Source organism: Paenibacillus sp. FSL E2-0201 (genome assembly GCF_037963325.1).
Taxonomy (GTDB): domain Bacteria; phylum Bacillota; class Bacilli; order Paenibacillales; family Paenibacillaceae; genus Paenibacillus_AQ.
Window position 1 is genome coordinate 173,014 of the sequence record NZ_CP150154.1, and the last position, 57,671, is coordinate 230,684.

At 43.5% G+C, this 57,671-nt stretch carries 48 protein-coding genes, 1 tRNA gene, 1 other RNA gene and 2 pseudogenes (2 of these 52 only partly in view); 43 read left to right on the forward strand and 9 right to left on the reverse strand.

Features of this window, described 5'->3' with window-relative positions; translation table 11 throughout:
- The 12 genes from NSU15_RS00845 to NSU15_RS00900 form a co-directional block, all read left to right on the forward strand.
- Positions 1 to 855 carry the 3' portion of a tagaturonate reductase gene (locus NSU15_RS00845; RefSeq protein ID WP_076116260.1) on the forward strand. 615 nt of this gene lie to the left of the window's left edge, so only the last 855 of its 1,470 coding nucleotides appear in the window; its start codon lies off the left edge, out of view; it ends in the stop codon at positions 853 to 855.
- A gap of 34 nt (positions 856 to 889) precedes the next feature.
- Positions 890 to 2,380, forward strand: coding sequence for an altronate dehydratase family protein (locus NSU15_RS00850; protein ID WP_076116873.1), 1,491 nt, complete (start codon positions 890 to 892; stop codon positions 2,378 to 2,380).
- Between the two features lie 204 nt (positions 2,381 to 2,584).
- Complete coding sequence (locus NSU15_RS00855) at positions 2,585 to 2,812, forward strand: DUF1858 domain-containing protein (RefSeq protein ID WP_076116261.1); 228 nt, start codon at positions 2,585 to 2,587, stop codon at positions 2,810 to 2,812.
- A gap of 40 nt (positions 2,813 to 2,852) precedes the next feature.
- Positions 2,853 to 4,112: a DUF438 domain-containing protein gene (locus NSU15_RS00860; protein WP_076116263.1), complete on the forward strand. Its 1,260-nt coding sequence runs from the start codon at positions 2,853 to 2,855 to the stop codon at positions 4,110 to 4,112.
- Positions 4,113 to 4,320: 208 nt separating this feature from the next.
- The gene (locus tag NSU15_RS00865; protein WP_042123305.1) at positions 4,321 to 5,271 is read left to right on the forward strand and encodes an ROK family glucokinase; all 951 of its coding nucleotides are present in this window, start codon (positions 4,321 to 4,323) and stop codon (positions 5,269 to 5,271) included.
- 45 nt (positions 5,272 to 5,316) lie between these two features.
- A complete protein-coding gene (gene rapZ / locus NSU15_RS00870; RefSeq protein WP_042123306.1) occupies positions 5,317 to 6,216 on the forward strand; it encodes an RNase adapter RapZ in 900 nt (299 codons plus the stop codon).
- Positions 6,217 to 6,273: 57 nt separating this feature from the next.
- Positions 6,274 to 7,221: a YvcK family protein gene (locus tag NSU15_RS00875; RefSeq protein ID WP_170880206.1), complete on the forward strand. Its 948-nt coding sequence runs from the start codon at positions 6,274 to 6,276 to the stop codon at positions 7,219 to 7,221.
- Positions 7,222 to 7,365: 144 nt separating this feature from the next.
- Positions 7,366 to 8,295, forward strand: coding sequence for a DNA-binding protein WhiA (whiA, locus tag NSU15_RS00880; protein WP_042123310.1), 930 nt, complete (start codon positions 7,366 to 7,368; stop codon positions 8,293 to 8,295).
- A 97-nt stretch (positions 8,296 to 8,392) separates the two neighbouring features.
- Positions 8,393 to 8,662, forward strand: coding sequence for an HPr family phosphocarrier protein (locus NSU15_RS00885; protein WP_036687106.1), 270 nt, complete (start codon positions 8,393 to 8,395; stop codon positions 8,660 to 8,662).
- Between the two features lie 149 nt (positions 8,663 to 8,811).
- On the forward strand, positions 8,812 to 9,567 hold the full coding sequence (locus tag NSU15_RS00890) for an SIMPL domain-containing protein (RefSeq protein ID WP_042123312.1): 756 nt from the start codon (positions 8,812 to 8,814) through the stop codon (positions 9,565 to 9,567).
- A gap of 123 nt (positions 9,568 to 9,690) precedes the next feature.
- The gene (locus tag NSU15_RS00895) at positions 9,691 to 10,794 is read left to right on the forward strand and encodes a DUF4163 domain-containing protein (protein ID WP_339288774.1); all 1,104 of its coding nucleotides are present in this window, start codon (positions 9,691 to 9,693) and stop codon (positions 10,792 to 10,794) included.
- Positions 10,795 to 10,903: 109 nt separating this feature from the next.
- Complete coding sequence (locus NSU15_RS00900; protein ID WP_339288776.1) at positions 10,904 to 11,542, forward strand: GDSL-type esterase/lipase family protein; 639 nt, start codon at positions 10,904 to 10,906, stop codon at positions 11,540 to 11,542.
- Between the two features lie 95 nt (positions 11,543 to 11,637).
- Here the strand turns inward: NSU15_RS00900 and clpP are convergent, their stop codons facing one another.
- A complete protein-coding gene (gene clpP, locus NSU15_RS00905) occupies positions 11,638 to 12,234 on the reverse strand; it encodes an ATP-dependent Clp endopeptidase proteolytic subunit ClpP (RefSeq protein WP_339288777.1) in 597 nt (198 codons plus the stop codon).
- Between the two features lie 193 nt (positions 12,235 to 12,427).
- A tRNA-Arg gene (locus NSU15_RS00910) sits at positions 12,428 to 12,502 on the reverse strand.
- Between the two features lie 432 nt (positions 12,503 to 12,934).
- Here NSU15_RS00910 and NSU15_RS00915 point away from each other — a divergent pair.
- From NSU15_RS00915 to NSU15_RS00990, 16 genes and pseudogenes are all read left to right on the forward strand, one after another.
- Positions 12,935 to 13,987 (forward strand): sugar-binding domain-containing protein, encoded by a 1,053-nt coding sequence (locus NSU15_RS00915; RefSeq protein ID WP_076116268.1) that lies wholly within the window; start codon positions 12,935 to 12,937, stop codon positions 13,985 to 13,987.
- 102 nt (positions 13,988 to 14,089) lie between these two features.
- Positions 14,090 to 15,100: a type I glyceraldehyde-3-phosphate dehydrogenase gene (gap, locus tag NSU15_RS00920; protein ID WP_036687120.1), complete on the forward strand. Its 1,011-nt coding sequence runs from the start codon at positions 14,090 to 14,092 to the stop codon at positions 15,098 to 15,100.
- Between the two features lie 115 nt (positions 15,101 to 15,215).
- A complete protein-coding gene (locus NSU15_RS00925) occupies positions 15,216 to 16,397 on the forward strand; it encodes a phosphoglycerate kinase (protein ID WP_339288778.1) in 1,182 nt (393 codons plus the stop codon).
- A 26-nt stretch (positions 16,398 to 16,423) separates the two neighbouring features.
- Complete coding sequence (gene tpiA, locus NSU15_RS00930) at positions 16,424 to 17,176, forward strand: triose-phosphate isomerase (RefSeq protein ID WP_042123325.1); 753 nt, start codon at positions 16,424 to 16,426, stop codon at positions 17,174 to 17,176.
- Between the two features lies 1 nt (position 17,177).
- Positions 17,178 to 18,722, forward strand: a complete 1,545-nt coding sequence (gpmI, locus tag NSU15_RS00935) for a 2,3-bisphosphoglycerate-independent phosphoglycerate mutase (protein ID WP_042123328.1) — start codon at positions 17,178 to 17,180, stop codon at positions 18,720 to 18,722.
- Positions 18,723 to 18,790: 68 nt separating this feature from the next.
- Positions 18,791 to 20,077 carry a phosphopyruvate hydratase gene (eno, locus tag NSU15_RS00940; RefSeq protein WP_042123330.1) on the forward strand — a complete coding sequence of 429 codons (1,287 nt, stop codon included), beginning with the start codon at positions 18,791 to 18,793 and terminating at the stop codon, positions 20,075 to 20,077.
- A gap of 228 nt (positions 20,078 to 20,305) precedes the next feature.
- Entirely contained in the window at positions 20,306 to 20,539 is a 234-nt protein-coding gene (secG, locus tag NSU15_RS00945) for a preprotein translocase subunit SecG (RefSeq protein ID WP_042123332.1), read from the forward strand.
- A 344-nt stretch (positions 20,540 to 20,883) separates the two neighbouring features.
- The gene (rnr, locus tag NSU15_RS00950; protein WP_339291199.1) at positions 20,884 to 23,766 is read left to right on the forward strand and encodes a ribonuclease R; all 2,883 of its coding nucleotides are present in this window, start codon (positions 20,884 to 20,886) and stop codon (positions 23,764 to 23,766) included.
- Between the two features lie 739 nt (positions 23,767 to 24,505).
- Positions 24,506 to 24,985 carry an SsrA-binding protein SmpB gene (gene smpB / locus NSU15_RS00955; protein ID WP_042123338.1) on the forward strand — a complete coding sequence of 160 codons (480 nt, stop codon included), beginning with the start codon at positions 24,506 to 24,508 and terminating at the stop codon, positions 24,983 to 24,985.
- A gap of 198 nt (positions 24,986 to 25,183) precedes the next feature.
- Positions 25,184 to 25,548, forward strand: a transfer-messenger RNA (tmRNA) gene (gene ssrA / locus NSU15_RS00960).
- 250 nt (positions 25,549 to 25,798) lie between these two features.
- Positions 25,799 to 26,164, forward strand: coding sequence for a hypothetical protein (locus NSU15_RS00965; protein WP_042123340.1), 366 nt, complete (start codon positions 25,799 to 25,801; stop codon positions 26,162 to 26,164).
- Between the two features lie 541 nt (positions 26,165 to 26,705).
- Positions 26,706 to 28,013 carry an aminoacetone oxidase family FAD-binding enzyme gene (locus NSU15_RS00970; protein WP_339288780.1) on the forward strand — a complete coding sequence of 436 codons (1,308 nt, stop codon included), beginning with the start codon at positions 26,706 to 26,708 and terminating at the stop codon, positions 28,011 to 28,013.
- 31 nt (positions 28,014 to 28,044) lie between these two features.
- Positions 28,045 to 29,361 (forward strand): NAD(P)/FAD-dependent oxidoreductase, encoded by a 1,317-nt coding sequence (locus NSU15_RS00975; RefSeq protein WP_339288781.1) that lies wholly within the window; start codon positions 28,045 to 28,047, stop codon positions 29,359 to 29,361.
- Between the two features lie 220 nt (positions 29,362 to 29,581).
- A pseudogene (locus tag NSU15_RS00980) lies at positions 29,582 to 30,844 on the forward strand (pectate lyase); the annotation flags it as partial.
- Positions 30,845 to 31,185: 341 nt separating this feature from the next.
- Positions 31,186 to 32,439, forward strand: a complete 1,254-nt coding sequence (locus NSU15_RS00985; protein WP_042123344.1) for a mechanosensitive ion channel domain-containing protein — start codon at positions 31,186 to 31,188, stop codon at positions 32,437 to 32,439.
- A gap of 260 nt (positions 32,440 to 32,699) precedes the next feature.
- On the forward strand, positions 32,700 to 34,889 hold the full coding sequence (locus NSU15_RS00990) for a carbohydrate-binding domain-containing protein (RefSeq protein WP_339288784.1): 2,190 nt from the start codon (positions 32,700 to 32,702) through the stop codon (positions 34,887 to 34,889).
- A 78-nt stretch (positions 34,890 to 34,967) separates the two neighbouring features.
- On the opposite strand, the gene NSU15_RS00995 is transcribed toward NSU15_RS00990, so the two are convergent.
- Complete coding sequence (locus NSU15_RS00995; RefSeq protein WP_170880194.1) at positions 34,968 to 35,144, reverse strand: hypothetical protein; 177 nt, start codon at positions 35,142 to 35,144, stop codon at positions 34,968 to 34,970.
- A 112-nt stretch (positions 35,145 to 35,256) separates the two neighbouring features.
- A pseudogene (locus NSU15_RS01000) lies at positions 35,257 to 35,574 on the reverse strand (jacalin-like lectin); the annotation flags it as partial.
- Between the two features lie 135 nt (positions 35,575 to 35,709).
- Between NSU15_RS01000 and NSU15_RS01005 the strand changes: the two are divergent.
- The 4 genes from NSU15_RS01005 (at position 35,710) to NSU15_RS01020 (ending at position 40,128) form a co-directional block, all read left to right on the forward strand.
- The gene (locus NSU15_RS01005) at positions 35,710 to 36,636 is read left to right on the forward strand and encodes an alpha/beta hydrolase (RefSeq protein ID WP_042123350.1); all 927 of its coding nucleotides are present in this window, start codon (positions 35,710 to 35,712) and stop codon (positions 36,634 to 36,636) included.
- A gap of 234 nt (positions 36,637 to 36,870) precedes the next feature.
- Positions 36,871 to 37,554, forward strand: a complete 684-nt coding sequence (locus tag NSU15_RS01010; RefSeq protein WP_042123352.1) for a Crp/Fnr family transcriptional regulator — start codon at positions 36,871 to 36,873, stop codon at positions 37,552 to 37,554.
- 114 nt (positions 37,555 to 37,668) lie between these two features.
- Positions 37,669 to 38,295 carry a hypothetical protein gene (locus NSU15_RS01015; RefSeq protein WP_339288786.1) on the forward strand — a complete coding sequence of 209 codons (627 nt, stop codon included), beginning with the start codon at positions 37,669 to 37,671 and terminating at the stop codon, positions 38,293 to 38,295.
- A gap of 12 nt (positions 38,296 to 38,307) precedes the next feature.
- On the forward strand, positions 38,308 to 40,128 hold the full coding sequence (locus tag NSU15_RS01020; protein ID WP_339288788.1) for a PrsW family glutamic-type intramembrane protease: 1,821 nt from the start codon (positions 38,308 to 38,310) through the stop codon (positions 40,126 to 40,128).
- Between the two features lie 66 nt (positions 40,129 to 40,194).
- Here NSU15_RS01020 and NSU15_RS01025 read toward each other — a convergent pair whose 3' ends face one another.
- Complete coding sequence (locus NSU15_RS01025) at positions 40,195 to 40,533, reverse strand: hypothetical protein (protein ID WP_042123357.1); 339 nt, start codon at positions 40,531 to 40,533, stop codon at positions 40,195 to 40,197.
- A 366-nt stretch (positions 40,534 to 40,899) separates the two neighbouring features.
- Here NSU15_RS01025 and NSU15_RS01030 point away from each other — a divergent pair, with 366 nt between their 5' ends.
- The 4 genes from NSU15_RS01030 to NSU15_RS01045 all read left to right on the forward strand — a co-directional run bounded on the left by NSU15_RS01030 (position 40,900) and on the right by NSU15_RS01045 (position 44,601).
- Entirely contained in the window at positions 40,900 to 41,787 is an 888-nt protein-coding gene (locus tag NSU15_RS01030) for a DMT family transporter (RefSeq protein WP_339288790.1), read from the forward strand.
- 253 nt (positions 41,788 to 42,040) lie between these two features.
- Complete coding sequence (locus tag NSU15_RS01035) at positions 42,041 to 42,241, forward strand: cold-shock protein (protein WP_042123360.1); 201 nt, start codon at positions 42,041 to 42,043, stop codon at positions 42,239 to 42,241.
- Between the two features lie 174 nt (positions 42,242 to 42,415).
- A complete protein-coding gene (locus NSU15_RS01040) occupies positions 42,416 to 43,063 on the forward strand; it encodes a 2OG-Fe(II) oxygenase (RefSeq protein ID WP_042123362.1) in 648 nt (215 codons plus the stop codon).
- Positions 43,064 to 43,284: 221 nt separating this feature from the next.
- Complete coding sequence (locus tag NSU15_RS01045; RefSeq protein WP_042123364.1) at positions 43,285 to 44,601, forward strand: NAD(P)/FAD-dependent oxidoreductase; 1,317 nt, start codon at positions 43,285 to 43,287, stop codon at positions 44,599 to 44,601.
- 53 nt (positions 44,602 to 44,654) lie between these two features.
- Here NSU15_RS01045 and NSU15_RS01050 read toward each other — a convergent pair whose 3' ends face one another.
- The 4 genes from NSU15_RS01050 to guaD form a co-directional block, all read right to left on the reverse strand.
- Entirely contained in the window at positions 44,655 to 45,263 is a 609-nt protein-coding gene (locus NSU15_RS01050) for a zf-HC2 domain-containing protein (protein ID WP_339288793.1), read from the reverse strand.
- The gene (locus tag NSU15_RS01055; RefSeq protein WP_042123368.1) at positions 45,260 to 45,742 is read right to left on the reverse strand and encodes a sigma-70 family RNA polymerase sigma factor; all 483 of its coding nucleotides are present in this window, start codon (positions 45,740 to 45,742) and stop codon (positions 45,260 to 45,262) included. Before NSU15_RS01055 ends, NSU15_RS01050 begins: the two co-directional genes overlap by 4 nt.
- Before the next feature lie 187 nt (positions 45,743 to 45,929).
- Complete coding sequence (locus tag NSU15_RS01060) at positions 45,930 to 47,282, reverse strand: solute carrier family 23 protein (RefSeq protein ID WP_339288796.1); 1,353 nt, start codon at positions 47,280 to 47,282, stop codon at positions 45,930 to 45,932.
- A gap of 38 nt (positions 47,283 to 47,320) precedes the next feature.
- A complete protein-coding gene (gene guaD / locus NSU15_RS01065) occupies positions 47,321 to 48,685 on the reverse strand; it encodes a guanine deaminase (RefSeq protein WP_076116380.1) in 1,365 nt (454 codons plus the stop codon).
- A gap of 246 nt (positions 48,686 to 48,931) precedes the next feature.
- On the opposite strand from guaD, the gene NSU15_RS01070 reads away from it, so the two are divergent.
- From NSU15_RS01070 to NSU15_RS01100, 7 genes are all read left to right on the forward strand, one after another.
- Positions 48,932 to 49,120, forward strand: coding sequence for a hypothetical protein (locus tag NSU15_RS01070; protein WP_042123373.1), 189 nt, complete (start codon positions 48,932 to 48,934; stop codon positions 49,118 to 49,120).
- A gap of 130 nt (positions 49,121 to 49,250) precedes the next feature.
- Positions 49,251 to 49,973: a GntR family transcriptional regulator gene (locus tag NSU15_RS01075; RefSeq protein ID WP_042123374.1), complete on the forward strand. Its 723-nt coding sequence runs from the start codon at positions 49,251 to 49,253 to the stop codon at positions 49,971 to 49,973.
- 292 nt (positions 49,974 to 50,265) lie between these two features.
- On the forward strand, positions 50,266 to 52,647 hold the full coding sequence (locus NSU15_RS01080) for a phosphoketolase family protein (RefSeq protein WP_197069731.1): 2,382 nt from the start codon (positions 50,266 to 50,268) through the stop codon (positions 52,645 to 52,647).
- 160 nt (positions 52,648 to 52,807) lie between these two features.
- Complete coding sequence (locus NSU15_RS01085; protein WP_156114703.1) at positions 52,808 to 55,003, forward strand: ABC transporter ATP-binding protein; 2,196 nt, start codon at positions 52,808 to 52,810, stop codon at positions 55,001 to 55,003.
- Positions 54,996 to 55,547, forward strand: a complete 552-nt coding sequence (locus tag NSU15_RS01090; protein ID WP_339288798.1) for a DUF1854 domain-containing protein — start codon at positions 54,996 to 54,998, stop codon at positions 55,545 to 55,547. Before NSU15_RS01085 ends, NSU15_RS01090 begins: the two co-directional genes overlap by 8 nt.
- Positions 55,548 to 55,731: 184 nt before the next feature.
- The gene (locus tag NSU15_RS01095; protein WP_339288800.1) at positions 55,732 to 57,054 is read left to right on the forward strand and encodes an MFS transporter; all 1,323 of its coding nucleotides are present in this window, start codon (positions 55,732 to 55,734) and stop codon (positions 57,052 to 57,054) included.
- Positions 57,026 to 57,671 carry the 5' portion of a polysaccharide deacetylase family protein gene (locus NSU15_RS01100; protein WP_339288801.1) on the forward strand. Its footprint extends 269 nt past the window's final position, so 646 of the gene's 915 nt are visible here — the first part of the coding sequence; it begins with the start codon at positions 57,026 to 57,028; its stop codon lies beyond the right edge, outside the window. The genes NSU15_RS01095 and NSU15_RS01100 overlap by 29 nt, the downstream gene beginning before the upstream one ends.

Sequence of the window (57,671 nt, forward strand, 5' to 3'; positions counted from 1 at the left end):
ACCTTCTGCTGCAGTCTGGTGGATCGCATTGTTCCCGGATATCCAAGAGACACTATCGCCGAGATAACAGAAGAACTCGGTTATGAGGATAAGCTGGTCGTTGTCGGCGAGCAATTCCATCTTTGGGTGATTGAAGGGCCAGAGTGGATTAAAGAGGAGTTCCCTGCTGAATTAGCAGGTCTTAATGTACTGGTAGTCGATGATATAGCGCCTTACCGGACTCGTAAAGTTAGAATTTTAAATGGAGCACACACAGCTATGACACCAGTAGCCTATTTGTACGGCATTGATACGGTTGCCGAGGCCATTGAGCACGAAGAGGTTGGGGCCTACGTGAAGTCCTTAATCTATGATGAGATCATTCCGACACTGGATCTGCCGACAGAGGAATTGAATTCTTTTGCAGACGCGGTATTGGAACGGTTCTTGAACCCTTATGTGCAGCATTACTTGATGAGCATCTCCCTTAACGCTATCTCGAAATTTAAGACAAGAGATCTGCCTTCTTTATTGCAATATGTAGAGTCCAAGGAACAATTGCCTGAGAAGCTTGTTTTCTCATTGAGCGCATTAATTGCCTTCTATAAAGGACGTAGAGGGGATGAAGAAATTAAGCTTGCGGATGATGCGGATATTTTGGAATGGTTCGCTTCCTTGTGGGGAGGATGGGATGGTACAGACTCTGGGTTACGCGCACTGACTGCTCAGGTACTGGCGGCAACAAATCGCTGGGGTTGTGATTTAAATGAAATTGCGGGGCTGACTGACAAGGCGGCAGAAGGGCTAATTGCAATTGAGCGAGTAGGGATGAAGCAAGCGCTGCAAATGTTCGTGAAGAGACCTGCGCACAATTAATACACAGGAGGTGGATAACGATATGATCAAGACCATGAAAGAGGTACTACAAATCAATGATGCTGATAACGTAGCGGTTGCATTGAAGGACTATAAGGCAGGCGACACTATCGTAATTGGTTCAAAAGAGATCAAGATTACAGAAGATATCGCCAGAGGTCATAAAATTGCATTAACCAGCATTAGCGAAGGCGAGAATGTGTTGAAATATGGTTATCCAATCGGTCATACCAAAGCACCTATTGCGCCTGGTGAATGGGTGCATACCCATAATACGAAGACCAACCTAACAGGGGTAGAGGAATATACGTTTGAGCAGAAGCTGATACCGAATCCTTTTGCCGATGAGAATTTGACCTTTAAGGGGTACCGTCGCTTTGATGGAACTGTAGGTATTCGCAATGAGCTGTGGATCGTGCCTACAGTTGGTTGTGTGAATGGAGTGGCGGAGCAGATCATCAATATTTTCAAGGCAGAGGTTGGCGATATCGCTCCGTTCGATAACGTGCTCGTACTGAAGCATAACTATGGTTGCTCTCAGCTGGGTGATGATCATGACAATACTCGTACGATTCTGGCTAATGCGGTTAAGCATCCAAATGCGGGCGCCGTACTTGTGCTCGGACTAGGTTGTGAGAACAACAATCTGCATATTTTTAAAGACATGCTGGGTAGTTACGATGAGGATCGTGTGCGTTTTCTTGTCTCGCAAGAGGTTGGGAATGAGATTGAAGAAGGCGTAAAGCTGTTGAAGGAACTCTACAATAACGTACAAGGCGATCATCGGGAAGAAGTCTCGCTCTCTGAGCTGAAAATCGGTCTGAAATGCGGAGGCTCCGACGGTTTGTCCGGTATTACTGCGAATCCTCTGCTAGGACGTTTGTCTGATTATATGGCTGCTCAGGGCGGTACAACTGTACTGACTGAAGTGCCCGAGATGTTTGGCGCCGAAAAGATTCTGATGGAGCGTGCGGCAGACGAAGCTATTTTTCACAAAATTGTCGATCTTATCAACGACTTTAAGCAGTATTTTATGGACTATAAACAACCGGTATATGAAAATCCTTCCCCAGGCAATAAAGCAGGAGGTATTACTACGCTTGAGGATAAATCTCTGGGTTGCACTCAAAAATCAGGTAATTCTACGGTAATGGATGTACTCAAGTACGGAGAGCTTATCACTAACAAAGGACTAAATCTTCTTAACGCACCGGGCAATGACCTAGTGGCTTCGTCGGCTCTGGCTGCTGCTGGCTGCCAATTGGTGATCTTTACGACTGGTCGGGGGACACCATTTGGTACATTTGTGCCAACGATGAAGGTATCGACGAATACACCTTTGTATGAAGGCAAACGTCACTGGATTGATTTTAATGCAGGTGTGTTGGTCGAAGACGGTTCTCCAGATGAGGTCCTGCGTGATTTTATTAACTACATTATCAGCGTGGCTAGTGGGGAATGGGTAAATAATGAGAAGAATAACTTTCGTGAGATTTCCATATTTAAAACAGGAGTAACGCTATAATAAATGAACATTTACCAATCAAGCTGTCCCTTATGCTTTTTAAGCGTAGGGGGCAGTTTTTTTAGTTTCGGACTATACATAATCCATCTTTAAAAAGAACGATAATTGCATTCTTCTAATTTAGTGACTGCAATCACAATCGGCCCATACGGCCTGTGCTAATCTGTTGTTGAGAATAGTTCTCACACAAAGGAGAATAGTCCAATGGAAAAAGTGCTGCGAATGGATGAGTCTATCTTCGAGATGGTAACACGGCATCCGGAGGTCGTTGAGATTATGGTAGAGCTGGGCTTTAAGGACATTGCTAAGCCAGGCATGCTGCAGACCGCTGGCCGTTTCATGACCTTATCCAAAGGAATCAAATTGAAGAAAATGGATCTCGAAACCGTGAGGTTAGCATTTGAACGACATGGCTTCGAGATTATGAAATAAAGACATCTATCATCAAAATATCATTAAGGAGAGATCAATAATGAGTGAACTGATAAATAACCGCGAGGTTGATGTACCGGAGCAAACTCGTCGCCAAGCCATGCTCAAGGAGATTATTAAAGAACTACATGCAGGCAAAAGCGTAGAAGAGGTGAAGGCGCGCTTCGAGGAAGCTGTAGGCGATGTTACCGTAGCGGAAATCTCAGCTATGGAGCATTCATTAATGACCGAAGAGGGGATTCCGGTATCCGAGGTACAACGGCTTTGTTCGGTCCATACAGCGATTTTTAAAGGTTCTATTGAGCAAATTCACCGTTCATCTAAGCCTGAGGAGCAGCCAGGGCATCCAGTACACACCTTCAAGCTGGAAAACCGCGAGATAGAAAGACTTGTAAACTTCCGTTTAGATTTACACGCAACCAAATTTCAGAAGAACGACAGTGAAGAACTTATCTTCAAGTTATTGGAAGATTTAAGCTTATTGCTAGATCTTGATAAACACTACAGTCGTAAAGAGAATCTGCTATTTCCTTACCTTGAAAAGTATGGGATTTATGGACCGACCAAGGTCATGTGGGGAGTCGATGATAATATCCGCCGTATGATAAAAGAGGCCAAAGCAGCACTTAGCGCGTATAACGGAAACGCTGCAGAAATTGGGGCTCAAGTTACGGAGATTATCCAGGAAGTAAATGAAATGATCTTTAAAGAAGAGAATATTCTACTGCCTATGGCGCTGGACAAACTGACTGAAGACGAATGGGTCAAAATCGCTCGGGAGAGCGATGAGATTGGTTTCTGTCTAACCGCACCGGAGCAGGAATGGGTCCCAGAGCGCGCCGCAGAGCCGGAAGGTGCAGTGCTGGGAGAAGCAGAGGGAGTAACTCCGCAAGAAGGGTTCATACGTTTTGAGACAGGGCTGTTGTCACTGCATCAGCTGGAGACCGTACTCAATCATCTGCCGGTAGATCTGACATTCATTGATGAAAATGATGTTGTGCGGTATTTTTCACACGGCAAGGAACGTATCTTTGCCCGAACTAAGGCAGTTATCGGCCGTACGGTACAGAACTGTCATCCGCCTCAAAGTGTTCATGTGGTGGAGAAGCTTCTGGAAGACTTTAAGGCAGGAATTAAGGACGCTGAGGACTTCTGGATCAACATCAAGGATAAATTTATCTATATCCGTTATTTCGCTGTCCGCGACGAGACAGGCCGGTATATGGGGACGCTAGAGTTTACACAGAATATCGCACCCATCCGTGCACTGGAGGGGCAGAAGCGTATTCTATCAGAATAATGGGTGCTAATGGAAAATTTCCAGATAATAATATGGGAAGAAGACTCTCTTGCTTTGGCGCAAGAGGGTCTTTTTAGAATATAATAGAGTATACTATTGAAATAAGGAATTCCCGGGTGTGTTGTCTTTCCTTGACCACAGAGGGGGCTTCTATTATAGTTGGTACTTAGGATTAACTATTTTAGTATAAAAAAAGGTGGCTTGTTACATGTCTGAGAATATCTACGTTGGCGTGGATTTGGGTGGAACTGCAATTAAGGTTGGAATCTGCAATGCTGAGGGAACTCTACTACATACTTATGAGGGACCAACAGGAACTGCAGAAGGTGTCGATACTGTTATCGATAATATCGAGAAGTATGTACGCCAAATTGTGGAGGATTCCCCGTACTCTTGGGATCAGCTTGCAGGTGTAGGCGCGGGCGTAGCAGGGTTCACAAATATTCGTGAAGGAATCATCATTCTTGCGCCCAACATAGGATTTAAAGATGTGCCGATTCGCTCCATTTTGGAAGATCGCTGGAACAAGCCTGTCAAAATAGACAATGATGCGAACGTGGCTGCGCTGGGTGAAGCTTGGAGTGGTGCAGGACGCGGGATTGAGAACTGTGTCTGCTATACCCTTGGAACAGGTGTGGGTGGCGGAATCATTATTAATGGAAAGATTTATCAAGGTTTCGCGGGTCTAGCGGGCGAGCTTGGCCATATCACTGTAGTGCCGGATCTGGAAGCTATTCAATGTGGTTGTGGCAATATGGGATGTCTGGAAACCGTTTCCTCTGCTACAGGTATTATTCGTATGGCTAATGATGCAGTCGCTCGTGGTGATCGTACTTCCCTTTCTCAGGTAGAGAAGATTGCAGCGAAGGAAGTATTTGATGCGGCTAAAGCTGGTGATGAAGTAGCGATTCGTATAGTAAACCGTGCAGCTTACTATCTGGGTAAATCTATGGCTTCTGTTGCGGCCGTGCTTAACCCTGAGGTCTTTATCATTGGTGGTGGTGTGTCTAAAGCTGGAGATATTCTATTTGATGAAGTTCGTCGCGTGTTCGCTAAGCTCGCACCAGCTCCGCTTCAGACGGGTGTTTCGATTATCCCTGCGGAGCTTGGCAATGATGCAGGTATTGTTGGTGCTGCAGGCCTTCTGCTTCGTTCTTAAAAGATAGGGAGTATTCATATACTAATTTAGGGAGGGGACGCTTTAATGACCGAATTGGACAATACTCCAACGGCTGGAGCCACCCTGATCATTATTACCGGAATGTCAGGTGCGGGTAAGACAATTGCTGTGCAGAGTCTGGAAGACCTAGGGTTCTTCTGTGTCGATAATTTACCGCCGGTGCTGATCCCTAAGTTTGCAGAACTGATTGAGCAGTCGAAGGGTAAGATCGCTAAGGTAGCACTTGTGATTGACCTGCGTGGCCGGGAATTCTTCACTGCTTTGTCCGAGTCTCTAGCCTATATCAAAGATGAGTCAACCATTGGCTGTGAAATCTTGTTCTTGGATGCTACGGATTCGGTACTTGTGCAGCGTTACAAGGAAAGCCGGCGTCATCATCCTCTAGCACCCAAGGGACTTCCGCTTGACGGTATCAAGCTGGAACGTAAAATGCTTGAGGAATTAAAGAATTCAGCCACATTATGTCTGGATACTAGCAGTATGAAACCAGTGCAGCTTAAAGAGAAGATTGTATCTCGGTTCTCGCATTTAGGAAAAAGCACACTTTCCGTCAATATTACATCGTTCGGATTTAAGTATGGTATTCCTATTGATGCAGACCTCGTCTTCGATGTTCGCTTTTTGCCTAACCCGCATTATGTGGATCACCTGCGGCCAAAAACAGGTCAGGACAGCGATGTCTATGACTATGTAATGAAGTGGCCTGAAACACAGGTGTTCCTGACCAAACTGCTCGATATGCTTCATTTCTTAATTCCGCAATATCGTAGGGAAGGTAAATCCCAGATTATTATCGGCATTGGCTGTACAGGCGGAAAACACCGTTCAGTAGCCATTTCGGAATATTTGGGTAAAATGCTGGGCGTCAGCGAAACGGAATCCGTAGCGGTTAGTCATCGGGATTCTGAGCGTGATCGGCACTAATGAGAGAAGGGGTCCATAGTGGCTGAAGAACAAAGACAGCGTCCACGTATCGTCGTTATGGGCGGTGGTACGGGGTTATCTGTCATGCTTCGCGGCTTAAAAGAAAAGCCGCTAGATATTACAGCTATAGTTACGGTAGCGGATGATGGAGGAAGCTCGGGCATTTTGCGCAGTGAACTGCAAATGCCACCTCCTGGGGACATTCGCAACGTATTAACAGCTATGGCTGATGTGGAACCGCTCATGGCGGATATTATGAGATATCGTTTCAACACGGGTGAAGGCTTGGCAGGTCATAGTCTTGGTAATCTAATCCTTGCTGCGCTTACAGATATATCTGGTGATTTTGTCACAGCTGTTCGCGAGCTTAGCCGATTATTCGCTGTTCGTGGACGGGTATTGCCCGCTGCGGGAGATGCCGTTGTGTTACGTGCAGAAATGTCGGACGGTACGATTATCACAGGTGAGTCTAAGATACCGGAAGCCGGCGGGATCATCAAACGGGTATCTTTGGAGCCTGCTGATGTGGAACCGTTGCCTGAAGCACTTGAAGCGATTCGAAACGCTGATGCGATTCTTTTGGGACCAGGAAGTCTCTATACGAGCATTCTTCCGAACCTACTTGTTCCAAAGCTAGCAGAAGCCGTTGTATCTTCGGATGCAATCAAAATCTTTGTCTGCAATGTAATGACTCAGCCTGGCGAAACGGATAATTATACCGTAAATGATCATCTACAAGCCGTTTATGATCATATTGGAATTCATTTATTCGATTATGTTATTGTCAATGACGGTGAAATTCCAGAGCAGGTCCAGACGAAGTACGCAGAGAAGGGCGCACGTCCGGTACAACTCGACAAGGATGTACTAGATGGCAGTGGGTATAAAGTCATCGCGGATAAGCTAGTGTTATTCCGAACTTACTTAAGGCATGATACCGATAAACTTAGTCATCATATCTACCAGCTTGTGCAAGATTGGATAAACAGGAACCCTAGGGTATAACTTAAAAATATAAGAAAATATAAGTTTTACACCTATACTTTCTTATATTTCTCGCATAAACGCTTACCGTCCTCAAAAGGACGCCGAAGGCGTTTATGCTTGTATATATGAATGACGTACTTATTTCAGAAAGAGGTGAGACCCTTGTCTTTTGCGGCCCTTACCAAAAAAGAGCTGACGATGGTGGAGAGTGAGCCCTGTTGTGAGAAGGCGGAAATGTCAGCACTTATCCGTATGAATGGATCTGTGCAGCTTTCAAGCAAAAAGGTTATTCTCGACATTTCGACGGAGAACGCCGCGATTGCAAGGCGGGTATATTCTTTGCTTAAGAAATATTACCAGGTCCATATTGAGCTACTCGTGCGTAAAAAAATGCGTTTGAAGAAAAATAACGTTTATATCGTTAGAATTCCTAGTCGCGTACAGGAGATCCTAAATGACCTCAGAATTGTGTCCGAAGGATTTATTTTTACCGACGGTATTGATAAAGAGATTGTTGGGAATAACTGCTGTAAGCGTGCTTATTTACGCGGTGCCTTTTTGGCGGGCGGATCGGTTAATAATCCGGAGGGTTCCTCTTACCATTTGGAGATTTCCTCGATGTATGAGGAGCATTGTAAGGCGCTTGTCGATCTAGCTGGTGAATTTCACCTAAACGCACGCTGCATTGAACGTAAAAAAGGGTTCATTCTATACATTAAAGAAGGCGAGAAGATTATCGAATTCTTAAGTTTGATCGGGGCGCATCAAGCGTTGTTCAAATTTGAGGATGTAAGAATTATGCGGGATATGCGTAATTCCGTGAATCGGATCGTGAACTGCGAGACCGCGAATCTCAATAAAACGATAAGTGCCGCGGTGCGGCAGATTGAAAATATCAAACTGCTGCAGCGAGAAGTAGGACTGGAGAGCTTGCCGGATAAATTGCGAGAAGTTGCAGAAATTCGAATGGCACATCCAGATATCAACCTTAAAGAGGTTGGTGAAATGCTGAAAGGTACAGTTAGTAAGTCCGGAGTAAATCATCGGCTTCGTAAGATTGATGAACTGGCGGACAAGGTTCGCGGCGGCTAGTCACTTTTTTTCTAGTGTGGTTTACGTTATAATGATATAATAATATAAAATTAATGTGAAATTTTTGGGGAGAACTCAATTAGGGGGTAAGCGTTTCATGACAAAGCACCCGGTAGTTGTTCGGTTGAAGACAGGGCTACACGCTCGACCGGCAGCATTGTTTGTGCAAGAAGCTAACAAGTTTTCGTCGGAGATTTTCGTGGAAAAAGACGATAAAAAAGTAAACGCCAAAAGTATTATGGGTATTATGAGCCTAGCGATCAGTTCCGGCACGGAGATCTATATCAGCGCGGATGGTGCAGACGCGGATCAAGCTGTAAACGCTTTGACGAGTCTCGTCAGCAAAGAAGAGCTTGAAAACCAATAATATTTTGAGATGACTTTTTATCGCATGACTAAAAAGCCCCTAGGGGCTTTTTTTAATACCAAAAAATAGATTTACGTGTGCAACATTTACCAAAAAGACTCGTCTAGAGGATAATAACAAATCACAAAAGATGAAAGGGGCTGGCAAATATGAAAGGTTTGGTTAAAAAGATTGGTTCAGTGTTGATCGTAGGGAGTTTGTTAATTGGAGGGATTAGCATGAGTGGTGCCTTCCAAGGTCCTGCAAAGGCTTACGCAGATGAAGTGCAGAAAAATGTCGTTAGTGTAGTAGGTAAAGGTGAATTGTCCATCAAGCCGGATATTGTATACTTGTCCATCGGTGTAGATACTACGGCTGCAACTGCACAAGAAGCGCAAAAAACAAATGCTGCTAAAATCCAAAAGATCACTACACTACTGAAAGGGACTTGGAAAATCGCAGACAAGGATATTCAAAGTACCCAATTTTATGTGCAACCCAACTATAGTTATAGCGAAAAAGATGGACAGCAAGTGAAGGGATACAACGCGAATCATACGCTGTTAGTGTCTTATAGAGATCTGACCAAGGTTGGTGAATTGCTGGATGCTGCATCTGCGGCAGGGGCAAATAATATCGGAAATGCACGTTTTTCAGTGGAAGATACTTCTGCCTTTGAAGCTCAGGTGATTGAAAAGGCGATGGCGAACGCAGATGTTAAAGCAGGAGCTATTGCTAAGGCAGCTAGACGTAGCTTGGGTCAAGTAATCACAGTCAGCCAAAATGATGGTAATGTTACTCCGGTTTATTTTGAGCAGAATCTAAAAATGGAAATGGCTGCAGCAGATGCTGGTGCAAGCACATCCGTTCAACCGGGAGTAGTTAAAGTTACAACACAGCTGAGCGTAATGTATGAATTGAAATAGTAGCAGAACAAGATGTGTGTAGAGAGGAGAGGTGCTCTTCCGCTAGTAATAATGCGGGGCGCCTCTTTTTTTGTGTAAAATCGCTAAGATTATGTTTAATAAACTGGAAAGGGGAGGAAAAATATGATGATGAATATCTCAAAAGAAATAGTACGCAAATGGGGCATAGGCTTGATGTCGGCGGGGTTATTGCTTGGTGGTGGATTACTGCCCGTTGAGACTGGTTATGCAGCATCGGATCAGACAAAGAGTGAGGCTATTGCTTCACGTATAGTTTTGAAGGCAAACGGGATGATTTCTCAGCAGACAGGTATTTTGCAGGAAGGGAAGGCATGGGTACCGATCACCTTTATGCGTGATGTGCTGCGATTACCACTTACTTATGATAAAAAAGAAAATGCATATACGATTGGAAAGGGAACGACAAAAACTAAGTTCATGTTATCTAGCTATGGAAATTCTATTTGGGTGAACAATTATTACATTCGAGAATATGAAGGAAAGCTAATTAACAATCGGTTTTATGTTCCATCAGGCCTGTTGAATGATTATTTGGGCTATAAAGTGGATTGGAGTCGGGACTCTGGTAGGCTGAACGTGATGAACAGACCACTGAACGTGCTGACAGTAACCACTGAAACCTATGCTAAGGATCGGCAAGAGGCTTTTATCCAGCTTGATTATCCGAGGATCAGTGGATTAAGTAATTCCAATGCGCAGCAGGCAATTAATAATACCTTGAAGGAAAGTGTTACGAAATTTGCGGCTGCTGCAGATCAGGATATCTCCGATCGGACCGGGGCAGAGCCTAAGTATACCTATGATATAGATTATGTGGTGACCTACAATCAGGATGGTGTGATCAGTTTAGTGATGTCACAGTATAGCGATACGGGCGGCGCTCATGGAATGACTAATCGTGAGGCATTTACTTTTTCACTTAAGGATGGCAAACGTCTATTGCTGGGTGATTTGTTTGGTGCTAATCCCAACTACAAACAACAGTTAAATGCCAAGCTGAACAGGCTGGTAAAAGCGGAGGAAAGTTATTTGGGAGGATTCAACGGATTGAATACGGAGAAGTATTTTTATCTGAAGGACGATAAGGTTGTTTTATTCTTCCAATTGTACGAATATACAGCTTACGCTGCAGGGTTCCCGGAATATACCTTTACTTTCAAAGAACTGTTGCCGGAAGGCGGTAGCCCATTTGCTGCAGTAAAATAAATAGAGAAGTCGTAACCGCTAGTGTTACCACTGGACATCTCCCCCTTACCAGAATCATCGCTAATTCATATGCTAAAGGGAGTAACTAGTTTATGAACGGGGGAGAGCTATGAGCTATCAATATACTGCAATTGGCGATTCCTTGACGACTGGATTTGGCGCTCTGCCAGGTAACGGTTTTGTACCGGTATACCGTAGAATGGCAGAAGGGAGACTGCGTTCTAATGTAGTCTCTACGAATTTAGGCGTGAATGGATTGACTACTTCTGAACTGGAACAGCGGTTACGTGGGAGTTCTATGACTCGCGAGGCTATACGAGCAGCCGACATCATCACTTTATCCATTGGTGGCAATGATTTAATCCATGCTGCGAAGGCTGCAGCTAGACAACCTGAAAATTTATCAAAAGAGCTACGAAGATCACTACAGGAATGCAAACAAAATTTTGCTGCAATTATGAGTATTCTCTTTCAATTGAAGGCGGGAACGCGTAGACCTTTTATCATTCGAATTGTGGGATTGTATAATCCCTATCCTCAGGTAGTAGGCGCTACAGAGTGGGTTCGGCAGTTTAACGGTTATGCCTCGCAGTACAGTAGCCGAGTATGTGGATTTGCATCTATCTATAATGAGTTTGCAGGAAATGAGAGAGGGCTATTATCGATTGACCACTTACATCCGAATGGCCGAGGCTACCGTGTGATTGCTGAGAAACTCGATGCACTTGGATATGGCGGTTTGATTTAATTGAGATTCGTATGAAGTGGTGGTCTGAAAAGTAAAGAGGCTGTGCGCTAACCATCAAGTGGATAGGGCACAGCCTCTTTGTGTTGTTTTATAGCTTACACACCGCTAGGCAGTGTTTTCTCGATGACTTTATCAACGATACCGTAAGCTGCCGCATCTGCAGCAGTCATGAAGTAATCACGATCTGTATCCTTCTCAATACGTTCTAGCGGTTGACCCGTACGTTCTGCAAGAATACGATTCAACTTATCACGCAATTTGAGGATACGGCGGGCACGGATTTCGATATCCGTTGCTTGACCTTGAGCACCACCCAGAGGTTGGTGAATCATGATCTCACTGTTAGGCAGTGCGAAGCGTTTGCCTTTAGCGCCAGCGTTAAGCAGGAATGCTCCCATGGAAGCTGCCATACCTACACAGATGGTGGAAACATCCGGTTTAATGTACTGCATTGTATCAAAAATAGCCATACCTGCAGTAATGGAACCGCCGGGGCTATTCACATAAAGGTGAATGTCCTTATCCGGATCTTCGGCAGCCAAGAACAGCATTTGTGCAATGATAGAATTGGCTACCACGTCATTAACCTCCGTTCCAAGGAAAATGATGCGGTCCTTCAGCAGGCGGGAATAGATGTCATAAGCGCGCTCACCGCGGTTGCTCTGTTCTACTACCATAGGAATATAACTCACGTGGAAAACCTCCTTGATATTGGTTCTTCAAATGTATTCATTTTTACTCTTGCCGTATTACCCACATGATAAACAAATTCAAACAAAAAGTCAAAGAAAGTCAAACTTATATTCAAAAAAAAGAGCCGACATGCGGCTCTTTGGTTAAGTAGTAGTATAGATGCTACTAAATTATGTACAAAAGTGAAATTAATGGCGCGCCCGCCAAGAATCGAACTTGGATCTCAGGCTTCGGAGGCCTACGTCATATCCATTGGACCACGGGCGCAACAAAAATGATTATAATACAATTTCTGTGCAATTGCAATGGACAGGAAGAAACGACGTTATCGTCCTTTATTGACGACAACCGTTTCTCGTAGAAATATAAGGATAATATATAACGTGAAACTTATAATTTCTTATATTTTTAATAATGCTATGCACGGGCTCTACCCCTTGTCTTCAAGGTGGACAAGCGTATATTGTCTTTCACTCAGCGATAGAATCTGGATTGTTAATGACAGGTTTTAGGAGCCGTACCTCTTTCCCGATCTTATAAATGTATAAGAAGACAAGCGCTTGAGAATTCTACTCTCGGAAGACTTGCACTTCGAGCAATATTTGGTTAGAATATGAGTGGGACTTAAAAAGTTTACCCGGGACATTTTGAGACCATGAACAAGGGAATAGAGGAAGACGAAGTTGCAGGAGTGAAAGTATGCGTAATTTATTAGATATCCAAAAGCAGCTTCTGCCTGATCTCATGGAAACCCTTAAGAGACGGTACACGATTCTTCATCAGATCATGCTGTCCGATATCATTGGGCGCAGAACGCTTGCCGCTTCGCTTGATATGACTGAGCGGGTACTGCGTGCCGAGACGGATCTTCTGAAATCGCAAGGGCTCATTGAGATCGAGAGCGTTGGCATGCGCATTAGCGCTGCTGGGCGTAGACTGCTTGATTTGCTAGAGCCGGTCGTTAAGAGCCTGTTTGGTCTGGATGAGCTGGAAGAGAAAATTCGGGCAACGTATGGTCTGGATAAAGTTATTGTGGTGCCGGGTGATTGTGAGTCATCGCCGTTCACTAAACGTGAACTCGGCCGAGCAGGTGCAAAAGCGCTGCTCAGTGTACTTCGTACAGATGATATAGTTGCTGTCACAGGTGGATCAACGCTTGCCGATATGGCTGATCAACTGACACCGCCGTTATCCCTTTCCTATAAGAACGCTTGGTTTGTTCCGGCGCGTGGTGGATTAGGAGAGAGTATGGAGATTCAAGCCAACACAATTGCCTCAACAATGGCAAAACGAGTTGGAGCGAATTACCGGTTGCTGCATGTACCTGATCTACTTAGTGGGGATGCCTACCAGTCACTAGCACTTGACTCTAATATTGGAGAGATTGTACAAATCATCCGCAGTTCGCGTATTATTGTACATGGGATTGGGGATGCCATTGAAATGACTCGCCGCCGCAAGCTGGATGAGGCTACGGTCTCAGAGATCCAGGGTGAGGGAGCCGTGGCTGAATCCTTTGGGTATTACTTTAACGAAGATGGTAAGGTTGTCCATACTATGCTTACGATGGGGCTGCGTCTTGAAGATATTGTTCGAACGGAGACAGTCATCGGTATTGCTGGAGGCAAACCAAAGGCCAAAGCTATTCATGCCATGCTGCGTTTCGGGCAGGAGAATATTCTCGTCACGGACGAGGCTGCTGCTGTAGAAATCGGCAAGGAAATCGACAATCAGTTGCAGATATCCTCGTAACACACTAGAACATATACCTTGCATTATACTTAACATTGTTGTCATGACAGGCTTCACGGTCTGTTTTGAATAAATAAAACGAATTCTAGGAGGAACTATTCAATGAGTGTAAAAGTTGGAATTAACGGATTTGGACGTATTGGACGCCTTGCTTTCCGCCGTATTCAAAATGTAGAAGGTATCGAAGTGGTAGCAATCAACGACTTGACTGACGCTAAGATGCTTGCTCATTTGCTTAAATATGATACAACTCAAGGTAAATTCCAAGGTGATGTTGAAGTGCATGATGGCTTCTTCAAAGTCAATGGAAAAGAAGTTAAGGTTCTTGCTAACCGCAACCCTGAAGAATTGCCATGGGGCGACCTAGGCGTTGATATCGTACTTGAGTGCACAGGTTTCTTCACAACTAAAGAAGCAGCTGAAAAACACTTGAAAGGTGGAGCTAAGAAAGTAGTTATCTCCGCTCCAGCTACTGGCGACATGAAAACTGTCGTTTACAACGTTAATGATGACATTCTTGATGGTACTGAGACTGTTATTTCCGGCGCATCTTGCACAACGAACTGCCTAGCTCCAATGGCAAAAGTATTGAACGACAAGTTCGGTATCGTTGAAGGCTTGATGACTACAATTCACGCTTACACTGGCGACCAAAACACTTTGGATGCTCCACATGCTAAAGGTGACTTTAGACGTGCTCGTGCAGCAGCTGAGAACATCATCCCTAACACTACTGGTGCTGCTAAAGCAATCGGTCTTGTTATTCCAGAACTTAAAGGTAAATTGGATGGTGCAGCTCAACGTGTTCCAGTTGCAACTGGTTCCCTGACTGAGCTTGTAACTGTTCTTGATAAGAGCGTTACTGTTGAAGAAATCAACGCAGCAATGAAAGCAGCTTCCGATCCAGACACTTATGGTTACACTGAAGATGAAATCGTATCTTCCGACATCAAAGGTATGACTTTCGGATCCCTGTTTGATGCTACACAAACTAAAGTATTGACTGTTGGCGACAAACAACTGGTTAAGACTGTTGCTTGGTATGACAATGAAATGTCCTACACTGCACAATTGGTTCGTACTTTGGAGAAATTCGCTAAAATCGCTAAGTAATTGACTTGATATAAGCAACATCTATAGAGCGGAAACAGAAGTTCTTTGTTTCCGCTCTTTCTAAATGTATTCTTGTTTCCTGCTAGAAACAATTTTGGGTGTGGAGGAATTAATCATGAACAAAAAGAGCGTCCGTGATGTAGAAGTAAAGGGTAAACGCGTATTTGTACGCGTGGATTTCAACGTACCTGTAGAAGACGGTAAAATTACTGATGATACTCGTATTCGCGAAACACTTCCAACCATTAAATATTTGATCGAAAATGGTGCGAAGATTATTCTCGCAAGTCACATGGGCCGCCCTAAAGGCCAATTCGTAGATTCCATGCGTTTGACTACTGCTGCTGAACGTCTGTCCGAGCTTCTCGGCAAACCAGTAGCTAAAGCTGACGAAGCTGTTGGTGAAGCTGTAAAAGCAAAAATTGCTGAGCTAGGCGAAGGCGACGTACTTGTACTTGAGAACGTTCGTTTCTACCCAGGCGAAGAGAAGAACGATCCTGAACTGGCTAAACAATTCGCTGAACTGGCTGATTTGTTTGTCAATGATGCGTTTGGTGCGGCTCACCGTGCTCATGCTTCGACAGAAGGTATCGCTCATTTCCTACCAGCTGTATCCGGTCTTTTGATGGAGAAAGAATTGTCTGTTCTGGGTAAAGCTCTTTCTAACCCTGAGCGTCCTTTCACTGCAATCATCGGTGGTTCGAAAGTGAAGGACAAAATCGACGTGATCGACAACCTGCTCAATCTGGCAGACAATGTCTTGATCGGCGGCGGTCTGTCTTATACCTTCACCAAAGCTTTGGGATTTGAAATTGGTATTTCCCTAGTGGACAACGATAAATTGGAAACTGCTCTTGGATTCATCGAGAAAGCCAAGGCGCTTGGCAAGAACTTCTTGCTTCCAGTTGACGTCGTGGTAGCCGACAAATTCGGTGCAGATGCCAACACGCAAATCGTTCCTTTCAATGAAATCCCAGAAGGCTGGGAAGGTCTTGATATCGGACCGAAAACTCGTGAGCTTTATGCAGATGTGATCAAAAACTCCAAGCTAGTTGTCTGGAATGGACCTATGGGTGTATTTGAAATTGATAAATTCGCTGAAGGTACACTTGCAGTAGCAAAAGCTTGTGCAACTACTGAAGGTTACACTGTTATTGGTGGCGGAGATTCCGCAGCAGCAGCAGAGAAATTCCACCTGGCTGATCAAATGGATCATATTTCAACTGGTGGCGGTGCATCCCTTGAGTTCATGGAAGGCAAGGCGCTTCCTGGCGTAGAAGCACTGAACGATAAGTAAGACCTAAGAAGGAGGCAACTTAAGTCATGAGAACACCAATTATTGCAGGAAACTGGAAAATGTTCAAAACAGTTCCTGAAGCAGAAAGCTTTATTGCTGATATCAAAGGCAAAGCAGAAGTAGAAGGCGTTGAGACTGTAATCTGCGCTCCATTTACTAACCTGCCTGCACTTGTAGCAGCTGCAAAAGGTACAGACATCAAGATTGGCGCACAGAACCTGCACTTTGAAGATAACGGTGCTTACACAGGAGAAATCAGTGGTGTAATGCTTAGCGATCTTGGCGTAGACTATGTAATCATTGGTCACTCAGAGCGTCGTGCTTATTTTGGCGAAACAGATGAAATCGTGAATAAGAAAATGCATGCTGCATTCCGTCACGGTATCACTCCAATCGTATGTGTTGGCGAAAAGCTCGAAGAGCGTGAAGCTGATCAAACGAAAGCTGTATGTAAAGTACAAACTGAAGCTGCATTCCAAGGCCTTAGTGCTGAGCAAGCAGCAAAAGTTGTCATTGCATACGAACCTATCTGGGCTATTGGCACAGGTAAATCTTCCACTTCCCAAGATGCTAACGAAGTTATTGCGTACATCCGCAGTCTTGTAAAAGATCTGTATGATGTTGCAACAGCTGAAGCTGTTCGTATTCAATACGGCGGCAGCGTGAAGCCTGAGAATGTAACTGAGTACATGGGCCAAAGCGACATCGATGGTGCGCTTGTTGGCGGTGCCAGCTTGCAGCCTGCTTCCTTCGTTCAATTGGTTGAGGGGGCGAAGTAAGATGTCAGCTCCAAGACCTGTAGCTTTGATCATCATGGATGGTTTCGGTTTGCGTGGAACATCTGAAGGTAATGCCGTTGCTCAAGCTAACAAACCTAACTATGACCGTTACTTGAAACAATATCCTAATACTACCCTTACTGCTTGTGGTGAAGCTGTTGGTCTTCCAGAAGGCCAAATGGGCAACTCTGAAGTAGGGCATTTAAATATTGGTGCAGGACGGATTGTATACCAGGATTTGACTCGTATTGATAAATCGATCCGTGAGGGCGAATTCTTCGATAATGAAACACTGGTAGCCGCAGTTAGAAATGCTAAGAACACAGGTAAAAAGCTTCATCTTTACGCGCTTGTATCCGACGGAGGGGTACATAGCCACATTAACCACCTGTTTGCTATGCTTGACCTGGCTAAGAAAGAAGATATGCACGAAGTGTATATCCATGCTTTCATGGATGGCCGTGATGTACCTCCAGATAGTGGTAAGAAGTTTGTCCAAGATCTGGTGGCTAAGATTGAAGAAGTTGGAGTAGGTACAATTGCAACGGTATCCGGACGTTATTACGCCATGGACCGTGACAAACGTTGGGATCGTGTAGAAAAAGCCTATCGTGCTATGGTTTATGGCGAAGGCCCTAAATACACGGATGCTCTGCAAGCTATCACTGCTTCTTATTCAAATTCCGTGTTCGACGAATTCGTTGAACCTAGCGTGATTGTAGACAGTGAAGGCAAGCCGGTAACGGCAGTAGAGAGCGGCGATTCCGTCGTGTTCCTCAACTTCCGCCCTGACCGTGCTATTCAGTTGTCACAAGTGTTCACGAATCAAGATTTCCGCGGTTTCGACCGGGGTCCTTTGTTCCCACAAGACTTGCACTTCGTATGCCTGACTACTTTCAGCGAAACGGTACAAGGTTATGTAGCCTATTCACCGAAGAACCTGGATAACACATTGGGTGAAGTACTTGTGCAACACAACAAGAAGCAACTGCGCATCGCGGAAACTGAGAAGTATCCGCACGTAACGTTCTTCTTCAGTGGTGGACGTGATGAGGAACTTCCAGGAGAAACTCGTATCTTGATCAACTCTCCTAAAGTAGCAACCTATGATCTTCAACCTGAGATGAGTGCTTACGAAGTGGCTGCAGCCTGCGTAGCAGAAATCGAAGCGGAAAGACAGGATGCTATTATCCTTAACTTTGCAAACCCTGATATGGTTGGACACTCCGGTATGCTGGAGCCAACAATCAAGGCTGTAGAGGTAACGGATGAGTGTGTAGGTAAAGTAGTGGACGCAGTAGTTGCCAAGGGTGGCGTTGCGATCATTATCGCCGATCACGGTAATGCAGACATGGTATTTGATGAGAACGGTCGTCCGTTCACAGCTCATACCACTAACCCGGTTCCGTTCATCCTTACGGATGAAAATGTTGTATTGCGCGATCGCGGTATCCTTGCTGATGTAGCACCAACCATTCTGGATCTGATGGGAATTCCGCAACCTGCGGAAATGACTGGTCAATCCATGATCGCTAGTCGCAAATAAGGAAACAATACCTGAGATTAAGCTTCAACAATTAAAACCAAAACATTGTTTAAAGGAGATTAACTAAAATGACTATTATTTCTGATGTTTATGCTCGCGAAGTCCTTGACTCCCGTGGTAACCCTACTGTAGAGGTTGACGTTTATCTTGAATCCGGTGCTAAAGGCCGCGCTATCGTTCCTTCCGGCGCTTCCACTGGTGCTCATGAAGCTGTTGAGCTTCGTGATGGCGACAAATCCCGTTACATGGGTAAAGGTGTTCTGAAAGCTGTTGAGAACGTAAATGAAATCATCGCTCCAGAAGTTATCGGTATGGACGCTCTTGACCAAGTGGGCATCGACAAATTGATGATCACTTTGGACGGAACTCATAACAAAGGTAAATTGGGCGCTAACGCGATCCTAGCTGTATCCATGGCCGTAGCTCGCGCAGCTGCAGCAGCTTTGGATATTCCTTTGTACGTATACCTGGGCGGATTCAACGCTAAGACTCTTCCAGTACCAATGATGAACATCATCAATGGTGGTGAGCATGCGGACAACAACATCGACGTTCAAGAGTTCATGGTTCTTCCTGTAGGAGCTCCAAGCTTTAAAGAAGCTCTTCGTACAGGTGCTGAAATCTTCCACAACTTGAAATCCGTACTTCAATCCAAAGGCCTGAACACAGCTGTAGGTGACGAAGGTGGTTTCGCACCGAACCTTGGTTCGAATGAAGAAGCAATCACTACAATTATCGAAGCTATCGAAAAAGCTGGTTACAAACCAGGTGTTGACGTATTCTTGGGTATGGACGTTGCTTCCACTGAGTTCTACAAAGACGGTAAATACACCCTTGCTGGCGAAGGTAAATCTTACACTTCCGCTGAGTATGTTGACCTTCTTGCTTCATGGGTTGAAAAATATCCTATCATCACAATCGAAGACGGTATGTCCGAAGACGACTGGGATGGTTGGAAATTGCTTACTGAAAAATTGGGAGACAAAGTTCAATTGGTTGGTGACGACTTGTTCGTTACAAACACTGAGCGTCTTGCAACAGGTATCGAAAAAGGTATCGGTAACTCCATCTTGGTTAAGGTTAACCAAATTGGTACATTGACTGAAACTTTCGATGCTATCGAAATGGCTAAACGTGCTGGTTACACAGCAGTTATCTCTCACCGTTCCGGTGAATCCGAAGATAGCACAATCGCTGACATCGCTGTTGCGACTAATGCTGGTCAAATCAAAACTGGTGCTCCTTCCCGTACAGACCGTGTTGCTAAATACAACCAATTGCTTCGCATCGAAGACGAGTTGGGTGAATTGGCTCAATACAACGGCCTGAAATCCTTCTACAACCTTAAAAGATAATCTGCTTTTATAGCAGAGTACGAAGACCCGCCTTTATGGCGGGTCTTTTTTGTACTCAAAGAGACGCAGACGCTATGTAATTCCTTATCTTACAAGAAAAGCTACGACTTAACAGTCTAGGCGGTTGTATTACCGACAACGCTATGATAAAATAAGAATACTGTTTATGTATCGTGATAACCTCAATTACCATAGATAGTGATGCTTAGGCGTAGGAGGTGGAAGTGAATGGATATCTTTTTGAAAGTTGTGCTCCTGATTTTTTCCGTCGGTCTTATTGCGGTCGTTCTTCTGCAAAAGGGGAAAAGCGCGGGTCTTTCCGGTGCCATCTCCGGCGGTGCTGAGCATCTCTTTGGTAAAACAAAAGCTCGTGGTATGGAACTCGTACTACAACGTGTAACTGTTGGACTTGCTGCAGGATTCTTCATTATGGCGATTCTAGCTGCTGTTTTCATTGACTAAAGTACCTACAGTAAGCCCTCGCTCTGTTCTGAATGGAATGGAGCGAAGGCTTTTTTGTTATAATTAAAAGGGGATAAGCACCTGTAGGTGCTTTTCTTTGCATAAAGAATGAATAAGATTCGGTACAGTAGAGCCCTAATAAATAGACTATCTTCTTCGTTGTGACTGAAATTTTGTACTGCGTTTACCTTTGGATGACAGTAACAGGGATGCGCAGGATTGATTTCGTGTATACTAGGGTATGAAGTAGGTAAAGGTAAATTTTACTTGGCATTACTACAGAGCAGGACAAGACATACATATTTGCCAGCGGCTTGGAGCCGCGGAGGGCTGGGGTGACGAACATGATAACACAAGAAATATTACTCGATTTCATGCGGGAAACTGCATATAAACCAATGACTTATGAAGAGCTGGTGAGCCATTTTGCTCTAGAAGATAGCACAGGGTTTAAAAAGTTCGAGGAACTACTAATTGAATTAGAGCAGGACGGAAGAATTGTATTAACTCGTAATGCACGTTATGGCGTGCCGGAACGAATGGATTTACTGCGAGGCCGGTTACAGGCTCATGCGAAAGGCTTCGCTTTTTTGATCCCGGATGATCGTGATCATCCTGACGTGTACATCCATGCGAATGATCTAAAGGGAGCTATGAATGGCGATATCGTTTTGATCCGTATTACCTCTAAAAGTCCGTCCGGCGGACGTATGGAAGGTGAAGTTGAACGTATTGTAAAACGTGGCGTATTGCAAACGGTCGGCGTATTTCAAAATCTAGAGACCTATGGTTTTGTGCTGCCTGATGATAAACGGATTAACCGTGATATTTTTATTCCTAAGCAATCCTTCATGGGGGCGGTAGACGGGCAAAAGGTCGTTGTGCACATCGTGAATTATCCAGAAGGGCGATCAGCAGCAGAAGGTGAAATTATTGAGATTCTTGGACATAAGGATGATCCGGGAGTCGATATTCTATCTATCATCCGTAAGCATCAGCTACCAGAGGCATTTCCGGCTGAAGTGATGTACGAAGCGGACAATGCTCCGGATTCAATCACAGAAGAGGAAATTGCTGAGCAGGGACGACGCGACTTGCGCGGACTAAACATTGTCACGATTGATGGCGAAGATGCTAAGGACTTGGATGATGCCGTTAATGTTCAGCGATTGGAGAACGGAAATTACAAGCTAGGCGTGCATATTGCGGATGTAGGTTATTACGTACGTGAGAGCTCTGAACTTGATAAAGAAGCGTACGATCGGGGCTGTAGCGTATATTTGGTGGATCGGGTTATTCCGATGCTTCCTCACCGTTTGTCTAACGGGATTTGTAGCTTGAACCCACAGGTTGACCGCTTAACGATGTCCTGCGAGATGGAATTTAACGAACAAATGAAGGTTGTGAAGCACGATGTCTTTACCAGTGTGATTCGCACCAAAGAAAGAATGACTTATTCTAATGTTCGTAAAATTTTGGAGGATGAAGATCCAGAATTGCTGGAGCGTTATAGTCCATTAATCGATGATTTCCGTCTCATGAAAGAACTGGCGATGAAGCTGCGCGATGCGCGGATGCGGCGGGGCGCGGTAGATTTTGATTTCGAAGAGAGCAAAATCATTGTGGATGAGAACGGCAAGGCTGTAGATATTGTGAAGCGTGAGCGTTCTGTAGCGGAGCAGATTATCGAGGAATTTATGCTCGCAGCGAATGAAACGGTCGCTGAGCATTTCCACTGGCTGAAGGTTCCGTTCCTTTACCGGATTCACGAAGATCCAGACCCAGAGAAGCTGCAGAATTTTATGGCTTTTGCGGCTAATTTCGGATATCACGTGAAGGGACGCGGCAATTCGGTTCATCCACGTGCTTTGCAGGATCTGTTGGAGCAAATCCAAGGAACTAAAGAACAGACCGTTATTAGCACAATGATGCTGCGTTCCATGAAGCAGGCGAAATATGATGCAGAGAGCACAGGCCATTTCGGACTCGCTGCAGAATACTATTCTCACTTTACTTCTCCAATTCGCCGGTACCCCGATCTGGTTATTCACCGCGTAATGCGTGAAGTGATTGAGAATGGAGGGGCGCTGAGCCAGAAACGACATGATTATTTGGCCGGCCGGATGCCTGACATTGCTCAGCAGTCCTCGGAACGTGAGCGTGTGGCGGTAGAGGCTGAACGTGATACAGAGCAGCTGAAGAAAGCTGAATACATGCAAGATAAAGTGGGCGAGGAATTCGAGGCTATGGTCAGCAGTGTGACCAGCTTCGGAATGTTCATCGAGCTGGACAACACCGTCGAAGGACTCATTCGTCTGAGTGCAATGAGCGACGATTATTATCACTTCGACGAGGCGCATATGGCGCTCATTGGCGAGCGCACATCACGGGTGTTCCGTATTGGCGACGAGGTGAAGATTCGAGTCGCCAAGGTAAATATGGATGACCACACGATCGATTTCGAGTTGGTCGACATGAAACCGCGCGCGCCAGGCGAGCATCGCAGCGGTGGTTTTGGAGGCAGCCGCGGTGGCAAAGGCGGCCGTTCAGGTGGCAGCGGCTTCGGCAAGCCAGCCGCTGGGGGTAAAGCCGGCGGCGGCAAGGGCCGCGGCGGTAAAGGCAAGCCCGGCGCAGCTGTAGGCGCGGGCAAGGGCAAGCCGGGCGCAGGTGTGCGCGCCGGCGAAGGGCCGCGCGAAGCGGCCGGTGCTGTTGCACCGGGCGGACGCGGAAAGCGGAAGCGCGGGCGTGATGCCGGCGAGGATGCGAGCCGGGGTGTTGCGGCGCCGGGCGGAAGCACCGGCGCAGAGCGCGGGGGCGAAGCCGGCGGCAACGCAGGCGCACCGCGTGAGCGCAGCGGCGGGCGAGGCCGCGGTGGGGACAACGGCGGTGCCGGTGGTGGACGCGGCATCAGCTTCGGCTTTGGCTCCGGCAAAGGCGGATATGGCGCTCCTGCGTCCGAGTCTTCCGGCGGCGAAGTTCGCGGCCTGGACGGCAGCACGAAGTTCCGCAGCCGCGAGGACCGCGGCGGTAACTTTGGCGGTGGAGAAGGTCGTAACGGCGCTCCAACAGGTAAAGGTCGCCGGAAAAAGAAGAACAAAAGCGGTGTGTTCATCGGTCAGTCCGTGACACCGGGCAACGTTCAGACGTCTGAACAAGCCACTTCTAAACGTAGTGACACTACGGGCAGCGCTCCAGACGGAGCTCCTCGTAAGAGAAAGAAGAAATAAATAACGTTATGGGCTACGTTTCGTAGCTCTATGACGCAAGATTAAGCACCGCCCCTTTGCTGGGGGCGGTGCTTTTTTAATTGTTTTCTGCAGCTCGGCTCAAGTGTGAAATTATTGTTTCTGAACGAGAATATTGGTTGCCACAAGTTTGTTGAGTTAATAGTCAGAAGACGCTATGTGACAGCGCCGTTTTGTAACTATGACACTTGGATTGGAGCAAAGTAACTAGTGTTATCACAATGCTTATTTTTAACTGCATAATGTGCAGTTAAAATTCTGGGGTTTCAGTAAAGAATGAGGTTAATTGCACTTTGTACATCTAAATTGGATCAGTACCTTCAAAACGGCATGACTTCGAGTTTTTAACTGCAGAAAGTACAACTAAACAACCATCGAGTGACTATATATATTACATAGATGTATAAAGTGCATTTATGTAGCTTAATTAGCTTTAGTGTATGAGGGAGAGAGTGAATAAAAAAGGGTATGAGTTAATTGGGATGTGTGAATATAGAAACATAAACGTCTTTTTATCAACAAATGTAATTAAAGTTAATTAATGGGTAAGCTTACTGACAACTAGTTGTCAAAATGACTAAGAAAGGATTACCTGATCCTTCCTTGCGCACAATCGATTCCATTTGTTACAATATAGATCAGACGTTCGATGACTATGTCGTTTAAGATTGGAGAGACATGGTTACTTTAACTTATGAATATGATTCAAGGAGTGATTCTCATGGGTAAAAAAGCAGACGGGAAAGTACTTGCCCAGAACAAAAAAGCTTCCCATGATTATTTTATCGAGGATACTTATGAAGCTGGCTTGGTGCTGACAGGTACAGAGATCAAGTCGCTGCGTAATGGCCGCGCTAATATTGGTGATGCTTTTGCTACGATCCGTAACGGTGAGATTCACATTCACAACATGCATATCAGCCCTTTTGAACAAGGTAATCGTGCTAACCCTACTGACCCGACGCGTACTCGTAAATTGCTGATGCATAAAGAGCAAATTCATAAACTGCTGGGCTTGTCCAAGCGAGATGGATTTACGATTGTGCCACTCAAGGTATATGTGCGAAACGGTTATGCGAAGCTGTTGATTGGTCTTGGTAAAGGTAAGAAAGAGTACGATAAACGTGACTCTGCTGCTAAGCGTGATGCTCAGCGTGATATCCAGCGTGTATTGCGTGAGAAGCAAAAGATAGCCAGATAATCTAGGAAGAATAGACGATTCAAATGAGTACCAGTTTCCACCTTCAATTCCTTTAACCCACGTGTTAAAGTATTGATAAATGTGATATACTGAGTAAGTAAGATTATTGCTTCGTTACAGACTTCTTGAAGAAGAAGCTGTGGATTGGATCTCTCTTGCTTGGAAGATCCGCTTGATCCGAAGCGCCCTTTATAATGAGGGGCCGTTCTTGGATTCGACGGGGGTAGTTCGAGCATGAGTAGCGAGTAGTGGGGACGCGTCCGCTTCATCAACGCTAAAGCCTATTAAACGGCAAACAACAAAACAACTACGCTTTCGCAGCCTAAGAAACTGCGCGCGTGCTTCTACCCTGCATCGCCCATGTGATAGGGATAGGGGCTAACAAGTAGTGGGATACGCCGTCTGGTCTCCGCCTGGGGTCAACGGAAGAAGATAATCAGGCTGACCCAACGTATAGCCGGTTACGGGGCGATACTCGGGTGACATCAAAACTGTGACTACACTCGTAGAAGCTTATGTGCCGTTATCTTCGGACAGGGGTTCGACTCCCCTCGGCTCCATAAGAAAAACCCGCTAAATAGCGGGTTTTTTGCTGTTTAGTGGTTGAATTGTATACTGAATGTAGACAAGGAATTATGGGGAACTAAATGTGTTCATTATTGTAGACATGCTGTTTACATCTAAAATTAGATCATTCACATTGAAGTTAATAATTAGTGGCACATTTTCCGAAAGTACATCTATAAGAGCTTGAACTGAAATAAGATTATGGCATTAAGCATCAAAAGCAAAACATTCGGAGGAATTACTATCATGAGTTTTACTATTGATTATGTTAAAAATAAAAACAGAATTATTGTAACATCGGACGGTATGGAAGTTGAGGATGCCCTTGCGTACGCGGAACAATTTCCGAGAGTACTGAAGAAAACTAAACGAGGGTTTACAGGTATGACTGTAATTACTGGTGGCTTGGTATTTAAGCAAGAAGTGATGGCAATTCTTGCTCCAACTGGTGAAGATGCTGTGAAAGCTGGGATCTCTACAAAACACAAATGGGTGTATGTTGCGCCTACCGCGTTCTACAAAACGCAAATGCATCGTATGTTTAAAGATATTGCAAACTTGTACGAATCGATAGAAGAAGCTGAAGCTTATCTTGATTCCGCAGGCAATTAGCAACTTCTAAAAAATATATATGTAAACCTTCTGGCTGGTTAGAATGCTTCTAGGGTGACATCAAAACTGTGACTACACTCGTAAAAGCTTATGTGGCGTTATCTTTGGACAGGGGTTCAACTCTCTCGGCTCTCCTCGGCTCCCCTCGGCTCCATATGGAGTATTATTGAAGACACCTTGAAGGGTGTCTTTTTCATATTTTCAGAGTATGATCTGGACTACGCGTGTTGGTTCATAGAAACGGAGTATCATGCTAGATCCAGTATCTTTCGTATGTGGAATTAAAGATTGCAGTGTAGGAGAGGTGCTTGTCTCGTAATCAAAGATAATCAGCTCTGGAATTGCTATTCATTCAGTCTTAGAATTGTGAAAGTTGTGAAGACCAAAAAAAATTAAGGTTCTATATAGGGATAAAAAAGGCAAACATAGGATGGGATGAGTTAATAAGTAGATATAAATGAAAACCGGTACACTTATGCTATAATTTAATAAAGTGTTTCTGTGCTTTTAGAAAATCGGATAAAGGATGCAATGACCAACCATGTATGAGAATCAGACTTCTATGCACCACAAGCTGTTTATTATCGGCGCAGGTGCTGCCGGACTAATGGCCGCTGTTACTGCGTGTGATATGGGTATCGATACTGCCATTCTGGAGGGTAACGACCGGATTGGAAAGAAGATATTAATGACAGGTGATGGCCGCTGTAACATTACAAATGAATCCACTGCAACGGGTACAGATGAAGCAATCGCTTTATCGCGCAAGTATCACAGTAATCAGGCCGGATTTCCACTTGCGGTATTGCAGCAATTTGGCATCCGTCAGACCATAGATTTTTTCTCCTTTCTCGGGCTTCCGCTTACAAGATTGAAGGAGGGCTTGATGTATCCGATGTCGCTGCAGGCAGCAGCGGTACTGGATATTTTCCAGCTTGCGCTGGAGGATCGGAATGTTCCGGTGTACCTCAATAATAAAGTGTTGGATGTTACTGTTTCGAGGAATCATCCGCGCTTCACGATAAAATGCCAAACGGAGACAGAGGAGCAGGTTGTTTATACTAGCGACTATCTACTTCTATCTGCGGGTGGCCTTGCCGGTCCAAATGCGGGAAAAGAACCCCCTGGGTATACACTTGCTGAACGTCTGGGACACACCCTGATTGAGCCTTTGCCGGCGATTGTACAATTGAAGCTGCAATATCCGAATATGAGGGCTCTGTCCACTATCAAATCTCAGGGACAAGCTCATATCATTGTGAACGGTAAAGTCATCTGCAGTGAACAGGGTGAAATTGCCTTCACGGATTATGGTATTACCGGCCCGCCAATTCTTCAGCTAAGCAGGAAGGCTGCGTATCATCTTGCAAGAGGAGAACAGGTAACATTGTCGGTTGATCTGATGCCGGGCCGCACGGAGGAAGAGTTGGTTGAGTTTTTAGAAAGGCTCTGGGAGACCTTTGGACACCGGACTGTGGCGGATTGTCTTGTTGGCATCTTTAATAAGAAGCTTGTTTCTGTCCTACTAAAAGAGACTGGCTTAGATCAACAGCCAGAGCTGCTTTGCCAGGATCTATCGATGAAAACCAAGGGGAAATTTTATCGAATCTTGAAGCGTTGGGAATTTAAAGTGACGGATACCAATGGCTTTACGAATGCGCAAGTGACAGCAGGTGGCATTGATACGTCGGAGCTCATTGAAGGAACGCTGGAATCCAAGCTGGTGCCTGGGCTGTATTTGGCTGGCGAAGTGATGGATGTGGACGGAGATTTCGGCGGCTATAACCTGCAATGGGCCTGGAGTTCCGGATATGTGGCCGCCATGGCGATAGCTAAGTCAATTCAATAAATTTATTAGGAAAAGGGATGCATCAATTAACATGTATAAGGATCAGACTTCTAAGCACCACGAGCTGTTCATTATCGGTGGGGGTGCTGCAGGTCTAATGGCTGCAGTTACAGCGAGGGATCAAGGTATTGATACAGCAATTATTGAAAGCAATGACCGGCTTGGGAAGAAAATAATAACGACGGGTAACGGGCGTTGCAACATTACGAACCAATCCACCGCCACCGGTACGGATGAAGCGGCCGCTTTATCACGCAAATATCACAGTAATCAGGAAGGATTCCCAATACATGTATTGCGGCAATTCGGTGTCCGCCAAACGATCGAGTTTTTCTCCTCGCTCGGGCTTCCCTTTGTAAGCTTGGAGAATGGCCGGATGTATCCAATGTCGCTGCAGGCGGCTTCGGTGCCGGGTGTATTTAAGCTGGCGCTGGAGGATCGGAATGTTCCCGTATATTATAAACATAAAGTGTTGGATGTTACCGTTTCGGCGGGACATCCGCGGTTCGCGATAACCTGCCAGACGGAGACAGAGGAACAGGTTGTGTATACTAGCGACTATCTTTTTCTATGTGCAGGCGGCCTTACCGCTCCGAAAACAGGAACGGACGGCTCCGGTTATACGCTTGTCCAACGTCTGGGGCACACCCTGATCAACCCGGTGCCAGGCATTGTACAATTGAAGCTGGATTATCCGTATTTGAAGGAACTATCGGGCATTAAATTTGAGGGAGAGGCCCATGTTATCGTAAACAATGAAGTCATCCGCACTGAGTCTGGTGAGATTCTTTTTACGGACTATGGTATCTCGGGCCCGCCCATACTTCAGCTCAGCAGAAAGGCTGCGTATAATCTCGGAATAGGAGAATCGGTGACATTGTCGGTTGATTTAATGCCGGAGCGCACGGAGGAAGAGTTAATTGATTTTCTGGAGATCCACTGGGGGATCTTCGGACACCGGACGGTTGCCGATTCCCTTATAGGTATCGTCAGCAAGAAACTGATTCCAGTACTGCTGAAGGAGGCTGGAATTGATCAACAGCTGCACCTGCTTTGTCAGGATCTTTCGTGGAAAACCAAGAAGATATTTTATAAAATTTTGAAGCGTTGGGAATTTAAAGTGACCGATACCAATAGCTTTACTAATGCACAAACAACAGCCGGTGGCATCGATACGACGGAGCTAATCGAAGGAACGTTAGAATCTAAGTTAGTCCCTGGGCTGTATTTGGCAGGTGAAGTGATGGATGTCGATGGAGATTGCGGCGGCTATAACCTGCAATGGGCCTGGAGCTCTGGCTATGCCGCAGCGATGGCACTTGCTGATCGACGTAATGGCAACACGTAAGGAGACAGATGGTTTACGGACTCTTGGCACGTTGCAGTGAAATACTTGCATGCATTGAACATGCGGTGACTAATTGTGGATTGGTTATGCCTCTGCTCATATGGATTAAAAGTAGAAGACACCTTAATAGGTGTCTTTTTTTATTGACCGGGAAATCATACTCTTATTAACTATATAACTTCACTTTCAACAATTACCGATAGAATAACGAGCTTGATATATAAAAGCATACAACAATAGTATTGTTGATGCTGCGAGTCTTATTTATGCGAACTCTGATGCTGGAACAGCTGCGGCAAAAGCAACCTCATTTGATGCCTACTTAGCATCGTCGAGAAATGAAACCGTCCCAAGTTCATACAAAACACTAAAAGGCGGCACAACGTATAACAATTTCGATACGATCGTTGATACGGGAGCGAAGGTATCTGACATTGATGACGTGAACGCAGTTGAACAGATTGTTACGGCAGAGGCTGGACGATTGAATGGCGGAGACTTCACATGGCAGTTTAATAATTCAGTGGATGACACCTCGTCTGCACTTAATACAGCTCTGATGTCCAAAATAAGAAGTTACACCACTGGGCTTGTATCTGTAGGCGGTAACTCCAACTCAACAGAGCCGACACCAACACCAACACCAACACCAACACCAACACCAACACCAACACCAACACCAACACCAACACCAACACCAACACCAACACCAACACCAACACCAACACCAACACCAACACCAACAGTAACAGTAACGCCGAAGCCGACAGTAACACCTACACCGACAGTAACTCCGGTGCCGCCAACGGGAGCGTATGCCCATAACTTTACGACTGATGGGATTACAAGCGACTTTTTCATTATTCAAGGAAACCTTTCAGCAAATAAAGGAACTGTGATCTACAATGGATTGACACTAACTCAAAGCTTAAAAATCGAGAGTTCAACTAACATTGAGTTCACCTCTAATGAAGGAACTTTGACATTAGTATTTAATTCAGCAGATGGTAACAAAATCAAGATTGATGGAACAAGTTATTCCATGACAGATGGCATTGTTAGCGTAGCGCTAGCAGCAGGCGCACATACCATTACGAAAGATAGTCCTGCCAATCTTTATTACATGCAACTAGATCAGGTTCCAACAACTAGAGCATATGTTCATAACTTTACGACCGATGGAACAATTAGCGACTTCTTCAATATTCAAGGGAATCTCTCAATTAATAAGGGGACTGTGCTATATAATGGTCTAACACTCACTCAAAGTCTAAAAATTGAGAGTCCAACCAGCATTGGGTTTACGACAACTAAGGATTCAACCCTAACATTAGTGTTTAATACAGCTGACGGAACTCAAATCAAGGTCGATGGAACAAGCTACCCGATGACCAATGGTATTGTCAGCTTACTCCTTGCACCCGGTGCCCATACCATTACCAAGGATAGTCCTACGAACCTGTATTACATGCATGTAGAATAAGATGCTTTAATTCCTTACTAATATATATTTCGATATTATTCAGACGGATTCGATTTCCATCGGCTCCATATGAAGTAAAGACACCCTTAGGGGTGTCTTTTGCTTTAGTCCAAACTCTTCCAGTCTCTCTTATATACTCGGCTCTCTTTTTGCCCAGCTATAGTTTTTTTCAGCCAACCCAGTTAAATGAACCGAGCCTCTGACGCATGAAGCCCTATATGAGAAAAGATAGCTCAGCCCTCTTCCCCCAAATCACCCTATTGATGGTAACTTGAATTTTGCGTAGTACTAGAATCTAATTTATAATAATAGACTGATCTAAACTGCTTTAGGAGGAAACAATGGAATTTATCAAAAATCATCTAGACGGATATGGCATAAGTGAACAAATGATTGGGTATCTCTCAAATTTGATCATGGTTGTTTTTATAGCTGTGGTCTCCATAATGGTTAATTTTATAGCCAAAAAAATCGTATTAAAGACAATTATTCATATCATCAATAACAATAGTTATACGTGGGACAATGTCATTTTGGAGAAGAAAGTATTCCATAAGCTGTCGCATCTCATGCCAGCAATCATTATCTATTATTCGGCATCTATCTTCCCATCCTACCAATCTATAATTGAAAAATTTGCTTTAACGTATATGATTATCGTAACTATCATGGTGTTTGATGCATTGCTCAATGCCCTTGATGCGATATATCGTTCGTTCGAGGTTTCCAAGATTAGACCCATTAAGGGATACATTCAGGTAGGAAAAATCGTTCTATTCATCATCGGTGGTATCGTGGTGATCTCGAACCTCATCGGTCAGAATCCTTTAATTATTCTCAGTGGTCTTGGTGCCTTATCGGCTGTTCTAATGCTAATCTTTAAAGATTCCATATTAGGCCTTGTTGCAGGTGTTCAATTATCATCGAATGATATGGTGCGTGTCGGTGACTGGATTGAAATGCCTAAATACAATGCGGATGGTGATGTGATCGACATTACATTAAACACAGTAAAGGTTATGAATTTCGATAAGACAATCACGATGATTCCGAGCTACGCTCTTATCTCGGACTCATTCAGGAATTGGAGAGGTATGCAAGCATCTGGTGGCAGAAGAATTAAGCGAAGCATTTATATCGATACGAGCAGCATAAGCTTTTGTTCCCAAGAGCTGATTGATGAATTTATGAAGATTCAATACCTTACCGATTATGTCACGACAAGACTGAATGAAATTAACACGTACAACCTGGAACATCAGATTAATACAGATAGTATGGTCAACGGTAGACAACTTACGAATGTGGGTGTATTTAGAGAATATATCCATCAATATTTGAGAAATCATCCGAAAATTCATAAGGATATGACACTGATCGTCAGACAGTTAGCACCGGGAGATAACGGTCTGCCATTGGAAATTTATGCTTTCAGTAATGATATTAACTGGGGAGTATATGAATCGGTTCAAGCGGATATCTTCGACCACATTTTTGCGGTTATGCCGACATTTGGACTTCGTGCTTTCCAAAATCCAACCGGCCATGATATCGTCCATCTAAAAGAGAGCGCGCAATTTTCTCGGGAATATTGAGATGGAGCGGAGATAAACTGAGTGATTGTAAAGAGAGCGAATCCCCTTGGTTTCCAACATTATGAACACCATCCTTATGAGGATGGTGTATTTTGTATTTGCTAGCAATGCAATCACTGTATTTTCAGCTAACTTTCAGTTCAATATAAGCTTTGTTTAAGAATAGAAATGTAAACTAATCGTGTATAAAATCTATCGAAAGGCAGTGATATAGTATGCTGAAGCGTACAATGTCTCTTATGCTTGTCTTAATCTTGACAATGACTAGTGTAGTGGGGGTTGCTTCTGCTAGTACAACTACGAAGGAAACGGTTATTAATCTTTCGGATTCAGCAGTAACCGTTGATGGACAGAAGGCGTCAACGAGTTCATCGGCCGCTGTATATACGGGAGCTAGCATTGTGTATTATGAGGACGGACATGACAGTAGCTATGGAGAAGGTACAGATTCAGATACACACAGTGCGGAGGAAGCAGCTAAGCATACAGTTGTGACCATTACAAAACCGGGCGTTTATCGTGTAACAGGCAAGTTATCGAAAGGACAGCTTGCAATTGATCTTGGGGAGGATGCGGCTTCTGACCCTACAGCGGTAGTAACACTTATTCTAGATGGAGCAGATATTACGAGTACAGTTGCTCCGGCAGTTATTTTCTACAATGTATATGAGCCGTACTCCAATACAGAGGACACTAAAGGAATTGTCGATCTTAGTCATGCAGGTGCACAGGTTATTTTAGCAGATGGCTCTGTAAACACTGTAAATGGCTCTTATGTCGCACGAATTTATAAAGAGGGCACAACGAAAAAACTGCATAAGTATGATGGAGCCTTCTATTCTAAAATGTCCATGAACATTTCTGGAGAAGCTAAAGGAACAGGAGAGCTACATATTACTGCTGCTAACGAAGGGCTCGATTCTGAGCTGCATTTGGCTCTCAATGGTGGAAAGGTTTATATTCAATCCCAGGATGATGGAATCAATACGAATGAGGATGGAATATCGGTTACAAGTATCAATGGTGGATATCTTTATGTGAATGCAGGTCTAGGAGCAGAAGGTGATGGGATTGACTCCAATGGCTACTTAACGATTAACGGAGGAACTATTGTTACTATGGCTAACGACCGTAGTCCTGACGGCGGTATCGATGCAGATAAGGATATTACCATTAATGGTGGTACGGTGCTTGCACTAGGAACGCGTAATGATGCGACCTCTTCTACATCCAAGCAACCGTTTATGGAGTTTTCTTTTGCTACGACACAAGCGAAGGGAAGTATAATTTCATTAAAAGATTCGGCAGGAAATGAATTACTAAGCCATACTGCGGAAAAGAACTTTCAAAGCGTAACCTTCTCATCGGCTGACCTTAAGCTCAATACTGAATATCATCTGTACATTAATGGAGTTCAGCAACAATATACAGGAAATTCATTTGGTATGATGGGTGGCGGAGGCTTTGGTGGTAATCGTCCTAGTGGTGACAACGGCCAAGCTGCTCCTCCAACAGGAGAGCGTCCTACTACTGGAGAAAAACCAGAAGGTACACCTCCATCAATTCCTGATGGGATGCAAGGAAAACCAGAAGGTGGCTTTAATCCAGACGGACAAAACACAACAGTAAGCGGTGAAGGTTCTACAGTATTTAAAATAACCGACTCTATTCATAGCTTTTCAGGTATTTCCGAGGCAACTGATAATAGCGGTAAAACAAAAGTTACCTTTACCGTCAATGACGGAGCCGGCATTCAAAGTGTAGCTTCTGGTAAAAGTGTTGTATTGAAGGGAGTTACAGCAAGTGCAAATGTTCCTGAAAGTGATATTCAGCTAACAGTAACGGACGTACCTTCTGAGAACTATTCTGAAACGTATCTTCTTTCTGAGTTAAAGGATGATTACTCTAAGATTATGCCTAAGGAGGATGGACAATACCGTCTTACCATTGCGGTTGTGTCTTCTAACGAAACCTACACAGGGGTATCACAATGGCAATTTTCAATCGGTATGCCACCCTTCACGGATGTGAAGTCAGACGATGCGTCTTATAATGCCATTAAGACTTTGTATGAAAAAGGAATTATGATTGGAACGAGCTCTACTCAATTTTCACCAAATTCACCAGTAACACGTGCAACTGCGATTACAACTCTTGGTAGACTTCTTAATATAAAGCAGACTGAATCCAACGCCTTCAATGATGTTGTGAAAAATAGCTGGTATAGTGGGTATGTTGGTTGGGCAGTTGAAAATGGACTTGTTATTGGCGATGGAAAAGGAAATTTCATGCCCAATGCTAACCTGACTGCTGAGCAGATGAAAGCTGTTATATCGAGATATGTGGAACTGAATGGATTAAATATTGCGGTAGACGAGCTTTTTCCAAATACTCTTACGGGTACAATGACTCGCGCAGATCTTGCGTCTATATTAAGCAAGCTGCTGTAGATATGAGTAATAAAAAAGACACCCTTTCAGGTGTCTTTTTTATTTTTTCATCTTGAAAAGAAAATATTGCTGACGAGTCTAATGAAAGTTCCCGGTTTCATTTTCCGTGAATTTTCCATTGCTGTCATGCTGAGCTTGTTTGCGGCGATCATTACGGGCTTGTTGCTGCTGTTGGGCTTCCAGGCTGTTTACGGGAGTGGCTTCCAATTCTTTTACGGTGTTGATCAGATTCTTGTCTGGTTGATTTGCACTCAATTGAAAATTCCTCCTTGATTACCTAATGGTTGTGAATTTTATTATGTGCTGGCTACTGTGAGGCTATTCGTAATGTATTTTCATTCTATATGCCATTATTTTGGATGTTATCTTACTGTAATGTCTTGAAAATCAGGCCCAGCTTGTCTAAGTTATCTCCACCACGACCTAAGAAACCTGCGACATAGCTACCTGAAGGAGCAGACAAAGTGTAAGAGGTTCCACTTTTTGTCCCTGCGGCTACTTTGCGGTTTTGATTTGTTGTCAATTCAAGATAGAATATCCGATCGCTGCCTTTATAGCTGTTTTTGTACACCACAGCGCTTGTGATGAACTCCCCGCTGTTAAGTGTGAGCGATGCTGCTGTACCGCCTGTGCCGCCATTCAACAGCGAGGTTCCATCGGCGTATTGCATAGCTATGGAATCTAGACGGCTTGCTCCTTTTAAGGTTACGGAGGTTGGACTGCTTGTGGATACGGCTTTACTTCAAGCCTTCTATATACATAGACTGAGTAGTATGATTTGCTAATATGTATTAAGAGTACTAATTAGAGGAGGAATCCAGTGGATAAATACAACATCCATAGCGACTTTGAACCCTACGCGAAGACAAAACTCCCTTTAAATCCTTTGATATTGCCAATTTTGAATAAACTCATAGCGAGAAGTGCGAGAAAATTCAACTCTACTGAAGGCGTGAATGTAACGAAAGAAGTTATTTCAGGCTATAAAGACGGAAGCGTTGAGCTGACGATAATTGAACCTGATGGTATTCCAAAGAATGCTCCTTGCCTTATTTACATTCATGGAGGAGCATTTGTCCTAAAAGCAGCACCTGCTCATATCCATTGGGTCTGTGAGTATGCTTCAAAAACACCTTGCATAGTGGTATTTGTGGATTATAGACTAGCCCCGAAATACGCTTTTCCATTTGGTGTCGAGGATTGTTATGCAGCATTCGAGTGGGTCTGCAATCATGCGGACGCCTTAGGCATTGATAAGAGTAGAATAGCAATTGGGGGAGATAGCGCGGGTGGCGCACTTGCTGCTGCAGTGACTTTAATGGCACGCGATAGGCAAGCTCCTCTTATTTGTTATCAAATGCTACTTTATCCAGTAACAGATGCAAGACAGACTACGGAATCCATTAAAGAGTTTACAGACACACCACTGTGGAACTCCAAACTTAATAAGAAAATGTGGGAATTGTATCTCAAGAATGGAGTAGCCGCTAGCAAGAGAGAATATGCATCTCCTATGGAAGCAACATCATTAAAAGGCTTGCCTGACGCCTATGTTGAAATTACAGAGTTTGATTGTTTGCGGGACGAAGGAATTCATTACGCAGAGGCTTTACAAAAAAGTGGGGTTCAGGTTGAATTGTATCACACCAAGGGAACCGTTCATGGGTATGATATAGCTGAAAAAAGTGAAATTGTGCAGCAGAGTGTAACACGAAGAATTGAGGCTTTACGAGGAGCTTTCAAGTAGAAAAAATGAATCAAGCCGTGGGCATCTTTTCGATGATCCACGCGTTTGATTCTTTTTTATTTTATCATCCATAAAATGTAAAAATGTCATAATAATTTGATGACTGCTGTCACTATTTATCTTAATTTAAAAGCATTACAATAAAGGATGGTCCTAAAGCTTAGCTATTGCTAGAGTTGAGGCTTACTCAATCCTAAAAGAATTAACTATTTACACTGGAGGCAGCTCTTGAAGATGAACCCACAACTGTTACGAGATTTCCCGTTCTTCGAACATCTTGATGATGAATATTTAGCTGAAATTGCCAAGCTATGTAGTGAGCGTACTTATATAAAAGGAGAGTCCATCTTTTTTGAAGGTGAAGAGGGAGAGGAACTCTATCTGGTGATCTCAGGAGTTGTTCAAATCTATCAAGATAACCACTCTAGGGATGTGATCCTTTCTATTTTTAGAGAAGGTGACTTCTTTGGAGAGATGGCTTTGCTGCAAAATGAAAGAACACGCTCTGCTTCTGCAAGGACCATTGAGAAGTCCACCTTATGTATTCTGAAAAAACGCGATTTCATTCCCCTATTAAAAAGTAACCCAGAAATACTAATCGGCATTTTGGAAACAGCCTTAGATCGTCTACGTGATGCCAATAAATTAATAACAGACTTGACTGTTATTGACGTGCGTACGCGCATTGCTCGCGTGTTGTTGCGTCTAACAGAACAGCATGGCGTGCCCAGTGATGAAGGTGTTCTAATCGATTTGAAGCTAACGCATCAACACCTGGCAGATATGACAGGAACGGCGCGTGAGACCGTGACAAAATCATTGCTTGGATTACAGGATGAGCAGTTGATACGTATTGATCAGAGAAAGATACTCGTGTGTAACATAGATAGACTTAGAAATATACTTGACGTAATTTAAATTTGGATATTTGAAAATTGTAATTGGGGTTACAGAACATTAATCGACCTAAATGATATAACAGTATTAACAAAGAACACGAACGACTATTAATAAATGAAAAGAGGAACTGGAATGAGTGTTAAAAAATTGGTTTTATCTATGTCAGGTACTTTTGTACTGGGAATCATTGTAGGCGGGGTCTTGTTATATAACGATGCTGTCTATAACTCCGTTAAGGATGCCCTGAATGGAAATGCCACGCAAAATTCGGTAGGCAGCGTTAATGGAGTGGGTGGTGTGACACAGGTTAATATTCAGGGTATGGATCTTGAAACAGCATTGATGGCTGTACAGTCTAGTCGTGCAAGTATGTTAGAAAATCAGTTGAAAGACCAAATCGAATCCGTACAAGCCAAGAATGAAACAATCTCAAAACTGAATCAATTGTTGGGAATTATCAATGAAGAGCTAGGGAAGCTTCCTTCAGGTACTGAGGCCAACGCTGCTGTGAATCTGGCAGATGACAAGGGTGCCATGTTTACTGCCATGAGTATGGCTATACCGCAAACAAAAGGCGAGCTTGAGAGTCTGTTGGGACAAATCAAGTCACAGATTGATAGTGCAAGTAATAGTCAGCAAATGGACATGCTGCGCCTGCAAAGTTTATCCAATAAGCGGAACGAAGCTTTCGATGTAATGACGAATTTTGTTAAGAAAATGGAAGATTCCAGAAATAGTATTATAGGAAATATGCGGTGATGAATTAAAACTATGATACCAAGTGCTGCAGTCGATTTTCTACGTGATCATCCGTTATTACGAGGTATTCCTGATGATGAGCTACGAAATGTAATTAACGCTATAAAACTTATGTCTTTAGAGGATGGACAACGACTTCTTATGGAAGAGTCCACCTCTAAGGACTGTTTCATTATATGGCAAGGGAAAGTGCAAGTCACCTCGGTGAACTTAGTTGGAAAGGCGCTGCTCTTAGCTGAACTTGGACCGGGAGAGTTAGTAGGAGAGATCGGTCTTATTCGGAACGTACAAAGATCAGCTAGTGTTACGGCAATCGGACCAGTAAAGGCGTTGCGTCTGGACCGTTCCTCGTTCGAATATTTGGCGAGCCTGAGTCCGCTATTTTATGAGAGTGTGCTTGTGAACATACGGATTCGAATGATCCATAGTATGCTTCGCAAAGCGACAATCTGGTCGGTCATACCTGATGCTGAACTTCGGGGTCTTGCAGAGATTACAACGATTAAGAAAGTAACGAAGGGCGAAGAGATTATCGCGGAAGGTACGGATGTTGATCAATTTCTCATGATAAGCAGCGGAAGCATCGAGCTTTGCAGCCGAAAGCGGCGTAAGACTATTCTTCGAGAAGGGGATTTTTATGGAGAGACAGAGTTACTAACGGACACGGTTTCCTCGCACACGTTGATCGCGGTAGAAGATAGTGAATTACTGATCATGGGTAAGTTAGAATTCTTAACTATACTTGACTATTATGCTCCGGTTCGTCAACAACTCATAGAGGTTCTAAATATACGAACACCTCATATGTTGGAGAAAGTTACTATCGCCTTTGGCGGGGAGTCTATTGTAGAGGATAATAAATCGCTACCTAAGGCCAAGGACAAGTGGATGGAGCAATTACTCTGGCTGGTAGGTGGATTCCTTGTCTTATCCTTCTTGGCACTATTCCTTCATAGCCAATGGTGGAAGATCGCCGCTTTAATTGTTGGAGGTGTTGTGGGTCCTGTAGCATTCGTAGCTTTTATGAGAAGTCAGCAGTTAATAGGCTTTCGCCAGAGGAGGCTTGGTTTAGTTTTTGTGTCCACGGCGATTGTTGCTATCCCTCTGGCTTGGTATTTAGAGCGGATTTGGCTTTTTGAAGTAAAAGCAAATTCCTCCGACTTTTCGCAGCTTTACGTACCGTTGTCTGTAGCTCTAATTGAAGAAACTGCAAAATTATTAGTCTGTGTGATGCTCGTTCGGACGCGAAAAATCCATTTTCTGATGGATGCAGTGGTGTTTGGTGCCGCAGCAGGAATGGGATTTGCTGCAGTGGAAAGTATTATTTATGGATGGGTACATATTGATGATGCCTCTTCACTTGGAATGCTCGCCGTCCTATGGATGAGAGCATTATTATCTCCCTTCGGTCATGGAACATGGACTGCTATTGCAACTGTGGGTATCTGGTATGCAAGCAGCATGCATAAGAACTCGAACTTGGGTGGCAGTAAGCCGTGGACGAAAGGGCGACGTGCAATGGAGATGTTTTTGGCAGCAGTCGTGATGCATGCATTATGGAATTATCACTTTGAATCGGGTCTGATGAAGGCGGGTGCTATGGCCTTAGTCGGGTTTGTGGGTCTCTATTTATTGTTCTCACTCATTCGCAGGGGAAGAAGAGAGGAGTTCCATGCATTGAATATGTTAAATCCAACCACGCATGAGGCGATAAGGCATGACGATCAAGTGAAGCCTAAGACGCAGGAGCTTTTTTGTGAAGGCTGCGGGTCAATGTCTCCTCAAGGTACTCGCTACTGTGCACGCTGTGGCCAGGCATTAAGGGTGAAATGATAATTAACTTTGACGTAGAGCCAAAAGCTCCGTTCCTAGTGGAACGGAGCTTGTTTGCGTGCTCATTTAGAAACATGTAAAGGATTGGATGGACTCCAAGCTCAATCCTGTATACACCCAGAACCTTCCGTTCCACTGAAATCCAGCAACCGAGGTACGTCCTACGAAAACCGGGTAAAACCAGAATTGATTTCTATTGACAAGCCAAATGTACGTATTCCGAAACAAACAGCCAGCAATTGCTCCCGGGTCGACAGCAAGGGGCGAAACCGCAGATTGCTGAGGGATGAATTCTGGGGGAGGTGAGCTGGGTGCTGTGAGTCCTGGTTGCCCGGGGCCTGGCTGTCCCGCCTGTCCCGGTTGCCCTGGGAATCCTGGGAAACTTGGAGGTGGTAAAAATGACATAATCTTGTCACTCCTTAATGGATGGGCTAAAACATTGTATGTAGAAGCGGAGAAAAGTGAATGGGCGTTTCGAAGATTCTTTACTATGTTTCGCGGGGGATGAAATGTTTTCTGGATTATGCGTTAAACGAGAAGACAGCTCATTGCAAGAATGAACAGTGGCTTACAATGTCATGTGGATATTATTCCCTTTATAAATTAAGCGCATGAATAACCCATGGAGGTTATAATAGACACAAAGAAGAACCGATGCTTACTAACCAACAGTACAATAGACCCCGTATCTTACGATGGGTGGGGTCTATTTTTTTTGGCGTAAGGCTGTTATGAAAGCTGTGTAGTCGGTATTATTGAAAGGTGATTTAAATGCTGAAAGCTTATGGTTGGCTCACTTTTTGTGTAGTCGTATGGGGTAGCAACTTTGTGTTTGGAAAGATCTTAGTTCAGGACTTCTCCCCCAGTCTGTTAACATCACTGAGACTTTTATTTATAGTGTTATGTCTAGTTGGAATAACAGCTTACAAAAAGAGTTTTAAGCTGGTGGGTAAATCGGATGTCCTACTAATTTTATCTTTAGGTGTTATTGGTGTGTTTATTAATCAATGGTCCTTTTTTAAAGGGCTGCAAACGGCTGATCCAACGACATCTGCAATTATCTTAGCTATGACTCCTATTTTAACGGGCTTGTTAGCCGCTGTTTTTTTAAAAGAAAAATTAACGATTCGTATGCTCATAGGGTCCATTCTAGCGATCATAGGCATTTATTTTGTCGTTGTAAAAGGTGGATCATCCTCGTTACATTTTGACAAAGGACTACTGTGGATTGTTGTGACGATGATAACATTCGCAATTATGATTATTATGACTAGGGTACTCTCGCAAAGAATAGATCCACTCACGATTACTTTATATTCAAATCTGGTGGGTTTTATATTATCGGTCCCTTTTGCCTTCTCGCTAGATACGCCTATACGAATGAGCTCGAATATTACGGATTGGGCTCTGCTGATTGGAACCGCCATTGTTGTACATGGCATAGCTACTCTGATTTGGAATAACAATATTCGACATGTTAATGCTTCAAAAGCGTCTGTATTATCTAATTTAGAGCCTTTTGTAGCCATGATTATGGGATTAATATTACTGTACAAACCCATCACAGGTGTGGAAGTGTTAGGGTCATTGTTCATTCTGACAGGAGTTATGTTATCTACGTATCAACGAAAAAGTGCGATATTAAACCCGGTGGAATAGCCTGAGGGGGAGAGACTCGGAGACTCATTAATTCTCCGGGTTACAGCCCTTATTTTCACCAATTTATTCATATACTTGTGAATTAGTATCTTAATAGACTTAGATATGTTATAATAAATTTATTGAAGTAGCGTCCTAATAAATACACATAGTGTAGAGGGTTGTTCTTGAATTAATAACCTTGTACCATATGTGTATTTTTTATTTTTAGAGATAAGAATGTCATGTAAATTAAAATTAGGTGGTAATTAGTATGGAAACAGGCACAGTGAAATGGTTTAACGCAGAAAAAGGATTTGGATTTATCGAAGTTGAGGGCGGTAGTGATGTATTCGTACATTTCAGCGCAATCACTGGAGACGGTTTTAAATCTTTGGACGAAGGTCAACGTGTTGAATTTAATATCGTACAAGGCAATCGCGGAGCACAAGCTGAGAATGTCGTAAAACTCTAATATAGAGCTCGAAGCCCCAAACAATATGTTTGGGGCTTTTTTATTTTTTTTCAGGGGATAAAGAACGGGCTGATATCCTGAATCTTTTGATGTTCTGAAGTTAATCAAGCAAATAAAACCATTTTATGGTATGTTTTTTGGTGATTGATGTTATAACTTGGGAGCTGTATAAGGATGATAGGGAATACGACAGACAAAGAACGGACGATATTCGATCATGCTGGAAATACGATCAAGACAGAAGACAGAGAAATTCGAATTCTTGCCAAGTATGAAGAGCCGCTGGTTGTCCTGTTAGGAAACGTGCTTAGCGATGAGGAATGTAATGAGTTAATTGAGTATTCTAGAGAACGATTGCAACGTTCGAAAATAGGCGAAGACCATGTGGTCAATTCAATTAGAACGAGCAGCGGTGTGTTCTGTGAGGAGAATGAGACGGTTACAAGAATCGAGAAACGATTCTCACAAATTATGAATATCCCTATCGAGCACGGTGATGGCTTGCAAGTCCTTTTGTATATCCCTGGTCAAGAGTATCTACCCCATCATGATTTCTTCGCACAAACGAGTCGAGCAAGTAGCAATAATCGAATTAGTACGCTCGTGATGTATTTGAATGATGTGGAGGAAGGTGGAGAAACAGATTTCCCTATGCTTAATTTATCTGTGAGCCCTAACAAAGGTATGGCGGTCTACTTCGAATATTTTTATGATAATCATGAATTAAACGAGTCCACCTTACATGCAGGTATGCCAGTAATCAAAGGCGAAAAGTGGGTTGCAACGATGTGGATGAGAAGACAAGTCCTTCGCTCTTCCTAGATGTAAGTTATTGTATTTTTTTAATCTCACTTACTACAGTCAATATATCTTCCAGACAAGACACCCTAAAGGGTGTCTTTTTATATTAAAGTAAGTAATTTTACTGATAATTTCTATAGATTGGAGAGAGGCTAAGGGGGATCGGAGTATTGATTGGAGGATTTACTAGTCACTATGTTATAATATTTATTCACTATTTCAAATAGGGTGAATCTAACATCATGAGAGAGTTTCAAAGTAATCATCACAAGCTGTTTATTATTGGTGGGGGCGCTGCAGGGTTAATGGCTGCCATTACTGCGAGTGACTTTGGTATTGATGCAGCTATATTGGAGGGCAACGACCGGATTGGCAAAAAGATATTAACGACAGGAAACGGTCGCTGTAATATTACGAATAATTCTACAACGATGGAGCCGGAGGAGACGATTGCTTTATTATATAAGTATCACAGTACTCAGCCTGACTTTCCATTGTCTGCGCTGCAGCAATTTGGTATCCAACAAACCATCGACTTTTTTAGAATGCTCGGACTTCCGCTAACAAGCTTGGAGGATGGTCGGATGTATCCGATGTCACTGCAGGCTGGCTCTGTGTTGGATATTTTCCAGCTTGCGATGAAGGACCGGAATGTGCCTGTGTATTTTAATCATAAAGTGTTGGATGTTACTGTGTCGATAGATCATCCACGTTTTAGGATTGTTTGCCAGACAGAGTCGGAGGAGCAGGTTGTATTAACCAGTGATTATCTTTTTCTATGTACAGGCGGTCTTACCGCTCCGAAAACGGGAACGGACGGTTCCGGGTACACCCTGGCTCAACGTTTAGGGCACACGCTTATTGAGCCTTTGCCGGCCATTGTTCAATTGAAGCTGGATTATCCGCATCTAAAGGCATTGTCAGGTGTCAAATTCGAGGGAATGGCTCATATCATGGTGGACGGTCAAACGATCCGCAGCGAATATGGCGAGATTCTTTTCACCGACTATGGTATCTCCGGTCCAGCCATTCTCCAGCTTAGTCGAGTTGCTTCTTATAACTTAGCTGAAGAGAAGCCTGTGGTGATATCGGTCGAATTAATGCCGGACCGCAGTGGCGAAGAAGTAATTGATTTTCTGGAAATGCACTGGGGTACATTCGGGCACCGGACTGTTGCGGAATCCTTTATCGGCATTATCAACAAGAAGCTAATTCCTGTATTAATGAAGGAAGCAGGCATCAATCAGCAGCCTAACCTGCTTTGTCAGGATTTATCGTGGAATACGAAAAAAATAATTTATCGAATCATGAAGAATTGGGAATTCACAGTCATAGGTACCAATAACTTTACTTTCGCCCAAACTACAGCCGGAGGCATCGACACAATGGACATCAACCAAGAAACGATGGAATCCAGGCTTGTTCCCGGGCTCTATTTTGCGGGTGAGGTGATGGATGTGGATGGAGACTGTGGTGGATACAACCTGCAGTGGGCTTGGAGTTCAGGTTATGCTGCAGCAAAAGGGCTTGCTGATCATATAGCAACTAATTCTGAATGATACGAAGAGAAAAGACACCTTAAAGGGTGTCTTTTTTCGTTTAACTGCAATGTCTACTCCACCAAAACACCATTAATGAACGTCATAGTTTTATCTTTGAATTCAAGGATAAACTTGTTTGGGAAATCCAGATCGGTTTGAATCTCCGTCCCCAACATAACTTTTTTACCTACATCATCAAAGGGATTGTGAATCAAGCCCCTAGGGGTATACCTAGTTTCGGAACCAATCACATTATTATTTTCATCGCGGATAAATTTAGTTTTTCCTGAGAACACCAAGTCTTTACCATTTTCCAAAGTTAGATGAACCTCCAGATGAGTCTTTGTCTTCTGATAATCGATGGTCACATCTTTAGAGGATACAGGGAAACCAATTACAAAAAGTCCAATAAGAGCAGCAGCCAGTAGGATTACCGTTAAAATGGAAAAGGCGAGCGTCTTTATATTTTTTGATTTGACCTTTTTAAAATAATTAAGTTTGCTAACTTCTTCTTTATCAACAATAGGCACAATTAGATCTGCTGTTGCGGTCATTTCGTTATAGGACTGAAGGCAGCTTTCACAGGTTTGCAGATGTTTTTCAATCTCTTCGTTGCTATGTACAGAGGTTAGTTTTTCAATATAGGAGGGCAATAAATCCTGAATGATCTCGCATTTCATGAAGATCTTCCTTTCATCAATTTTTGTTTTCCGCGGTAAAAGGTAACTCTTGCCCAAGTCTCATCCCTTCCGAGAATTTCACCAATTTCCCGAAAGCTGAATTCTCCGGTCAAACGCAGATACAATACTTCCTTGGTATTGGGATCAAGTAAATGAAGCTGTTTAAATAACTCCATTTTATCTTGAGCTAAAATGAATTGAGTTTCTGTTGAATTTTCGTTTGAAAAAGCAGGGTCTTCTAATTCTTGAGTCTTCCTTTTGTTCTGCTTGTCCAGCTCCTGATACCACACATGCTTAGCAATCTGACAAAGCCATACGTATACTTTGCAGGTTCCATCATATTTGTGTATGGACTTTATAGCTCTATAAAAGGTTTCTTGGGTGATTTCTTCTGCCAGTAAATGATTATGACAAAAACTGAAAACGAATTTATATACTTGGGTTGAATATTCCCTGTATAATTCCCCGTTGTCCTGCATCCGTTCACCTCCTCAAGTTATATATCCGTAAAATGCTATAAACGTTACAGCCTTATATAAACTTTTGAAATTAAAATCTTTGAAAGAAACATCATCATAAAGGATTTTGCAGGCAATGTCAGGATTTAAGTTGATAAAAAACAGAAAAAACGGACATCATTGATGTCCGTTTGTCCGTTTGTTTCTTCTATTTTCCACTTGGCAACAATTTATTCAATAAGATCGCAGCCAATGAAGCCGCTAGGATAGGTGAGCCCAGCAAATATTGCACGAATGAAGGTAAGGAATGCAAGTAATCGCTAGGAATGAGTACCAAAGCTAACGTTATAATCATCGGTATTGCGATAATGTACATTTCTTTTTCGCCAATCGTTACGTTCTTCATCACCTGCACACCGTTAATCGCGATAATCCCGCAGATGATAGCGAAGACGCCGCCGATTACAGCGGATGGAATTGAAGAGATCAGAGCAGCTAATTTACCAGAACAACCGAAGAGGACAAACCATCCTCCTACAGCAAGAAAGACCCGGCGGGAGGCAACACCCGTGATGGAGATAATGCCTGCATTGGTTGAATAGCCTGTAACAGGTGTTGATCCGAGAGCAGAAGCAATAAGACAGCCAATTCCTTCACCGATAACACCTTTGTTAATATGCTCGTCTGTTAAAGGTTTATTGATTACGTTGCTGACAGCAAACCAGGTACCAGTTGTTTCAGCAAGCAGTACGAGATAAATAATGACCATGGTGATAATAGCAGAAAAGTTGAAAGAAAATCCGAAATCCACAAAAGCGATCCGCGGCATACTAAACCAATTCGCTTGGCTAATCGCTGAGAAGTCTAACACACCCATCATATTAGCAGCAACACATCCAACTACTAACGCCATCATGACGGAAATAATTCGGAAGATCGATCCTTTATTGCGGAACATAGAACCTAGAATTACAAATAAAAGGAGTGTACCCGCTGAAATAAGGGCTAATAATACATTCTGGTTGATGGAAGCGCCTGAGGCTCCATAGATATTGTCTCTTATAGCAACTGGTAGTAAAGAAAGACCAACTATGAATATGATCGTACCACCTACAATAGGTGGGATAAAGTTTTTAACGATTTTATTAAAGATACCGACATAGCCCAGAATAATAACCAGGATCGCACCGATTAAACTGGCACCTAACACGGAACTCCAACCTAACTCTCCGCCACCACTTGCTGCATAAATACTGACGATCGCACCAAGTGGAACATAAGAAGGCCCTTGAGCGATCGGAAGCTTCATACAGAAATAAGTCTGCACAATCGTTGCAAGTCCAGCAGCAATAAAGGTGGATTGAATCAACGCGCTTGACTGATTCGGTTGTAAGCCGATTAACATTGCAACTAGGAAAGGAACCACATAAACGTCCATTGCCAATACATGTTGGAAGCCTAGGATGAGGGATTTACTGAATGAAACCTTTTCATCGGGTAGAACGGTTAATAGTTGTGACTTTAATGGTGCTTGATCTTGCACGTTTGCTTGTGTTTCCACTCAGATGCCCACCTTATATTTTCTAGTTTTATCGATCCTTAACGTGAATGAACCTTGTTACCCTGTACCCAGACTTCACGGATATTCTCAGGTCGAGCTAGATACATCATTTTTTGAAACACGTCGTGTAAATCTTCATTCCCATCAAAGATAGGCAATCTAGCCGATGGTATTTTCGTATCGATAATTTGAACATCCCATGTATAGCCTTCTAGTATCCGACCGATAGGTAAGCTTAAACTTTTACCACCGCCAGCGGTAGCAAGATAGAAAGATTCATCAATCTTAATCCGAGATCCTAGTAAACCACGCTCTTGTGCAGGAAGAGAAGGATTAACGCCATCCTCTAGCATTCGTGAAGACATTACAGCTTGTCTTATGTTATCGAAGAGACTAGGTGAAAAACCTCCGGAAATATCAGACCCTAAACCAATCTCCACACCCTTGGAATGAAAGTGAGCGATAGGGATGACACTATTGGCAAAATAAGCGTTTGATATTGGACAATGCGCAATAGCTGTTCCTGTCTCCGCAAATAAATCTACATCGTCTTCATCTAAAAAATTGCAATGTGCCATGACAGATTTATCACGGAGCAGACCGAAATCATGCAAGGCAAAAGCATCGTTCTTCTGGAATCGTTCTTGTACATAACCGTGCGCCCAATCACTTTCACTACAATGCGATTGAATATGCGTATCGTATTTTGCGGCTAAGTCCCCTAAACCTTGCAAAGCCTCATTTGTGCAGCTTGGGATGAACCTAGGTGTCACTACTGGATAAACGCCTTGCTTAGTAGATTTGGCTAGTTCTTTTACCGCTAGAATAAATTCTTCTGTATCTTTAAGTGCGGTGTCGGTGTCAGTGTCGCGATAGTTTTCTGGATTCCCTTGAGGATCGTCCATTACCACTTTTCCAACGAGTCCCCGCTGTCCTTTTTCTGCACAGATTTGGGCTAATAATAAGCTGGCTTCTTTATGCACCGTTGCAAAATAAAGAGCTGTAGTGGTTCCGTTCGCGAGTAGAGTATCAACCACGTCATCGTAGATCTTTTTTGCAAAATCCAGGTCTGAAAATTTAGACTCCAATGGGAAGGTGTACGTATTTAACCAATCATAGAGTGGAATGTCTAACGCAGTACCGGATTGAGCCCACTGCGGGGCATGAACATGCAAGTCGATAAAGCCAGGCAAAAAATACTGACCTTCAGCTAATCGATGGAAGTTATCTTGATCTTGATAAGTATCTAGTAAAAGTTGATAGTCGGGTTCCTCTGGTGAAACGATCTTTTCTATCATCCCATCTGTATTAATGCAGTAGAGGTGGTCTTTTAAAATTTGAATTTCCTTCGGTGATTTGCTTGAAAATGAAGTACCTAGGAATATTTGCATATATTCTGTCATGATTTCCGCCTTAATGTTCGTCTTTTGGTGTTCGTTTGTTATTATAATCCGTAAAAAATGATAAGTCTATACCTAAAGTCGAACAAAGACGAGCATTGAATACTGAATTATGTTCTAATTAGATCGAAACATATGAATTCACGTTATCTTTGCGTAAAATGTATGCGGTTACTTACTTATGCTATAATACTTATAGATTAATAAGGTTAAGCGCTTGAGAAAAATGGGTTAGGGAGTGTTACTGAAATGAGAAGATATAACTTTTGGCGTCCGATCATGCTAATTATTGTCGCCCTGCTTACTAGAAGCTTGGTTACTAACGTATGTATTTTGTTTGGTCTTCAGACTGATGTAGCGAGTAGTATAGGTACGCTGGGCATGGTTATCGCCGGTTTAGTGATGTATAATCGCATGAACATCCGCCGCCGAAAATAACGAACAGATTCCAACAATCCGATCCATCCGGTTGATTAATAAGTCATGAGTGCAATCGTATAAACTGCTTAGTTATTATGTTATAGTAAAGAGTGAAATAAACATGTATCAACCTTAAAAGGAGTACTTCATGACACAGTTTGTCTACAAGCAAATTATTGATGATCTAAAAATGAAAATCTTTGCTGGGCAGTTTCCTGATATGAAATTACCGGATGAACGGAGTCTCAGTGAGACTTATCAAGTGAGTCGGAGTTCCATTAAAAGTGCTCTGACTAAAATGGCGAATGCCGGCATTATTTTTAAAAAACGTGGTTCAGGAACCTTTATCAACCCGTTATACATAAAAAATGAATCTATTTTTAATTACGAAGGCTCTAATTTAGGGGTCACCGACAATTTTCATATGCATGGCAAGAAGCCTAAAATCAAAGTGCTGAAATTCGAGGTCATCCCACCAACAGAAGAGTTACAGCGGGATTTGTTTTTAGGGCCTCATGACTTTGTTTACAAAATCGTTCGACTTCGTCTCTTTGAAGATGAACCCTTTATGATTGAAACAGGGTATATCCCCATAAAAATCGTACAAAATTTGAATCAGACGATTATCGAAGGATCTATTTTTAATTATTTGGAGGATTCGCGCAATTTAGCGGTTACCAAATCCTTTTTATCCATATCTGCAGAGCCGTCGGATTCCAATGATCAAGAACTGCTGAATTTAGAGAAGAATGAGCCTGTTAGTATTATGGAGGGGATTTTCTTCTTGGATAATGGCACGCCTTTTGAATTTTCGCACATGCGATTCCACTACAAATTCTTAAAATTTAATACCTTTGTATCGGTTGACTAAAAGTAAGACTGGGGAATTTTTCTCGGTCTTATTTTTTTTGTTTTGAACAAAATAGAGTTAAGTCCTCCAGCATGATCTCTTCGAAATTAGTTCCTATATTTTTACAAATATTAAAATATACAAGCTTTTTTACAGTGAATTTACTCCGTTTTTCATACTATGTTCATATTTTCACATAATTGGACCGTATCATTTGTTTAAAAGGTTGAATTAATTTTGCGCGGCGGTATGATGTACTTGTGGAAGTAATACGGTACTGAAAAAACATAAAAAATTTTGGGGAGTGGAAGAAATGGTATTATCCATGGATGTTGATTACTCATCAAAAACTTATTTAGAAAAGCTGGATGCCTATTGGCGTGCGACGAACTACATATCCGTAGGTCAACTGTACTTAAAAGATAATCCGTTGTTAAAGGAACCGTTGAAGGATGCAGATGTAAAAATTAAGCCTATCGGACACTGGGGAACCATTCCTGGCCAAAATTTTATTTATGCCCATTTGAATAGGGTCATTACTAAATATGACTTGAACATGTTCTATATTGAGGGGCCTGGTCATGGTGGTCAGGTTATGGTTTCAAATTCTTATCTGGACGGTAGTTACACGGAAATTTATCCGGAAATCACGCAAGATATTCCAGGGATGAAAAAATTGTTCAAACAATTCTCATTCCCAGGGGGCATTGCTTCTCATGCCGCCCCAGAAACACCTGGTTCTATCCATGAAGGCGGCGAGTTGGGTTATTCTCTTTCTCACGGTGTCGGTGCCATATTGGATAATCCGGATCTGATTTCGGCTGTTGTGATTGGTGATGGCGAGGCTGAAACTGGACCACTAGCTGCTTCATGGTTCTCCAACAGATTCATCAACCCGGTTACTGATGGTGCGGTTCTGCCGATCTTACACTTGAATGGTTTCAAAATCAGTAATCCAACGATCCTATCCCGTCAATCAAAAGAAGAAATTACCGCATACTTTAAAGGGATGGGTTGGGAACCGTTCTTTGTTGAAGGTGAAAATCCTGATCTTATGCATCCAGAAATGGCAAAGGTGCTGGATACTATCGTAGAAAGAATTGAAGCGATTCAAAAGAATGCACGTGAGAACAATGATCTTACTCGTCCGGTTTGGCCAATGCTGGTCTTCCGCTCTCCTAAGGGATGGACAGGTCCAAAGCAATGGGACGGTGTACCAAATGAAAATTCATTCCGCGCCCATCAGGTGCCAATTCCAGTGGACCAAAAAAATATGAAACACGCACCAGCGTTACTGGAGTGGTTAAATAGCTATAGACCGGAAGAATTATTTGACGACAATGGCCGTTTGAAAGCTGAAATTGCTGAGATTCTGCCTACAGGCGACCGACGTATGGGAATGAATCCTGTTACCAACGCCGGTAACCTCATTAAAGATTTGAAATTGCCAGATTATCGTAACTTTGCACTTGATAATGCTGTGCCAGGCCAAGTTATTGCACAAGATATGGCTGTGCTGGGTAAATACATGAAAGATGTAATCTCCCTTAATGAAGAGAACCGTAACTTTAGAATTTTCGGACCGGATGAAACGATGTCCAACCGTCTGGGACCTGTCTTTGAAGTAACTAAACGACAATGGCTGGATCAAATTAAAGAACCAAATGATGAGTTCCTCTCATCTTATGGACGTGTAATTGATTCTCAATTGTCTGAACATCAAGCAGAAGGCTTACTTGAAGGATATGTTTTGACTGGACGTCACGGTTTCTTTGCGAGTTATGAAGCTTTCTTGCGTGTAGTTGATTCTATGATTACTCAGCATTTTAAATGGCTGCGTAAAGCAACAGATCAAAGCTGGCGTGCAGATATCCCATCCTTAAATGTGGTGGCAACTTCAACTGTATTCCAACAAGACCACAATGGTTATACTCACCAAGATCCAGGTCTGTTAGGTCACTTGGCTGATAAGAAGCCTGAATTTATCCGTGAGTATTTACCTGCCGATGCGAACTCCTTGCTGGCTGTCTTTGACACCGTCTTAAATGACCGTCAAAAAATCAACCTGATCGTTTCATCCAAACATCCGCGTCCGCAATGGTTTAATGCAGATGAAGCACAGGAGCTGGTTGAAAAAGGCTTGAAGATCATTGACTGGGCAAGCACCGATCAAGGTGGAGAGCCGGATGTTGTTATTGCTTCTGCTGGTACAGAACCAACTATTGAAAGCTTAGCGGCAATCTCTATCCTGCATGAGAAACTTCCAGCACTTAAGATTAGATATATCAATGTGGTGGACTTATTGAGACTGAGAAGTCAAAAATTAGATCCTCGTGGTTTATCTGACGAAGAGTTTGATCAATTTTTCACAAAGGACAAACCGGTTATTTTCGCCTTCCACGGGTATGAAGGTCTGATTAAAGACTTGTTCTTTGATCGTCATAACCATAACCTTCACGTACACGGGTACCGTGAGAATGGTGATATCACAACACCTTTCGATATGCGTGTCTTGAATCAAATGGACCGTTTTGATCTAGCGAAGGAAGTTGTGCTGAGCTTGCCTGATGGGGATAAGCATAAAGCCATCGCAGATGAAATGGACGCTATCGTGAAGAAGCATCACCAGTTCATTCGTGAAGAAGGTATTGATCTGCCAGAAGTAGAGAACTGGGTATGGAAGCCATTGAAATAAGCATAGCCAGTACCATAGGAAGTAATGAAAAAGACACCCTTAGGGGTGTCTTTTTTGTGTTGTCCAAGTAACTATATAAAACAATTATAGTCATTCTTTCATCTTTACCACTGTAAATATATGTGAGTAAATAGGATGGATAATGAAAGGGGAGAAATGTATGCCACATATTGATAAACTTCCCAAGTCTATAGAAATGCAGCTTACGGAACAACCGTTATTTCACTTTGTATCTGATTTAATGAAAGATGGACAATTCGGTGAGCAGTGGCTTGTATTGACTGAGAAGGAGCTTTCCGTTTGGGGGACGGATGGGAAATTGGTGTCGAAGCTATTTGTTTCGAGCATAACCGATTCCCGAGTTGTAGGCGGGGTAGGCGGCGGTTCGTTGCTTGTCGATACTAAAGAGGGTCCAATGATTCTTATACGTTATACCGCATCACTTACTTCTATATTTGGATTTGCGTCTAAATTAATTGCTGCTGTAGCTAAAGGGGAGGAGCGGCCAACGGCTTCTGAAAAAGAATTTCCAAGACATTGCCCAAAGTGCCGCAATCCGCTTCCGGACGATTCTCAAGCTTGTCCGGTATGTAAAAGTAATGGCAAGGTTCTGTTTCGGATGCTAAGTTACGCTAAGCCGTATAAAATCCAAATGATCGCAGCAGCGATTATGTTGATTTTCACTACATTGGTAGAGCTTGTTCCACCTTTTTTGACGAAGATGATTGTTGATAACGTGTTAACAAAAAAGGACATGGGCTCAACGCTTCTATGGATAGTCATTGGGCTTGCTGCCACATCTCTGGTGGTTACGCTAATGCAGACTGTACGTGGGCTTATCGGGGTATGGATTGGTTCCAAAATTATGGGTGATCTGCGTCATGATGTGTATCATTCCTTGATGAAATTGTCGTTATCTTTCTTCGATCGAAGACAGTCTTCGCAATTCATTGGACGGGTCAATAATGACTCTGAGGCGATGCGGCAATTCATGACAGATGGTGTGATATGGGTCTCTGGCGAATCCTTGAGGGTAATCGCAATCTTCGCGATTATGTTTAGTATGGATTGGAAGCTAACACTGCTAGCCATGCTGCCTATGCCGCTCATGGTCGTACTATCGACTGTATTATGGCCAATGATTGGTAGACGTTGGTATCAGCAGTGGAGATCTATTTTCAGACTAAATGCTTTGGTAGGCGATTCTTTGCAGGGCATTCGTGTAGTTAAAGCATTTGGACAGGAAACTACAGAAATGTCACGTTATACTGTCGCTAATAAGGAATTGGTGCGGCACAACATCCGGATTGAAGGCTTGTGGCAGGGAATGTTTCCCGCCTTTGCATTAGTTGCTGGTGTAGGTACGCTGTTAATTTGGTATTATGGCGGCAGAACGGTGCTTGATGGGCAATTATCCATTGGTACACTAATCGCTTTGGTTACTTACCTGGGAATGCTCCTCGGACCTTTGCAGTGGGTAAGTCAAATGATCAATTGGGCCAGTCATGCGATTTCGGCAGCCGATCGGGTATTCGAAATTATGGATACACCATCCGATGTGCCTGATACTACGAACCCAGCGGATATTGGTCGTGTCAGTGGTGAGGTAGAGTTTAAACAGGTCACTTATGGATACGAAAAGCATCATCCTGTGCTCAAGAACGTGGATTTAAAAGTGGGTGCAGGAGAAATGATCGGTCTGGTTGGGCATTCAGGTGCTGGGAAGTCGACCTTCATCAACATGATTTGCCGATTCTATGACACAGACGAGGGGACTATCACCATCGATGGGGTGGATATCCGTAATATTAGTCAGTCTGACCTGCGGAGCCAGATCGGTGTAGTGCTGCAGGAGACATTCCTGTTTGACGGCACGATTGCTGAGAATATCGCTTATTCTAAACCGGACGCCACAGAGCTAGAAATTATGCGTGCTGCTAAAATTGCCAATGCACATGACTTCATCGTTCAGCTACCTGATGGCTATGACACAAGGGTAGGAGAACGTGGGCATAAGTTATCCGGAGGGGAGAAGCAGCGAGTGTCTATTGCCCGAGCAATAATTCACGATCCGCGGATTCTAATTCTGGACGAAGCAACGGCTTCAGTGGATACAGTGACTGAGCGGCAAATTCAAGAAGCGATTTCGCGTCTGGTCAAAGGCAGAACGACATTCGCCATTGCTCATCGCTTGTCCACTTTAAGAAATGCCAATCGGCTCGTCGTGCTGGAACGCGGCAAGATTATTGAGGTGGGTACGCATGAAGAATTGCTAGCAGTAGAAGGGGCTTACTTCAAACTGGTCGAAGCACAGAAAGAAATGTCCCAGATCAAGGGGGTAGAAGTGCATGAGTGATCCAATCAGCGTCAGTGGTCAATCGAATGCTAAAGATAAAGATAAAGATAAGGATCCCTATGAAATTAATATTTTCGAACCGGGTGCGATCTCCTTTAGTCGTAGTCAAGGCGGGGTATTTCAAGGCGTAGTGGAAGGTAAGGTTTATGAAGAACTAATTCTTTTTCGTATCTTTCCTTTTCAATACAACACCCAGTATATTTCTGTACGTAACTCTAAGAGTGAGGAGATCGGTGTCATTCGTGACATTGATCAGCTGGATGAGGAAAGTCGCGGGGAAGTGGACAAAGAATTGCAGCTGCGATACTTTTTACCGGTTGTGACCCGAATTGATTCCATCAAACAGAAGGCAGATATGTGGATTTGGGAGCTGCAGACGAATCTGGGTCAGACCCGTATCGTGATGCGTAACCTGCATGAGCATATGCAATACCCAAGCCTTCATCGAATCATTCTGACTGACGTTAACGGAAAAAGATGCGAAATTCGTGATTATTCCACTTTGGATGCTCAGAGTCGGAACAAGCTGAAAGACGTTTTATAGTGGAAGAAGGAAAGTGCTTGGTAGTTTATACTACTGAGCACTTTTTTGATCGGTGTAAACATCCGAGGTTATCCCTCCTTTTGTGATGAGGAAACGCATTGGATTGGAGCAAATTTGTCACTAAACTTCCAGTATATGTGGTAATATATTACAACTAGATGATTACTATATGGGAGGTATGTGAGTGAAGCATAAATGGATGAACTCGCCGTACACCTTTGCTTTAGGGATGTTTGCGATGATGGTTCCCAGTCAGGCTTTTAGTTCTTTTTACAGTTATTTTTATGTGGAGAAATTGGGCTTGGGCATTGGACTTGCTACACTGGCCAGAACAATCTTTCTGATCTGGGATGCGGTGAATAATCCGCTGTTTGGATACTGGTCAGACCGCACAAATACCCGCTATGGTCGGCGTAGACCCTGGGTGTTCGGCTCGATTCCGCTGTTTATGCTGGCGTTTGTGCTGGTATTCTCTCCTCCTGGCGGTTTATCCGAGAATGGACTCTTCACTTGGTTTCTAGTGACGCTTATTTTCTATGAGGCTGTCGCTACGGTCTTGTGGGTGAACTATGGCGCACTGCTTCCGGAGCTCTTCCGTGGAGATCGTATTCGGGCAAAAGCCTCGGCGATTCAGCAAGGCTATCAAGTGGTTGCTCTGTTAATCGGTACGGCTCTAACGCCAATCCTTTTCGCAGCAATTAACTTCTCAAATATGGCTATTGTGTATGCCTGTGTTTTCGGTGTGTTTATGTTCTTATGTATGATGAATGTCCAAGAGAAGAAAGAGACTACTAAGACCGAACCTTTGAAGCTCATTCCTGCTTTTCGGGAGACGATTCGTAATAAAAAGTTCTGGGTGTTTAATATTTCGAATTCTTTTGCCCAAACGGTTAATGGACTTGTAAGCTCGATGATTCCCTTTTATGCAAAATATGTTCTACATATTTCAGAAGCACAGGTGTCTATTATGCTCGCGGCTGTCTTTGTCTCAGTCATTCCATTAGTGTTCGTGTGGTATTGGATTATTCGTAAGATGGATGGGGTCAAGGCATGGCGGCTATCGCTTATCCTATATGCTTTATCTGTCATTCCGCTATGGTTCGGGTATGATCTCGTGAGTGGAGTGGCCGCTGGCATTGTTGTCGGCTTCGGACTAGCAGGGTTTCTAGTAACCCCGGCGATCGTAGGTGGCAAAATCATTGATGAAGATGCAGAGAAGACAGGGCTGAGAAGAGAGGGTATCTATACTGCAGTAAGCGGATTCATCACTCGTTCAAGCGGATTAATCTCGGCGCTGGCCTTTTTTATTGTAGGGATGATCTTTGGTTATAAGGGTGGCGATGATCCAGGGTCTGATCCAGAAGCAACGTTCCGGTATTTAATAAGCGTGGTACCGTTATGTCTGCTAGCGATATCTGTTGTCATATCTTTTACTATTAAATTTACATTTACGGGGCAATTGAGAGGTGATGCTGACAATGAGCAGAAGATTAATCATCAATTGTGATGATTTTGGGCAAAGCCCTGCTATGAATCAGGCGATTATGCATCTATTAGAAGAGGGAAAAGTTTCTTCAGCGACGATCATGGCGGTGGCCCCTGGATTCGAGGAGGCAGCTAGATGGTGTAGCCGTAGGCAACAACGAAATGTGGGCCTTCATTTGACGATGACTAGTGAGTTTGAGGCTTTACGCTGGAGCAGCCTGACGGGGGACTCTTCACTACATGACGATGGCGGGCATCAATATAAGACGGTAAAAGAGTTTGAGCAGGGGGCACAGACAAAAGCTGTGCTGAAGGAGATTGTTGCTCAGTATGAGAGAGTGAAACAATCCGGAATAGTGATTAGTCATGTAGACAACCATATGGGAAGTTTATATGGCATGGAAACGGGACGCAGTTTGCTACCGCAGACGCTGTGGAGAATTTCGCGCTGGGGGTTGCCGTCAAGATTCTTCCGATACATCCATGCAGAAGATCCTCTTCTGGGATCGCTGAAAAATATTGAACGTCCTGTTGCACTTGGATCCGGGCTGGCCGATACATTTGGAGTCCCGATTCCTGATTACTTGTTGTCGCATCCTTTTGGTGTGGAAGAGGGTGAGACGTACGATAGCTTCAAAC

What these genes read in the sequence shown, in the direction of transcription:
- NSU15_RS00850 (WP_076116873.1), top strand. Translation starts at nt 890, where the DNA reads ATGAAAGAGGTACTACAAATCAATGATGCTGATAACGTAGCGGTTGCA.
- NSU15_RS00855 (WP_076116261.1), top strand. Translation starts at nt 2,585, where the DNA reads ATGGAAAAAGTGCTGCGAATGGATGAGTCTATCTTCGAGATGGTAACA.
- NSU15_RS00860 (WP_076116263.1), top strand. Translation starts at nt 2,853, where the DNA reads ATGAGTGAACTGATAAATAACCGCGAGGTTGATGTACCGGAGCAAACT.
- NSU15_RS00865 (WP_042123305.1), top strand. Translation starts at nt 4,321, where the DNA reads ATGTCTGAGAATATCTACGTTGGCGTGGATTTGGGTGGAACTGCAATT.
- rapZ (WP_042123306.1), top strand. Translation starts at nt 5,317, where the DNA reads ATGACCGAATTGGACAATACTCCAACGGCTGGAGCCACCCTGATCATT.
- NSU15_RS00875 (WP_170880206.1), top strand. Translation starts at nt 6,274, where the DNA reads ATGGGCGGTGGTACGGGGTTATCTGTCATGCTTCGCGGCTTAAAAGAA.
- NSU15_RS00885 (WP_036687106.1), top strand. Translation starts at nt 8,393, where the DNA reads ATGACAAAGCACCCGGTAGTTGTTCGGTTGAAGACAGGGCTACACGCT.
- NSU15_RS00890 (WP_042123312.1), top strand. Translation starts at nt 8,812, where the DNA reads ATGAAAGGTTTGGTTAAAAAGATTGGTTCAGTGTTGATCGTAGGGAGT.
- NSU15_RS00895 (WP_339288774.1), top strand. Translation starts at nt 9,691, where the DNA reads ATGATGATGAATATCTCAAAAGAAATAGTACGCAAATGGGGCATAGGC.
- NSU15_RS00900 (WP_339288776.1), top strand. Translation starts at nt 10,904, where the DNA reads ATGAGCTATCAATATACTGCAATTGGCGATTCCTTGACGACTGGATTT.
- NSU15_RS00915 (WP_076116268.1), top strand. Translation starts at nt 12,935, where the DNA reads ATGCGTAATTTATTAGATATCCAAAAGCAGCTTCTGCCTGATCTCATG.
- gap (WP_036687120.1), top strand. Translation starts at nt 14,090, where the DNA reads ATGAGTGTAAAAGTTGGAATTAACGGATTTGGACGTATTGGACGCCTT.
- NSU15_RS00925 (WP_339288778.1), top strand. Translation starts at nt 15,216, where the DNA reads ATGAACAAAAAGAGCGTCCGTGATGTAGAAGTAAAGGGTAAACGCGTA.
- tpiA (WP_042123325.1), top strand. Translation starts at nt 16,424, where the DNA reads ATGAGAACACCAATTATTGCAGGAAACTGGAAAATGTTCAAAACAGTT.
- gpmI (WP_042123328.1), top strand. Translation starts at nt 17,178, where the DNA reads ATGTCAGCTCCAAGACCTGTAGCTTTGATCATCATGGATGGTTTCGGT.
- eno (WP_042123330.1), top strand. Translation starts at nt 18,791, where the DNA reads ATGACTATTATTTCTGATGTTTATGCTCGCGAAGTCCTTGACTCCCGT.
- secG (WP_042123332.1), top strand. Translation starts at nt 20,306, where the DNA reads ATGGATATCTTTTTGAAAGTTGTGCTCCTGATTTTTTCCGTCGGTCTT.
- rnr (WP_339291199.1), top strand. Translation starts at nt 20,884, where the DNA reads ATGATAACACAAGAAATATTACTCGATTTCATGCGGGAAACTGCATAT.
- smpB (WP_042123338.1), top strand. Translation starts at nt 24,506, where the DNA reads ATGGGTAAAAAAGCAGACGGGAAAGTACTTGCCCAGAACAAAAAAGCT.
- NSU15_RS00965 (WP_042123340.1), top strand. Translation starts at nt 25,799, where the DNA reads ATGAGTTTTACTATTGATTATGTTAAAAATAAAAACAGAATTATTGTA.
- NSU15_RS00970 (WP_339288780.1), top strand. Translation starts at nt 26,706, where the DNA reads ATGTATGAGAATCAGACTTCTATGCACCACAAGCTGTTTATTATCGGC.
- NSU15_RS00975 (WP_339288781.1), top strand. Translation starts at nt 28,045, where the DNA reads ATGTATAAGGATCAGACTTCTAAGCACCACGAGCTGTTCATTATCGGT.
- NSU15_RS00985 (WP_042123344.1), top strand. Translation starts at nt 31,186, where the DNA reads ATGGAATTTATCAAAAATCATCTAGACGGATATGGCATAAGTGAACAA.
- NSU15_RS00990 (WP_339288784.1), top strand. Translation starts at nt 32,700, where the DNA reads ATGACTAGTGTAGTGGGGGTTGCTTCTGCTAGTACAACTACGAAGGAA.
- NSU15_RS01010 (WP_042123352.1), top strand. Translation starts at nt 36,871, where the DNA reads ATGAACCCACAACTGTTACGAGATTTCCCGTTCTTCGAACATCTTGAT.
- NSU15_RS01015 (WP_339288786.1), top strand. Translation starts at nt 37,669, where the DNA reads ATGAGTGTTAAAAAATTGGTTTTATCTATGTCAGGTACTTTTGTACTG.
- NSU15_RS01020 (WP_339288788.1), top strand. Translation starts at nt 38,308, where the DNA reads ATGATACCAAGTGCTGCAGTCGATTTTCTACGTGATCATCCGTTATTA.
- NSU15_RS01025 (WP_042123357.1), bottom strand. Translation starts at nt 40,533, where the DNA reads ATGTCATTTTTACCACCTCCAAGTTTCCCAGGATTCCCAGGGCAACCG.
- NSU15_RS01030 (WP_339288790.1), top strand. Translation starts at nt 40,900, where the DNA reads ATGCTGAAAGCTTATGGTTGGCTCACTTTTTGTGTAGTCGTATGGGGT.
- NSU15_RS01035 (WP_042123360.1), top strand. Translation starts at nt 42,041, where the DNA reads ATGGAAACAGGCACAGTGAAATGGTTTAACGCAGAAAAAGGATTTGGA.
- NSU15_RS01040 (WP_042123362.1), top strand. Translation starts at nt 42,416, where the DNA reads ATGATAGGGAATACGACAGACAAAGAACGGACGATATTCGATCATGCT.
- NSU15_RS01045 (WP_042123364.1), top strand. Translation starts at nt 43,285, where the DNA reads ATGAGAGAGTTTCAAAGTAATCATCACAAGCTGTTTATTATTGGTGGG.
- NSU15_RS01050 (WP_339288793.1), bottom strand. Translation starts at nt 45,263, where the DNA reads ATGAAATGCGAGATCATTCAGGATTTATTGCCCTCCTATATTGAAAAA.
- NSU15_RS01055 (WP_042123368.1), bottom strand. Translation starts at nt 45,742, where the DNA reads ATGCAGGACAACGGGGAATTATACAGGGAATATTCAACCCAAGTATAT.
- guaD (WP_076116380.1), bottom strand. Translation starts at nt 48,685, where the DNA reads ATGACAGAATATATGCAAATATTCCTAGGTACTTCATTTTCAAGCAAA.
- NSU15_RS01070 (WP_042123373.1), top strand. Translation starts at nt 48,932, where the DNA reads ATGAGAAGATATAACTTTTGGCGTCCGATCATGCTAATTATTGTCGCC.
- NSU15_RS01075 (WP_042123374.1), top strand. Translation starts at nt 49,251, where the DNA reads ATGACACAGTTTGTCTACAAGCAAATTATTGATGATCTAAAAATGAAA.
- NSU15_RS01080 (WP_197069731.1), top strand. Translation starts at nt 50,266, where the DNA reads ATGGTATTATCCATGGATGTTGATTACTCATCAAAAACTTATTTAGAA.
- NSU15_RS01085 (WP_156114703.1), top strand. Translation starts at nt 52,808, where the DNA reads ATGCCACATATTGATAAACTTCCCAAGTCTATAGAAATGCAGCTTACG.
- NSU15_RS01090 (WP_339288798.1), top strand. Translation starts at nt 54,996, where the DNA reads ATGAGTGATCCAATCAGCGTCAGTGGTCAATCGAATGCTAAAGATAAA.